The organism is Paenibacillus sp. FSL F4-0243 (assembly GCF_037963295.1).
GTDB lineage: Bacteria > Bacillota > Bacilli > Paenibacillales > Paenibacillaceae > Paenibacillus_AQ.
Genome location: NZ_CP150151.1, coordinates 6,166,714 through 6,224,384, shown reverse-complemented (window position 1 = coordinate 6,224,384; position 57,671 = coordinate 6,166,714). Strand labels below are relative to the sequence as shown.

Sequence of the window (57,671 nt, the reverse complement as noted above, 5' to 3'; positions counted from 1 at the left end):
TAGTGTCAATTCCATTCACCTATTTTTCTACACAAGAGATACACTGGGGTTATGAAATTGCTCCAGCCGGTTTAACTTGGTTTGTGGCTGTCAGACTGTCACAACCGAGCAGCATTCAGCGGTGGATAGTACGTACCGCCAGACGAAGAGAAGCTCCTGATGAAGAAGACCTTAGTCCTTCCCCACATTGATATTCCATACTTTCAATTAGGGAGGACAACGATGAAAAAGATTTTGTTGTTTCAAAAATGGGCCAAGCCCATTCTCGTCATGATGATTGGAGTTATTCCGATCATTGTGCTCAGCGGGTGTTCGACAGCATCCCAATCAAACTCGATTAATGCCGATTCAGCAGGGATATTTAACCACTTTTTTATTTATCCATTTTCGATCTTGATCAAATTCTTCGCGAATGCATTTCACGGAAACTACGGATTATCGATCGTGCTGATGACTTTCATCATCAGACTCGCGATCATTCCGCTCATGATGAATCAAACCAAGAAACAAATGGACATGAAAGAAAAGATGGCCGTCCTCCAGCCGGAGTTAACTGCACTTAAGGAGAAGTATAAGAACGACGGCAGTGCGGATGCAGAAAAACAACAGCAAGTCGAGATGATGCAGCTCTACCAGAAGCATCAATTTAATCCCTTAAATATGGGGTGTTTACCGATGCTTCTCCAATGGCCGATCACTCTCGCATTTTACTACGCCATTCGTCGTACCCCAGAGATTGCAGCGGATGATTTTCTGTGGTTTAGCTTGGGGAAAACCGATATGATTTTGCCGCTTATTGCCGCTGCGGTGTATTACGTTCAGTTCCGCGTGTCTCAATCCGTTTCAGCGCAATATCAGCAAAATCAAAATAACCAAATGGCTTTCATCGGATTGTTGTCACCGATCATGATGGGTGTATTTTCTTTTCAGATGCCCGCCGCGTTACCATTATATTGGGCAGTTGGCGGTATATTCATTATCGTGCAAACGATCATACTCAATAAAATGTACACGAAGCCAAATGTAGCGAGTAAAAACTTACCCACCGGTGTAGAAGATTTATAAAATTGAACCAGGTCATAAAACAATACTAAATACAAGGCATCTGAAGCGCGACCTCAGATGCTCTGTTTTTTATGTTGGCGGCTCGTTAACGGGGAACATAGTTCAACATAATGAGAAAAATGAAAGGGCCATCCCACAAAAGGATGACCCTAAAACTTACCGTTACAGACAGCGCGGAGAACCGTATCATAAATAACGATTAAGCTAATGGGAAATTATAGCTCAATAACACCAGAACGAAGCTGCCGACTTGAATCGGCAGCTTTGTTCTGCTAACGGGCAGTTTTGTACAAGAGAAAATGATAAGCTGGAATAAACACTTGCAGTACTGATGGGAGAAAAAGGTGAATATATGGATTCAAATGAACTAAACCCTTTAATGAACAACACAAAATGGGAAGAAATAAGACAAGCAATGTTCAACTATGCTCTTCCAACCAAATGGAGGACTAAAGACATTGATACTGGCTATATCAGCCTTTGGGATGGAGATTGGTATTACCATTTTTCAGATGGTGGCTACAAATTTATTGAGTGGTTAGAAATTCATGCTGAAGATGACTTGATAAAAACTGATTTAATTCAAATCCTAAAAAAAATACATGTTCCAGGTGAAGTAACTACCGACTCGATCATAATTTATGGTTATAAAAAAACTAATGAATTCATTGATTATATTTGAGTAATTGCGCCAACGGGTAGCGTTAGCTCAAATACGATTAGGTAGCCGTCAGTCAATGCGATCAGCTGCCTTTATTCAACTAACGGGCAGGTTAACGCTATAAACCTCTTAGGATTAGTATGCTTAGGTAAAAGAAGTATTCTCCTGAATTCTCTAATGTAAATAAATACAAATTCCACTTCAGTTAATCCATTTTCTATACATATTTTTAAGAGTATATTGAGGTAAATAAAGTGATTATTCACTTTGATAAATCCGAAATTGCTTTGTCGGTATTATTTTACGGCTTCGTAAGGATTGCAAAATCATCGAAATATGGGAGTTTAAAACAGAGGTTGTGCCGTAGTTAGTTTTATGAAAGGAAGGTACAGTGGTGAGTATTTATTACGCTTCAAGCAAAGAGGATATCACTAAGGATGCACTCCAAGAGTTATTTCTTTCAGTAGAATGGGAGTCTGGCAAGTATCCAAACGAGCTTTTACAAGCAATCGGAGGGTCTCATTCAATTGTTACCGCTTGGGAAGGAGGAAAGCTTGTCGGTTTAATAAATGCTTTGTCAGATGGTGTTTTAACGGTATATTTTCATTATATGCTTATTAATCCTAGTTATCAGAGTATCGGTATAGGTAAGGAAATGATGAATATAATGCTTGATAGATATAAAGGGTGTAAAACAAAAGTATTAATTTCTTATCCTCATGCAGTGGATTTCTATAATAAATTTGGCTTTAATACAGAGGATGGAACTACACCAATGTTTATCTCAGAGTTGATATGATTGATGGTATAATTTTCGTATACAAATAATTACATAAATTAATTCCTTATAAAAAAGGGGATGAGCAATATGGCAAATATCGAGCACTTGCAGACCCTGAATGTTCCAGCTTCAAAGGTATATGAAGCATTAACCACTGCAAAAGGACTTTCAGAAATATGGACAAATGAACTAATAGTCAATGATCAGATCGGTTGTATAAATGAGTTCCTATTCGGCGGAAAAGGCTTAACAAAGATGCGAGTTGATGAGCTTGTTCCCGATAAAAAGATTTTGTGGCAGTGTGTTGATTCAGATCCAGAATGGATAGGTACGACAATTTCTTTTGATATGAAGGAAAAAAACGGGAAGACTTCAATCATTTTTCGTCAGATGAATTGGGAGGAAGTGACCTCATTTTATCGCGTATGTAATTATAACTGGGCTATTTTTTTGTACAGTCTTAAACAGTATTGCGAAGAAGGCGAGGGTCTCCCATATCATAAACGGAAGTTTTAGAACCATTGAAAACACGGTTGGGTGACTAAAGTACAGGATATCCCGAGAAATGATTTCGGAAGTACTGGGTAAGTACGAAGAAGTTTTCACCCAAGTTTTTACAATCATTCGGTTCAACTATTGGGAAACTATAGTTCAATATTGAGAGGGTTAACGAAAGGTAGTTCATGGTTAGGTGGCTATCACTATTAATATCTATGATGAAATCTGCGCTTTAATAATATGCTTATATCGAAGGAGGTATTGGAATGAAGCAACTTTATATAAAGCAGAAGGTATTCAGTCTAAGTGGTAAATTTACGGTAAAGAATCAGCAGGAGCAGGATGTCTATTATGTAGAGGGCAGTTTTATGCAAATACCAAAGACGTTCTCCATTATGAATACAACAAGAGATGAAGTCGCACTTATTACGAAGAAGGTATTTAGTTTTTTACCGAAGTTTTTTGTTGAGGTCAATGGCCGAGAGGTGTTAACGATTAAGAAGGAGTTTTCTTTCTTTAAAGCACGCTATACGATTGATGCGGCTGACATTGAGGTACATGGTAACTGGTGGGACATGGATTTTCAGGTCTTGCAGCATGATGTAGTCATAGGTAAAGTGAATAAGGAGTGGTTCACTTGGGGTGATAGCTACAAGGTTCAAATACTAAATGAGGAGATGGAGGCAATCATAATTGCGTTCGTTGTTGCAATTGATTGTGTAAAAGCTGACCAAGCAACTGCTTCCTCATCAGCGACGATTTAATTTAGGGACATATAAAATAATATATTTAAGGAATTAATATTTCATAAAATCATACTAGAATAGTTACGAAAGTATAGAGCCTAGTTCAATAAATAGCGATAGTTTAAGATTTTAATATGCCTTGAACAACTGATGAATGAAAACGATTGAACTTTTCTATTTAAACCATTAAATTTTTATGTTTTTAGCCTAAAAGATGCATTGACCCGGAAAAGGTTGGAGCCTATAATCATAAACAGGGAAAATTCATTAGATATGGAGCTATCTGTAACCTGAGGATTTCTCAATAGTTCTATTTGTAAACGCATACAATGAGGTTTTTCCATATTTTCTAAGAAGGAGGAGATTGGATAAGTTAGATTGTTTCTTTTTTTCTCATTTTTGCAAACGTTTGCACAACGTAATTTGCACTTAAAATTAATGAGGAGGTTATTTAATTGGTACGAAAACAATCTAGGCGGTTTGTTTCTTGGTTGATCATTTTTTCGCTAATCTTTAGTTTATTCGGTTTATCGGGCGGGGCTTCAGCCAGCAACACTGATTATACAGTCTCCTATACGAACACCACAGCATCTTCTGTGACACTGCATTGGACTACGAATAATTGGACGAATACTACGGACACAGTCATGTCTAAAAGCGGGACCACGTTTACGGCCAACCTCAATGTGCAGGAGGGCGCAACACTCATTTATTGTTATCACATCACAGCCCCGACGGATAGCTGGGACAGCAACGGAGGGAAGAACTGGACGGTAGTTATTCCGGTTGCTGGGAAGTATGAAGCTGAGAGCGCAGCCTTGTCAGGTGGCGCAAAAATAAATACGAATCACAGCGGTTATACCGGTACTGGTTTTGTTGATGGGTACACTACCACAGGAGCAACTACCACCTTCAATGTTCAATCTTCCGCTGCAGGCGCCTATAATGCCACGCTTCGCTATGCCAATGCGACTGGCAGTGCCAAGCAAGTTTCCATTTATGTGAATGGAGCAAAGGTAAAGCAGTCCACTTTAGCGAATTTGGCAAACTGGGATACATGGAGTGACCAAACAGAAACGCTCTTATTACAGGCAGGAAATAATACGATCGCTTACAAATATGACTCGAATGATACTGGGAATATCAATATCGACTATCTAACTCTTTCAGCCACAGCAACGCCAACGCCTACCGCAACACCAACGCCAACAGTGACTCCTACGCCAACACCAACCGTAACACCAACGCCAACAGTGACGCCTACACAAACACCAACCGTAACGCAAACACCAACAGTGACTCCTACACCAATACCAACCGTAACACCAATACCAACGCCAACTTCGGCTGGCTTAACGGTTCATTTTAAGAAACCAGCAAACTGGAGCTCAACGATCCGAATCCATTACTGGAATCTGAGTCCGACAACGGTTCCAACAAGCGGAGCTTGGCCAGGAATTCTGATGAAATCGGACGGAAGCGACTGGTACAGCTATACTATTGCCAACGCCACCGGCACAAGCCTTATCTTTAATGATGGAAACGGCAAACAGACGGCCGATTTGTCCCGCAGTGTAAAAGAGGGCTGGTATTCCGCAGATAATGTGTGGTATGACGCTAATCCAGAAATTCCGAAGATCCCCGTGATTTCAGTCTCTCCTACGCCGAAGACATATGATTCTACCCAAACTGTGAAGCTCTCCAGTATCAATACTGGCGATAAAATCTACTATACGACAGACGGGTCGACACCAACGACATCTTCTACCTTATACACGGCTCCAATCCAAGTAGTTTCTACTACGACTATCAAGGCTTTTGGTGTTAACTCCTTAGGTCAAGCAGGCAGTGTAGGCACTTTTGCTTATGTCATTGACCTAAATCTCGACCTGCAAGCCCCAACGATAACCGCAAATTTACCTGTTGGGAATTCAAGCTCTGCGGTCACCGTCTCTTTTAATATAAAAGATAACAAAGCAGCAACGACCACCGCATATTACACAGATAATGGGACGGAACCAACTACCAGTTCAAATCTCTATATCTCGGGCAATGCTTTAACTGCTCTGGCTGGACCGTCCATTCTTATTAATAAGACGACGACACTGAAATTCCTGGTGGTTGATGGTGCCGGAAATGAAACGAAACAGAGCTTTGTCTATACGATTGGAAATAAAGGCGATTTCCGCGAAGACACCATTTATTTCGTAATTACTTCACGATTCTATGATGGTGATCCGAGTAACAATGTACATTCATGGGAGGATGCTAAAGCAGGGAATCCGGATTCAGACCCAGCTTGGAGAGGTGACTTTAAGGGACTGATTCAAAAGCTCGATTACATCAAAGCGCTCGGATTCAGTGCTATTTGGATTACGCCAGTGGTGCAGAATGCCAGCGGGTATGATTATCATGGCTACCATGCGATTAACTTTTCCAAAGTAGATCCAAGATATGAGTCAGCGGGAGCCTCTTATCAGGAATTGATTAATGCAGCTCATGCCAAAGGGATAAAGGTTATTCAGGATGTTGTTGTGAATCATACTGGTAATTTTGGGGAAGAGAATCTGTTGCCTATGTTCAAAAAAGATCCGACTGCAGCGGACACCGTAAATAACATGCTTAAAATTACGGATAAACTGCCAGCTAACTATGATACGATGACCCCTGATCAGCAATATCAGGCCAGACTCGCAATCATGAAAAATGCGGAAACCAACAATAACATGTATCATACCGAAAAAAGTCTTTCCTGGGAATCTTACACCGTACAGACAGGACAGATTGCAGGAGACGCTGTGGACTTGAATACGGAAAATCCTGTAGTGAATCAGTATCTAATTGACAGCTATAATCAGTATATTGATATGGGTGTTGATGCTTTCCGGGTCGATACTGTGAAGCATGTAAGTCGGTATATTTTTAACAAATACTTTGTTCCTGCTTGGAAAACAAGAGGGGGCTCAAACTTCTTTGTCTTTGGTGAAGTGGCTACTCGGTACAGAGATGTATGGAATAGTGGAATTCCGGCAATATCGACTCCATTCTATACATGGAAAAGCTCGAAAGCCTATCCGGGTGATGGACAAAATGACTACGCTTCCAACAAGCTGTCAGTGGAACAAGAGTGGGCAGATAACTCTACTACAGCAGGGCAGCCAACCTCGAACAATGCTTTTTTAATAGGCAATAATTATCACGCGCCTGACTATTCGATGAAATCGGGTATGGATGTTATTGATTTCCCGATGCATTGGGCATTCAAGACTGCACAGGAAGCATTCAGTATGAAGAGCGGTGATCAATATTATAACGATGCTACTTGGAATGTAACTTATGTTGACTCTCATGACTATGCACCTGACCAAGCCCCAGAGAATCAACGATTTGCAGGGACACAAGACACTTGGGCTGAGAATCTCTCGCTGATGTTCACCTTCAGGGGAATACCTGCAATCTATTATGGTTCTGAAATTGAGTTTAAAAAAGGATCAGTCATCGATGTAGGCCCAAATGCACCACTTAGCTCAACAGGGCGTGCTTACTTTGGAGATCAAATTGAAGGTAGCGTTACTGTTCAGGACTACGGTAAGTATACAAATGCTACTGGCACACTTGCCGATTCATTAAACTATCCTTTGGCAAAACATATTAGACAACTCAATTTAATCAGAAGAGCAGTTCCAGCCTTGCAAAAAGGCCAGTATTCCACAGAAAATGTATCCGGTGATTTGGCATTTAAAAGAAGATATACCGATAGCGCGAAAGGCATCGATAGCTTTGCGTTAGTTACGATCTCAGGAAATGCAACATTTACCGGAATTCCGAATGGAACTTACGTGGATGCAGTGACTGGCGATACCAAAAACGTTACTAACGGTACAATCACTCTGGTATGCTCTGGAAAAGGAAACGCTAGAGTGTATGTATTGAACGGTAGCGGTGGAATTGGAGTAACCGGAACCTACCTGAAGTAGTATAAAATCTTTTAGTAAAAAGAGAAGAAGCAACCTCAGTTCGGATTGTTCACCGATCTAAGGTTGCTTCTTCATATACAACTTAATCATTTAATCCTTTTCCATCCAGAATTTGCGGCATCCATTTTTCAACCCTAGATACTCGAGTTTTGGATTGCTTGGGTTCAGAAAAATGATGAAGGTATGCTCTTTGCCGACCGGGCGTCAAGGCTTCAAAAGCATTTTTCAAGGCAGGTATTTCATCAAGTTTAGTTTGAAATTCATCAGGAATGATGAAATCTGTATTCTTTTTAAATTCCACTTCCAAACCAGCTTTTTCAACCTCGATGGCTTCATAAATATATTCTTTTATGATGCTTTCTTTTTCAAGGATTTCTTGAACATTGGTGAACCGGATCTGGCGTGCAGCTTGTACATTCTCCGTTTGTTGAATCAGAATCCCATGGGTATCCTTTAATAAGACACCTTTATGAAACAGCAGTGCAATATATTCTTTAAATCCATGGATTAAGACTATGTTTTTGTTCTCAAACGTGTAACAAGGATGCATCCATTTAAAGTCTTCGGTCAGCTCACAGTCAAGAACGATATTTCTCAACGTCTCGTATTCTTCCTGCCACTGTTTTACTTTCCTTAGAAATCCGTCCACCTTAGGATTCGTTTTACTATTAGTCATTAAGGAACACCCTTCTTCCTCGTAATCATATTAAGATTTTTACTTGCTTAGCTTGTCCCTTTTGTGGCTGATCTAATTGCATAGTTTGCATACAGACACTAGTAAAGCTAACATAATATTAGATGTCTCTTATGGAAATGGCTAGTAAAACTTATGTTAGCGAGGTATTTATGAATACAATTACCGTAGATTTAGTTGCAAGATTAATTAATGAACAATTTCCCGCGTGGTCCGATTTAGAGATTAGACCAGTAAAATTCAGCGGGAATGATAATCGAACGTTTCATTTAGGTGAGCATATGAGCGTGAGGTTGCCAAGTGCAGCAGCTTATGCTCCACAAGTAGAGAAAGAGCAACGATGGTTGCCCATATTAAGTAAAGAACTCACGTTACCTATTCAAATACCATTAGCCAAAGGGAAGTCTAACGAAGAATATCCATTGCCGTGGTCTATCAATAAGTGGGTAGAGGGTGAGACATTAACGTACCAAAATATTAAGGATCTTAACCAGTTTGCAAGAGATTTGGGAGCATTTTTAATAGAATTACAATCTATTGATGCTAGTGGGGGACCTTTAGCAGGAGAACATAATTTCTATAGAGGTGGATCTTTAGCTGTATATGATGAAGAGTCTAGACATGCGATTGAGCATAATAAAGATATTTTTAATGAAGATCTATTGAGAGAAATCTGGGAATTAGCATTAGATTCTAAATGGAATTCCAAGCCGGTTTGGGTTCATGGAGATATTGCGCCAGGGAATTTACTAGTCAAAGATGGAAAGCTGTGTGCAGTCATTGATTTCGGAATCTTGGGTGTAGGCGATCCTGCTTGTGATGCGGCAATGGCATGGACCTTTTTTAATGGGGATAGTAGAAAGGTATTCAAGGATATATTACAGATGGATGAGGAGACTTGGAATAGAGCAAGAGGATGGGCTTTATGGAAAGCGTTAATCACATATAATGGAAATCGATATTCTAACCCAAAGGTAGCGAGAGAATCTTTAAATATTATCAATCTAATAGCAGATGACTTTGAATTGTAGAAATTGCCCTACATAAAACATGTAAACTAACCCATACTAGTTCATAAGTATGATAATTTATGAACATTTAGCGACTGACAACGATTATCATATTAGAATTATTATAAATAACTTGACAGGCCTTAATTTGGTTAATTATAATAATTACAAATAGTATTCAGATATGTGATGTTTGCAGATTTGAATATTGTATCCACAAAAAATAAAACTTAAAGGAGATTTAAATAATATGTCACTTATCGGAACAGAAGTCCTACCATTCAAAGCAAGCGCATTTCAAGATGGGAAATTCATCGATGTATCAGAAGAAAACTTTAAAGGTAAATGGAGTGTAGTTTGCTTCTACCCAGCTGACTTTACATTCGTATGCCCAACTGAACTTGAAGATCTGCAAAACCAATATGAAACCCTGAAACAACTGGGTGTTGAAGTTTATTCCGTTTCCACAGATACTCACTTTACACATAAAGCATGGCATGAAAGCTCTGCAGCTATTGGCAAGGTAAAATACATTATGATCGGCGATCCTTCTCATGTGATTTCCCGTAACTTTGATGTTCTGATCGAAGCTGACGGTCTTGCTGATCGTGGTACATTCATCATTGATCCAGACGGTATTATCCAAACCGTTGAAATTAATGCTGGTGGTATTGGTCGCGATGCTAGTGCACTTGTTAACAAAATCAAAGCCGCACAATATGTACGCAATCATCCAGGTGAAGTTTGCCCAGCGAAATGGTCCGAAGGTGCAGAAACTCTTAAACCAAGTCTCGATCTTGTAGGTAAGATTTAAGGAGCGAAAGCTAAATGAAATTAGATCAAGAAATAAAAGCTCAACTAGCTCAATACCTAGAACTCTTGGAAGGCGACGTAGTACTGAAAATCAGTGCAGGCTCTGACGAAGCATCTCAAGAGATGGAAGCGCTGGTTGATGAAATTGCCAAAATGTCAGCTAGGATAACGGTAGAAAAAACCGAACTGCCTAGAACCCCAAGCTTTAGCGTAAATCGTGTGGGTGAAGATACGGGCGTAACCTTTGCTGGAACTCCGCTAGGACATGAGTTTACTTCATTAGTGTTGGCTCTATTGCAAGTTAGCGGAAGAGCGCCTAAGGTTGAGCAAAGTGTTATTGATCAGATCAAAAGCATTAATGGCGAATATAAGTTTGAAACTTATGTCAGCCTAAGCTGTCACAATTGCCCTGATGTTGTACAAGCACTGAACCTAATGAGTATCTTCAATCCTGGGATTACCCATACGATGATTGACGGCGGAGTGTTCAAAGAAGAGGTAGAACGCAAAGAAATTATGTCTGTTCCAAGCGTTTACCTTAACGGTGAATTTTTCGAAAGTGGTCGTATGACGGTTGAAGAAATTCTAGCTAAAATGGGTAGTACTGTAGACGCATCAGAGTTTGACAATAAAGCTCCATATGATGTACTTGTTGTTGGCGGTGGCCCAGCAGGTGCAAGTGCAGCAATTTACGCAGCGCGTAAAGGAATTCGCACAGGGATTGTCGCTGAACGCTTAGGCGGACAGGTTAACGACACACTTGGCATTGAGAATTTTATCAGTGTAAATTACATTGAAGGTCCTCAGCTAGTGGCTAAACTCGAAGAGCAAGTGAAAGAGTATGGCATTGATGTGATGAAGTTACAACGTGCCACACGTTTAGATAAGAATGATTTAATTGAAGTTGAACTCGAGAACGGTGCTGTTCTAAAGAGTAAGACGGTCATTTTGTCGACAGGTGCTCGTTGGCGCAATATGGGTGTGCCTGGTGAAGCTGAATTCAAGAATAAAGGCGTAGCCTACTGCCCACACTGTGATGGTCCTTTGTTTGCAGGCAAAGATGTTGCCGTTGTCGGCGGCGGTAATTCAGGGATTGAGGCAGCAATTGATCTAGCGGGTATAGTGAAGCATGTAACGGTTCTGGAATTTGCTCCAGAGCTCAAAGCAGATGCTGTACTGCAAGATCGTCTCTACAGCCTACCTAACGTTACTGTGCTTAAGAACGTGCAAACGAAAGAAATTACCGGAACTGATAAGGTAGATGGTATTTCTTATATCGACCGTGCGACAGAAGAAACTCACCATATTGAATTACAGGGTGTGTTTGTACAGATCGGTTTGGTTCCGAACACAGATTGGTTAGGTGACATGGTTGAACGTACTCGCGTTGGCGAGATCGTTGTAGATAGCCATGGTGCCACAAATGTACCAGGAGTATTTGCTGCTGGCGATTGCACTAATAGTGCTTATAAACAAATCATCATTTCGATGGGATCCGGTGCAACTGCAGCTTTAGGTGCATTTGATTATCTGATCCGCAACTAATCGATACTGTTAATTAAAGCAAGTAACCCAAAGCCCTCACTTTTCACAAGGTGGGGGCTTTTTTGTATGCTATCCGTATGTTATGAGCGAAAAAAGGGGGATTTGTAAACTTTTTTGGAGGATTTTATGAGAATTTCTCGAATACATATTTCAAATATGAATTAAGCAAAATTGAGAATTTAGCACGGTTGGAAAAACCTTTTTCTGGATAATTTAAATATTACCGAAGGACAGCTTTTAAACAAAGAAGAACCGCTTTACATAGCTATACGAGAGAATCAAGCATTAAAGTCCGATGTTCCGGCCAACTTCTATGGATTCGAGTTTACGGGTACAGCGACACCTCTTCATGATCAAAACGGTCAGGTCATTGGCGGGATTGCAGTTCAGATTCGTAGACAAAGTGAATTAAAGGCTACTTATTCAATCCCAATAAGCTGGTAGAGATGTGGAGAATACTAAGAGGTCCTATCGATTATTAAAAAGCTTGCTGACCAAACGAATTTACTCGGGCTGAATGCAGCCATAGAAGCGGCTCATGCAGGTGAGAAGGGAAGAGGTTTTGAAGTCGTAGCTAAGGAAATTCGGAAATTTTCACGGGAAACCGTTTCTTCAACTCAAAACATAAATGAAACCATGTTACAGATTTAGGGGATTACGAACCAAATGGCTAATTCGATAGAGAAGATAGCGGCTATCGGACAAGAACAGGCTGGATCTGTTCAGCATACTTCTGTATTTATTGAGAAAATAAAAATAATGTCCCAAAAGCTTAACGAGTTTGCGAATAAATTGTAGCAAGAGAATCAGTTCTTTTTTTGTTGAAACAAAAGAATATTTTAAACGTATATTTAAATTCATGAATGGTATAGTAAGATAGTAGTTGAGTAACAAACTTAGGAGGAATAAATTATGTCAACGCCGCACAATGCAGCACAAAATGGTGAAATCGCCAAAACAGTATTAATGCCAGGAGATCCGTTAAGAGCGAAGTATATCGCAGAAACCTATTTGGAGAACCCAACCCAATTTAATACGGTACGGAATATGTTTGGATATACAGGCACTTACAAAGGTAAAGAAGTGTCAGTAATGGGTTCGGGAATGGGAATGCCAAGTATCGGTATTTATTCTTATGAACTATACAAAAATTATGGTGTGGAAAACATCATTCGCATCGGTAGTGCAGGTGCCTACACAGATAAATTGAATTTATTTGATGTGGTACTGGCGGATAGTGCGTGGAGTGAATCTACATACGCCTATGTGCAAAGTGGTGTAGAAGGAGACGTACAGCTGCCAAGTAAAGAATTGAACGAAGTCATTGAAGAAGCGGCTAAACGTATTAACAAGCCACTTTTGACTGCAAGAATTCATTCAAGCGATGTATTCTATCATGAAGATAACGTGCCAGGCCACAATGAATTTTACAATGAACATGGCTGTGTATGTGTAGAAATGGAGAGCTATGCATTGTTCCATAATGCGAAAGTATTAGGTAAACAAGCAGCATGTATTCTTACTATTTCAGATTCGTTAGTTACTCATGCAGTAACCACGGCAGAAGAAAGACAAAATTCTTTCAACAGCATGATGGAAGTTGCATTAGAAGCAGCGATTTCTCTTTAAGATTAAGAAGTGGAAGATAAACTAAAACATCTTTATACAGAAATTGTATAGAGGTGTTTTTTTTGTGTTTTCAAGACTAAAGAGGATATACCCTTAGGTTCGTTATTGACAAGAAGAAAAATCCAGATCATAATAACATATGAGCACTTGTTCATATGTTATTATGATCTGGAGCTTTTGAATACCACTGCGCGCGCATACTAATACTATCTTGCTAAAGGTAAATAGGAGGTAAATCATGGAGGACAAGAAGAATAATCACAATCATCAGATTGAGCATGTAGACGGGCAACACTCCGATCACGATCACAGCGATCACAATCACTCCCATGCAGGACATGATCATTCCCATGGGCCTCACGGTCATCATCATTTTGATCCTAGCGGAAACAAAAAAGGACTAATGATTGCATTAATAATTACAGTAGGAATTATGTTTTTGGAGTTTTTTGGCGGACTGGTCACTAACAGCTTAGCGCTGCTATCGGACAGTGGGCATATGCTAAACGATGCAAGCTCCTTAGCATTAAGCCTAGTAGCGGTCTGGTTTGCAACTAAACCTGCATCTCCCAATAAAACATATGGATTTCATCGGTTTGAAATTCTAGCGGCACTATTGAATGGGGTCACCTTATTTGTAGTTGCTGGGTTTATCATCGTGGAGGCTTATGGCCGATTCTTCGAGCCGCCTACGGTTGCAAGTGGTTCTATGATGCTGATCGCATGTATAGGTCTTTTAGCCAATGTTGCTAGTGCTTGGTCTCTTATGAGAAAAGGAGATGTAAAGAATAACATTAACCTTCGCAGCGCTTATCTTCATGTGCTTGGCGATGCTTTAGGCTCGGTAGGGGCTATTATTGCAGGTTTAGTTATGATGATTTTTGGCTGGTATATTGCTGACCCGATTATAAGCGTACTAGTTGCTCTATTAATTCTTAGAGGTGCTTGGGGAATCATCAAACATACCGTTCATGTTCTTATGGAAGGTACACCGATTACAGTGAATCCATCTGAGGTGAAGGCAGTTCTTGAGAATATCGAGGGCGTTATAAATGTTCATGATCTTCATATTTGGACAATTACCTCGGGTCTTGATTCACTAAGCTGCCATCTCTTAATCAAAGATCAGGAAGATGATCAACGTATTTTGCAGCAAGCCATTCAGTTAATAGCGGAACGCTTCAAAATCCAGCATACTACTATTCAAATTGAGACATCGGTGATATCCCATGAAGTGATGAAAGTCTAATTATATTTTATATTTTGAATAGATTAGGGGGGCTATAGTATAATAAAACTATATGGAAAGGAGTGATTGGTGCATGGAAGATCATACGCACGAGCACGAATCATGTAGCACGGGTGAACGAAAAAGTCATCACTCTGAGAAGACTAAAAAGAACCTGGTTAGCCGACTCAATAGAATTGAAGGACAAGTAAGAGGGCTAAAGGGATTAATTGAGAAGGACACCTATTGTGATGATGTGCTGCATCAAATCTCTTCGGTCCAATCTGCTTTGAACGGCGTAGGAAAGCTTTTGTTAGAACATCATATGAAGAGCTGTGTCGTAGAACGAATTCAAGATGGTGAAAATGAAGTGTTAGATGAGTTATTAATTACCATCAATAAATTAATCAAATAATTGATAATAGAAAGGATTCGTTGGAATCCTTTTTTTATTTAGATTCATGTATAGTATAGGGGGGTATACTAATGTTGTTAGAAAATATAATGAAGGAGGACGACCCATATGAACGTAGAGGTATTTACAACACCGACTTGTGAGGATTGCAGAAATTTTAAAAAGTTCTTGAATGAGCATCATATTCCATTTACTGAATTTAATATTGCAGATCATCCTGACCATGCAGATACGTTATTTAATCGAACGGGAAAAAGATTGGTTCCTACCATTTTCATTAACAATCAGGTGTTTTTCGGATTTGTGTTCAATCGTCAAGAAATTGAGAAACAGCTGCATGTCTAATGTTCAGTTCGGACAATTTCTCTGAGCATGATAAGTTAGCTCACGATTGGGTATATATAGAGTAGGGGACTATACTAAATTACATCTTGAGAGGAGCTTTTATGATGTCACATCAAAACTACAAAGCGTGTATTGAAGAATGTTTAAAATGTATGGTGGCTTGTAATCACTGTTACTCATCTTGCTTGGAGGAAGATCATGTTGGAATGATGAAGGAATGCATTCGCCTGGATCGTGAATGTGCGGAAATATGCGGATTCACTGCACATGCCCTGTCGATGAACAGTAAATATGCCAAGGCCTTATGTTTAGCTTGTGCAGAGGCTTGTGAAGCCTGCGGCAACGAATGTAAAAAGCATGACCATGATCATTGCCAGCAATGTGCAGAAGCATGTTTTGCCTGTGCGAAAATCTGCCGTGAAATGGCCGCTTAACTCAGTAGGACTCTCTTCAGAGAGGACGGATTCATGAAGGAGTTTTCTCAGAAACAGGATTTCTGTTACTGAGAAAACTCCTTTTTAAGTATTTAGAGTATAGCTTGTCGCTTGACATAATATAGGGTAGGGGGGTATACTAACATCAAGAAGAGGATGATGCAAACAATGGAAATCATCACAAAAGTGGAAGAGGTGTTTATATAATGACTACTGCTGCGGCGGGACAATCGCAAACTTCATTACAAATCACAGGGATGACTTGTGCTGCTTGTGCGAACCGCATTGAAAAAGGCTTGAATAAACTAGAAGGTGTAAGTGAAGCCAACGTAAACTTTGCAATGGAAAGGGCTACAGTGACTTATGATCCAAACATAGTGGACGTTAGTAAGATGGAAGCAAGTATTCAGAAGCTTGGGTACAGCACAGCTAAAGAAGCTGTAGATTTACAGCTTGTAGGTATGACATGCGCTGCTTGTGCATTGAAAATTGAGAAGACTCTGAATAAGCTACCTGGCGTAAGCACTGCCAGTGTGAACTTTGCGATGGAAACAGCACATGTCGAATATAATCCCGTTGAAGTTTCTGTACCTGACATGCAGAAGCGGGTGGAGAAGCTTGGATACAAGGCTGTTCCCAAACAAGAGCAAGGTGACCCAGCGGAACAGCGACAACAAGATTTATCCAAGCAAAAGCGTAAGCTGCTGATCTCCGCGATTCTATCGTTTCCACTGCTGTGGGCGATGGTGAGCCACTTTTCCTTCACTTCGTGGATATGGCTGCCTGATCTTTTTATGAATCCATGGTTCCAATTGATTTTGGCAACGCCGGTTCAATTTTATATCGGAAAACAATTTTACATCGGTGCTTATAAAGCGCTACGTAACGGCAGTGCGAACATGGATGTTCTAGTTTCACTCGGGACCTCGGCGGCGTTTTTTTACAGCCTGTACTTAACAATCGTTTGGGCTGTCAATGGTGGGAGCGCGCATCATGGACCAGAAATGTATTATGAAACAAGTGCAGTATTGATTACGCTGGTTCTAATGGGTAAATTGTTCGAATCCTTGGCAAAAGGACGGACATCAGAAGCTATTAAATCCTTGATGGGCTTGCAGGCCAAGACAGCTTTAGTTGTCCGCGACGGTGAAGAATTAAGCATTCCTGTAGAGGAAGTTATTACTGGTGATATAGTACTTGTTCGTCCAGGGAATAAAGTACCTGTGGATGGTGAAGTTCTGGAAGGGATCTCTTCGGTAGATGAATCCATGCTGACCGGAGAAAGCCTCCCTGTTGAAAAGAAAGCCGGAGATTCCGTCATTGGAGCGACGATTAATAAAAACGGCATGCTTCGAATTAAGGCAACAAAAGTAGGTAAGGAAACTGCTCTTGCGCAGATCATCAAAGTGGTAGAAGAAGCGCAAGGCTCGAAAGCTCCGATTCAACGGGTCGCTGATGTCATCTCCGGTATCTTCGTTCCAATCGTTGTTGGGATTGCCGTTATTGCATTCTTAGTGTGGTACTTTATCGTAACACCGGGTGATTTTGCAGGAGCTTTGGAAAAAGCAATCGCCATTCTGGTTATCGCTTGCCCTTGTGCTTTGGGTCTGGCTACGCCAACCTCCATTATGGCTGGTTCCGGACGTGCAGCTGAACTGGGAATCCTGTTCAAAGGCGGGGAGCATTTAGAGCAAACACATAAAATTGATACGATTATCTTGGATAAAACAGGTACAGTAACAAAGGGCAAACCTGAGCTTACCGATATTTTGGTCGAAGGCAACGAGACAGAATTTCTTAGACTGGTGGGTGCAGCTGAGAAGAATTCAGAGCATCCACTTGCAGAAGCTATTGTCGCAGGCATCTTGGAAAGAAATATTGAATTGCCAGGGACAGAATCTTTTGAAGCCATACCGGGTTTTGGAATCAAGGCTGTCGTGGAAGGCAAAGAGCTGTTAATTGGTACTCGGCGTCTCATGGACAAATACGGTGTAGAGGCAAGTCATGCTTATAACATCATGTCTACTTTAGAAGAATCCGGTAAAACAGCAATGCTTGTGGCTATAAATAAAGGGTACGTGGGTATGGTAGCTGTTGCGGACACCATTAAAGAAACCTCTCAGGCTGCTGTCAGTCGCTTGAAAGGAATGGGAATCCAGGTCATCATGATTACCGGAGATAACGAACGTACGGCAAAGGCGATCGCAGCTCAAGTTGGCATTGACCATGTACGCGCTGAAGTGCTTCCAGAAGGAAAAGCGGAGGAAGTGAAAAAATTACAAGCGCAAGGCAAGATAGTAGCCATGGTTGGCGATGGTATTAATGATGCTCCAGCTCTCGCAACTGCAGATATTGGGATGGCCATTGGTACCGGTACGGACGTGGCTATGGAAGCTGCGGATGTTACTTTAATGCGAGGCGATCTATCCAGTATTCCCGACGCTATCTACATGAGTCGTAAAACAATGACTAATATTAAACAAAATCTATTCTGGGCACTTGGCTACAACTCACTTGGCATTCCGATTGCAGCACTTGGTTTCTTGGCTCCGTGGGTAGCGGGTGCGGCAATGGCTCTCAGTTCGGTTTCCGTTGTTCTTAATGCACTTCGTCTGCAACGTGTGAAGATCCGTAACTAAATCACTAGAGGAATGAGGACGGAGATAAGGATATGGGAGAGATCACAAAAATCGCAGTTGCACCTCCAATTCAAGTGGGGGGAAGCCTGTTTACACCAGAGCAGCTTGCTACAATAGGAGCAATTCTAGGAACGAATGCAAAAATTGAAATGACATCTTTTAAACAGCTTTATTTGGAGGTGCCTCTGGAACAACGTGAAGTGATTGTGGAGCAACTTGAGCGTATAGGATTAGAAGTATATTCAGCGGGTTTTGTCACGAAAAGCCTGATTGCTTGTAATTTTTGTAAAGGGGCTGAGGAAGCAGGTCTGGCAGTTGCACAGAAATTAAATCAGTCCATCGCAGGGATTGAAACACCTATGCCACTGAAGATTGGTTATGCGGGCTGTGCACTCGGAACCAGCGAGCCTCTGTTGAAAGACATTAGCGTTGTGAAAATGCGTAATACCTATGAGATTTTTGTGGGTGGAGAACCAAAAGGGCTTAAGACTTCAATCGCTCAATCCCTTAGATCAGGGCTAAGTGAAGATCAACTTATTCCAGTGATTCTGTCATTGATTAACTACTATAAGGCCAACGCCAAAGGGAAAGAGAAATTCAGAAAGTTCATTGACCGGGTGACGATAGAATTGCTGCAACAAGTTGTTGCTGTGTAGGATAAGGTTTTAATTTTAAGAGGGGCTTCCTTTATAGGAGCTCCTCTTTTTAGTGTGATCTAAGAATAATGCTACGAAATGCAAAGTTTGTAAAATTAATAAACTATTTAAGTAAATAAAGTGTTAAAATTTATAAAAATAATACCTTTATTATCAAGATAAATAGATGCCATAGGGGATGGCATGGAAGATGCGATGATCATTATATAAACAGAATGAGAGGGAAGTTGACCAAATTATGATCAATCTTAGTTCAGAGCGACAACAGCAAGTTAGCTATATTGGGATTACTGAGGCTGATTTAAATGTATTGAAAAGTAAGGAGAAAGAATTCAAGCAAATCGTAAGCTCCCTTGTAGATGAATTGTATAAGCAGATGATAGAGGAACCTGAGCTACTCCACATCATTGAACAGCACAGTACGCTTGATCGATTGAAGGAAACGCAGCAGTGGTATTTTTTATCCATGGCATCGGGTGTGATTGATGAAGCATTTATTGAAAGACGACTGCTTATAGGTAAAATTCACTCGCGTATTGGTCTGACAACAAATTGGTATTTGGGCACTTACATATTATATTTGGATCTCGCTACAGCTTATTTTGAACGGATATTACCGACTGATTGGAAACCCGTCATTCATGCATTAACCAAGATGTTTAATCTGGATTCACAGTTGGTTCTGGAAGCCTACGAAGTCGATGAAAAAGCAAAAATAGAAAATTTATTAGAAAAGCAAAACCACTTGCTTACAGGTGTTAGTTCTGCGGTTCAAGAATTAGTATCCTTAATGGTTCAACTGAAAGATAGCAGTGAATCCATCGAGGAATTAGCTAGTAAGAATGCTGATTATCAAGAGAAAACACATCAAACTGTGTTATATCTTGACAAAGAGGTAGAGTCTATTCATCAAGTGGGTACAATGATTAGGGAGGTTGCTGATCATACGCATCTTTTGGGCTTAAACGCAGCCATTGAAGCGGCAAGAGCAGGGGAGTACGGTAGAGGCTTTGAAGTCGTCGCGAATGAAGTACGCAAGTTAGCTCGTCGCTCTAAAGATTCAATCGGAACGATTGATGAGAAGCTGAATAATATCAACTCCACACTGTCCAAGGTGAAAAAAGAATCGGAACACAATTCCATGTATTCTAGAGATCAGGTGAAGGGCTCTCAAGAACTGGCCTCCTTCGTGAATCTGATTGAAAAAGTGACCGTCGAGTTAGAAAACTTGAAATAATCAAGCATGTCCTCATATTGCGGATCGAATGTTATGTATTCATTTCTGGTACAAGGAGCGATGAGTGTGCCTGTAGATCATCATGAACAAGATGCAGAAAATTCATCTAGAAAGATTGTGGCAGGTTTATTTATGTCGCTGGATGGAGTGGTAAACTCGCTTGAAGCCTCACCTAAGAAGTGGGGGAGTAATGAAATGAATGAGACGATTGCTGCGGGTGTTGCACAGGCGGATACTGTATTGCTTGGAACACGTACTTACAAGATGTTAGCCCAGTTCTGGCAGCATCAGAGTGACGATCTACCCATGGCAAGATTCCTGAACCATTCTGACAAATATCTGGTCTCCAGTACGATTACGGAGGACATGCTCGAATGGCAACCTGCGAGCCTGATCAAGGGCAAGCTCTTCGAGGAAATAATGAAGCTAAAGCAACAGCCTGGAAAGAACATTCAGATCCCTGGTAGTCCGAAATTAGTCAGATCCCTATTACAAAATGGATTGTTAGATGAGCTTAGGCTTAATATCTGCCCCGTAGTCGTTGGCTCTGGCATGCGTCTTTTTGACGAGATCACGAATCAAGTCCCACTTCATCTTGTGGACTCAAAAGCTTACAGTAACGGTGTAGTAGGCTTAACGTATCGCATATAATCTTTGAAATGAAACACTCCTTCAGAATATTCTGAGGAGTGTTTTTTTGTTTAACAGTGCGGTTTAGACGTCGGTTTTGGAAACACCGTTTAAGCTGGGAACATAATCGGCAGCTTTATCGATGTTTACCATCTGAGCCGCTTCATTAAAGTTATTGTTATTCTGTGCATTGTTTTTCTTACTTGGTTGATGTTTGCCTGGTTCACCTTTGGGACTGGCGTTATTTTTTGGCATGACATTCACCTCCATATTCTCCCCATAGTATGAGAAGGTAGTTTGAATTTTATGCCAGACCTTGACAGGGGGGGCTTCGATTGCATTAGAACGTTGGCAGATGCCAATGGCTGCTTTCGGTGCTTCTACCGCTTAGACCCCTTCCTCTAGGGATGCTGGGGCATCCCTTTTTTTGCTGGTCACAAGCTTAAAATTTGCGGTTTTTACCACAATGATTTTCGGTGTAAAGCTATAAATAATAAGATACACTTTATTCCAGTGATGCATATTACGTGGAAGGAGCTTTGCAAAATGAATAGTAACTTTATGTTAAGCATTATGCTGGGTGTCGCTGCAATTATTGTGCTGAGAAGACTAATGTCGGAACATAGGCCTATGGGAAAAAGAGCGTTTAGGATTATGCTGCCGATTCTATTCTTAAGCCCTGGCCTACTGCTGCTGCTAAACGGTCAGGTACATCTTCAACAGAATGAAACACTGCTGGCTATACTTGTAGGATTAGCTTTCTCGGTTCCGCTGATTATTACAACGGCTTATGAGAAAAGGGATGGCCGAATTTACACCAAGAGGAACATAGGTTTTCTCTACTTTTTCGTAGGGATCTTGATCTTGCGTGTTATTCTCAGAAGTTATCTTCTCCAGATTGAACCGCAAAATATGGCTGTGCTGCTGTTTATCGTCGCGTCGTCCTACATCATTCCATGGAGACTAGCCAGTTATCTGAAGTTTAAAAAGATGATTAAATCAGACGTTTCGATGGAATAACGATACTTGTTTTAACAAAGGATCCGCGGGTAGAATGCGGGTCTTTTCTTATGGGCAACTGGACCACGCAACTGGACAATTTATGAACCAACATAATTGCGGTACTTGGCTCGTAAAAGCGCAAAAGGTTTGTGGTTAAACCAGGGGTGGTTTTCGGTGAAAGGTCTGATAGGCTGTTGTAAGATTGACTTAAGAAAGAAACAAACTCGGCTATAGGATGATTTTCAGAAAAGGATGTGAGTGATATGGAATTGCACGCTTTACACATAGAAGGTGGCATTCCGGAACAGCAATATCTACATCTTTTGCTTTCAATTGATGCTGGTATGCGCAAACGGATTTCTAGCTTCTATAGAAGGGAAGATGCGGAGCGTTCGCTTGCAGGTATTTTCCTTGCCAAAACAGTGATTGCCGACAGAATTGGACAGCCGGTTAGACGCATCCAGTTCCAGGAAAGCCCTTATGGTAAGCCAGAGGTTAGCGGACTGAACATTCATTTTAACATTAGTCACTCCGGTGATTGGGTCACATGTGCTCTCGACGAGCAGCCGATTGGAACGGATATTGAACAATGTCATTCCTTACCTCCCGCTATTGGAGATCTATGCTTCACGGAAGAAGAGAAAGTTTATCTGGCAGCAGATTCGCATGAATATCCTAATCGCTTCTACGAGCTATGGACCTTGAAGGAGAGCTATATCAAGGCTTTGGGGAAGGGGATGTCGATCCCTTTACAATCCTTTTCTATTCAAAAAAGTCAGGAAGAAAGCAGGTTCAAATGTTACATACAGAATCATTTACTGGAAGATTGGGCTTTTGAGACCTTTAATGACATAACTGGTTATCAATGTGCTGTTTGCTGCCATCCCAAGAGCATACCAGGGCAGTTGAAGTTGTGGAGTTTAAATGATTTTTACTATCCTAAATTGGAGTTGGCGTAATGATGAATCATATAAAAGTGTTCTGTATTCCATACGCGGGCGGTTCTGCAGTCACTTATGAACGCTGGAAGAAGCGGATACCGGATAAGAATGATATGGATTTTATTCCGCTGGAACTAGCCGGAAGAGGTCGCAAGTCGAATCTTCCTTTTTATGAAAATATGGAAGAAGCCGTTGAAGATTTGTATCAGAGTATCAGCTCTGAGTTGTATGAGCCCTATGCGATATTTGGGCATAGTATGGGCAGTCTGATCGCGTTTGAATTATGTCACAAGCTGCAAGAGAAGGGGCTGCCGGGGCCGGAGCATATTTTTTTCTCAGGTAGAAGATCTCCTTTTATCCCCTCGCCTAATCATAACTTTCATATGCTATCTGATGAGGAGTTTGTACAGGAAGTGCTCAACTACGGGGGGACCACTAGACAGGCGTTGGAGCATACAGAGCTTCGCGAGTTATTTCTCCCGATTCTACGAGCCGATTTTAAATTAGTCGAGACGTATCAACCTAGATTAGACCGACCCAAATTTTCAGCCAACATCAGTGCATTCGGAGGAAAAAGGGATGTCCAGGTTACACTTGAAGACCTTCAATCCTGGGGGGAGACGACTACGGGACAGTGCCGCACCAGTATTTTTCCGGGTAATCATTTCTTTATTAACGAATCGTTGGATGACGTCATTATGAAAATTTATATCGCCTTATATTTGGAGAGGATCTTCCGGGTTGCTATACCTGGGAAATAAAGGAGGTTTCAATTTCAATGTCGACAACACCCATTAATCAATTGTCCAAATCCTCTGATCCGGTATGGCTTGAACGGTATGAGGATGAGAATATGAAGCTAGATCTCTCATGGGGAAGTCCACTAAACAGCCAAGCAGTTAAGAATGAGGATTCTCTGGGCTATGTGGATTTCACATTTTCAAGTCGAACATTTACCGCTTTCCGTAAGTTGGCACATACACACGGTTTTTCGATATATTCAGGGATAATGACCCTGTATGCGATGGTGTTATATCGGTATACTGGCGAGAAGAATTTCCTTATTAATTACGAATGCTCCACCGGTCATCATGAGATACAGCCGATCCCATGCACGGTAGATTCGGGACAATCTTTTATAGAAGCCTGGGAACAAACTGAGAATCATGCGAGGGAGAATCCGCGGTATGCTGCTGAAGCTTTTATGGAGCGGACTGCGGAATGGATAAGAGAAACACGGTCGAACAGCTATGCTATAGGTCATTCTGCAATCTATGAGAGCAGGACATTATGTACATTCACTCCTTATGATCTGGCGCTGAATATCGTTGTAGGTGATAATGATCTATCGCTGCGCTTGATTTATAGCAAGACAGCCCTCCGCAGCGCTTCTATCCGCAGCCTGTCCCGTCATCTAAGCAGAATGGCGACTAATGCCATCCGGCAGCCATTTACCCCTATTGCTTCTATTGAAATGCTCTCCACCTTAGAAAAACGCCGCATTCTGATCGACTTCAATGCAACGGACACCCTTCTTCCAGTACAACAATCGATTCATGAGCTGTTTGAAGAGCAGGTCAAACTTGCAGCAGAACATCCGGCAATTGTTCACGAAGGCGGTCAAATTTCTTATCGTGATCTAGATGAACAAGCGAACCGATGGGCGAATTTTCTGGCAAGTGAGAAGCAGACGGGACGGGTGACCCGGATTGGCTTATTGATGGAGAGTAGTTCTGAGCACATAATTGCTTCCCTAGCGGTCCTTAAGAGCGGAGGTGCTTTTGTACCGATTCACGTTGGCTTACCTCAAGATCGAATCACTGATATCATCGAGAGTTCAGGGATTGAAACTCTACTGTCCTGTCAAAAACATGCATTAATGTGTGAGCAGCAGGCAGCGGTGACTGACCTGAAGAGCTGTGTATACTTCGATACTGGTAAACAAATGATTCGTACCGACAAAGGATTGGAGCTTGTAACGATATCATGGGAGAACATCAGCAGCAAGAAGCCGGAGCATGTGGGAAAGCTTGAGGATTTGGCTTATATTATTTTCACTTCGGGAACAACCGGTAAACCCAAAGGTGTAATGATTGAACACCGAGGGTTGGTTAATCTGGCAACGATGTATGCCTCTGAGTTCCCTCTGGATGTGCCCAAACGTGTAGTACAGTTCGCTAATGTATCGTTTGACGCATCTATTTGGGAATGGTTGCAGGCACTGACGTCGGGAGGAACACTTTATATCCCACCCCGGGACATCATCTATAATTTCATTCAATTTGAACGATATTTAAATGATTATGAAGTAAATACTGCAACACTTCCACCTGCTTATGCAGCATCCCTGCATCCTGAACGCATACATACGTTAAGACATCTTTTTGTAGTTGGCTCGGCTTCTACACCTGCTTTATTGGAACAGTGGGGGGAGCAAGTTCAATATATAAATGGCTATGGACCCACCGAATCATCTATCTGTGCAACCTATTGGAAGAAGCCGAAAGAGCTTGCGGCAAGCAAGCTCAAAGCGGTTCCTATCGGAAAACCGATCGCTAATTTCCAACTCTATATTATCGATCCTGATCAGAATCCACAGCCTATTGGCATTGCAGGGGAGCTGTGTATAGGAGGCATTGGATTAACTCGCGGTTACTTGAATTTGCCGGAAGTCACCAGAGAAAAATTGGTTCCACATCCTTTTCAATCTGGCGAGTGGATTTATAAGACAGGTGACCTTGCCAAATGGCTTCCTGACGGAAATGTAGAATATATCGGACGCATTGATCATCAGGTGAAGATTAGAGGTATCCGGATTGAGACCGAGGAGATTGAAACTGTGCTGCTGCAACATCCAGCTGTTAAGAATGCAGCCGTCCTCGATAAGAATAACGAAGTGGGTCAGAAATATCTTGCTGCATACTTAGTACTCGAAAGTAAAATTTCTACCTCTGAATTACAACAATATGTACTGAGTAAGCTTCCAGATTATATGCTCCCCCAGCAGTTCATCCAAGTGGATTCGTCATTCCCCTTAAATGCTAGTGGGAAGATTGATCGGAAGAGGCTTATTCTTATAACAACTGAAATAAATGATAATAATCTATATATAGCTCCATCAAAACCACTAGAATTTGAGTTAACACTATTATGGCAGCAGGTGCTTAGAACAGATCGGATAGGCGTACAGGATGATTTTCTCCTATTAGGTGGCCATTCGTTGAAGGCTGCGGAGATCATAAGCGCTATTCAAGAGCATTATGAGATTCGCATCACCTTGGCTGACCTGCTCCGCTTAAAGAATATTCGTGCTTTGGCATCTTTTATCGAGCAGAGCGACAAGACGATATCCACATCGATGGATAAGGTAGCTGAGCAAGCCTCTTATCCTGCTTCTTCAGCGCAGCAGAGGATTTATACACTCTCACAGGCTCACCCAGAGAGTACTCCTTACAACTTGCCAATGGCTATTGAGATCCATGGAGAGCTGGATTTAAGCAGACTCGAGATGGCTTTAAATGAGCTGATCCGCTGCCATGAGTCGCTCCGCACCTCTTTTAGCCTGGAGGAAGACGGTCTTCGGCAGAATGTGCATGAACAAGCAGTATTGAGTCTTAAGATCGCTGACACTCAACAATCTGCCGAGGAGACGATACAAGCTTTTATCGCTCCTTTTGATCTGCACCATGCTCCATTATTTCGGGCTTTATGGAAGGGGCTTGGACCCTCACGCGGGCTTCTATTAATGGATATTCATCATTCAGTCTGCGACGGGATATCCACCGGACTTCTACTGAGACAACTTAATGCTATATACAATGGAGAGTTGGTCGCGACTCCTGCAAGAATACAGTATAAGGATTGCTCAAACTGGTTAGAGAAACAGCGGTGTATGGAGGACGGCAGAAGAGCAGAACAGTATTGGCTGAAATTATTCGAAGGGGAGCTGCCGATTCTGCAATTGCCCATCGATTACTCAGAAAGACCTTATTCCCAAACCGCAGGAGACCATTTGACACTACCCTTAACCCGAAAATTAGCTGACAAGGTGAAGGAAGCGGCAGGCCGCAGCGGAACAACACCCTATATGGTAATGTTAGGGGCCTTTCAGCTCTTATTATCCAGATACAGCGGTCAAGAGGACATGATCGTCGGTACGGTAAACAACGGAAGAAGTCATTCGGAGATGTCATCCGTTGTAGGAATGTTTGTGAATACCTTACCCTTACGGCTACGCCAGTACGGTACACAAACGGGAAGAGAACTTCTGGAAGCAGTCAAGCAACAGGTACTGGCGGCTTCTGAACATAGCTTGTATCCCTTTGAGAAGCTGGTTGGGCAGCTAGAGTTCTCTCGCAGCCATGAACGGAATCCATTATTTGATATTTTGTTTTCGATGGAGAATCTGGAACTGCCAGACTTGCGTCTTGGAAGTGCCCAAGGCATTCCTTATTCATTCCAAGACCCTGTATCCCGGTTTAAGTTAGCTCTGATCGTAACGGAGCAAGGCAAAGAGCTCTCTTTGAAATGGGAGTACCTCACCTCCGCGTTCAGACAAGAGACGGTGGAGCGAATGAACGAGCATTACTTACAGCTATTGGAACAGCTGGTGACCAGACTGGATGACTCTATTTCAGAGTTCGAGATGATTACTATACCGGAGAGGGAGCAGCTTCTGAGCATCTTCAATACTGAATCCGTAGCGTTTCCTGAAGAAATAACAGCTTATGAATGGTTTATGTGCCAATCGGGGAAAACCCCGGAGCAGACCGCTGTGATCTGCGGCACGGAACGTTTGACATACCGAGAGCTAAATGAACAATCCAATCGCTTGGCAAGGGCACTAATAAGCAAAGGTCTGGGAAAAGACAGCATTGCCGCTGTGATGTCCCGTCCATCAGTGCATATGATTGCAGCAATCCTAGCCATTCTGAAGAGTGGAGCAGCTTATCTTCCTATTGATCCTGATTATCCAGCGGAGCGCATTTCTTATATGCTTCACAATAGTGGTGCAGAGATCCTGTTGACACAAAGCCAATTCCCAGCTACAGATGATTATGCTATAGAAATGCTGGATATAGATCATATGGAATGGTGTCTGGATTACGGAGCCGAGGATTTGGAATCCTTGAGCGGACCGGATGATCTGGCTTATATCATCTATACCTCCGGGTCTACAGGGATGCCTAAAGGGGTTATGATAGAGCATCGCTCACTGGTCCAATTATGTCATTGGCATCACCGGGCTTTTGCACTAAATGAGCAGGACCGGACGACTCAGTTTGCCGGATTTGGATTCGATGCAGCGGCATGGGAGATCTTCCCCTCCCTTTTATGCGGAGCCGAGCTTCACCTCGTTCAGGAGAATCTTCGCAAAGATGTCCATCGATTAAATGAATATATGAATTTAAATGGAATTACGGTTAGTTTCCTGCCTACGCCGATCTGCGAGCCTTTTATGTCGCTTCAGAATCAATCCCTACGCTTACTACTAACTGGAGGAGATACTCTGAAGTCGTTTATTCCGCAACGTTATAAACTAGTTAACAATTACGGTCCAACAGAGCATACGGTTGTAGCCACTAGCTTTCAGGTAGAGGAGAGCAGCGGGAAGATCCCTATCGGTAAGCCCATTGATAATACCTCCATTTACATCATAGATCCTTATTTCAGATTACAGCCGGTAGGCGTGGAAGGTGAAATTGCTATCGCGGGTACAGGAATCGCTAGAGGTTATTTGCATAATGAAATGTTAACTAACCAGAAGTTTGTGGACGATCCTTTTCATCCCGGTAGAAAAATGTATCTAACCGGAGATCGGGGCCGTTGGCTGACAGATGGCAATGTTGAATATAAAGGGCGGTTAGACGATCAAATCAAAGTTCGTGGCTATCGGATTGAGCTTGGTGAGATTGAGGCGAAGCTGCTGCTTAACCCTGAGATTAGAGAAGCTGTGGTGATCAGTAAGAAGGGAAATAACGGGGGCAACGAATTATATGGATATTGTATCCCAGTTCACCCTGGTGTCGTTGAAGAATCGATCAGGGAGCAGTTAAGAGAACAATTGCCTGAATATATGGTTCCTGCACAGCTTGTCTTATTGGAGAGCTTACCGCTTACTCCTAACGGGAAAATAGACAAAAAGCAGCTTGCACAAAAGGTGACGGAAAAAGCTACGAATATGATTAAGTTACCACCTACGAATACCATGGAACGGATTCTGGTCGAAGTATGGAAAGATGTACTCGATGAGACTGCGGGGATAGAAGATCACTTCTATAGCTTGGGTGGAGATTCGATCAAAGCCATTCAGGTGGCCTCTCGTTTACACAAATATGGCTTGCAACTGGAAGTGAAGCACATTCTTCAGCAAAATACGATTCGCCGAATCGCACCGTTCGTGAGGACCAAATCTGTGCGGGGAGGAGATAAGGTGAAACTGGAGTCGGCTGTGCTAACACCAATCCAGAACTGGCTGTTTCAGAATCCAGAAAGGGTACGCCATCATTTCAACCAATCCGTGCTTCTCTTCCATCAAGAAGGCTTTAGCCCTGAATGCGTTGAACGGAGTTTTGATCTTCTGTCCAGTGTACATGAGGGTCTGCGAACCAAATTCAGAAGAACCACAGAAGGGCAGTTTGAGTTTGAGGCTATAATCCAAGATTCTATCATCGAAGGTGGATTTTCAGTAAATGTGTATGACATACGAGAAGAAGAACATCCCGAACAGAGGATGAGCGAAGAGGCGGATACGCTTCAAGCGGGATTAAATATAGAACATGGGCCACTTGTAAAGCTAGGGATATTCAGAAGAACTGAGGGTGATTACCTTCTAATTGCTATTCATCACCTTATAGTAGATGGGGTGTCATGGAGAATCCTTCTTGAGGATTTCAGAAATATCTATACTCAGTTAATAACGGCAGAGCATGATACGAAAATTCAGCTTCCAGAATCGACTGATTCATTCTTCTATTGGGCGGAACAAATGAATCAGTACAATCAAAGCAAAGAGCTGCTTAAGGAGCTTGATTTCTGGAATAGAATCACCACCTGGGAAGAAGAACCGCTGTATCCTGGTCTAACCTCCACCCATTTGGTTAACCAATCCAGCAGTGTTACCTTGCTATTTACCCGTGAACAGACGGAGGCGTTGCTGAAGGATACCCATCTCAGTTATAACACGGAAATTAACGATTTACTGCTGTGTGCAGTGAGCTTAGCGGTTAAAGATTGGATTGGACGCCGGGCCATCAAAATTACAATAGAAAGTCATGGACGCGAAGAATTGTTTGTTGATACGGATGTGACTAGAACAGTAGGATGGTTTACCTCTGTGTATCCATTGCTGCTGGAGCTTATCGATCCCGATGACATTGGAGACTCCATCAGACGAACTAAAGAAACGCTGAGGGCCGTGCCACATAATGGTATCGGATACGGTGTATTGAAATACTTGAGCACAGAGCATAGACAAGGACTTGGTGAGATATCGCCGCCAGTGATTAGCTTTAACTTTATGGGGCAAATGGATAACGAAAATGAGTTATTCAGTGTATCGAATCTCTATAGAGGACAGGAAGTGCACCCGGAATTTAACCATAATCATGCGATAGCCTTGGAAGGTGTAATCAGCGGCGGCTGCCTTGAAATGGTCTGTCACTATAATAGGGAAACCTTAGAACCAGCTGTAATACAAGCATTCGCTGAGGCCTACAGACGTAGCTTACTGGCAATCATTGAGCATTGTCAGAACCGGAGAGAAGGGGAATTGACGCCGAGTGATTGCTCATCTGGTCAAATTGATTTTGAACTGCTTGGCGAGATCTTTGAATCCATCGGCAATTAAAAACGAATGTTTAGGGGTAGAGGCAAATGTATACAAAGGCGGATATTAAGGATATTTATTTTCTGACACCTATGCAGGAGGGAATGCTCTTCCATCATTTAATGCATCCAGCTTCCAGCGTCTACCTAGAGCAATTTCATTTTAGTCTGCAAGGCGAATTTAATCCACGTATCTTTGAAAAGACGATCGCACTAATCGTTGAGAAATACGAGGCTCTACGTACCGTGTTCATTCACAAGAATGTGAAAAAAGCGGTGCAGGTCGTGCTGAAGCAGCGGGTGCAGAGTATTCGTACAGAACAGGTTATCGGGTTGGATGAGACAGCACAATCTGAATTTATAGAACAATATAAAGCATCGGACAGAAGTCAGCCGTTCGATTTAACGCTGGATGCTCCTGTCAGGTTGACGGTTATTGAGCGGAGCGACCGCCGAGTCGATGTCATATGGACGTTTCACCATATCATACTTGATGGCTGGAGTGTGGGCTTGCTACTACGGGATTTCAGACGTATGTATCGGCAGCTTAAAAGAAACAGACCGATAAGAACTCGGCAGGTGTTGCCGTTCTCTAACTATATTCAGTGGTTAGAGAAGCAGGATAAAGATTCAGCGATGGATTATTGGAACCATTATTTGTCGGGATATGAGCAGCGTGCGGGAGTTCCTGCATGGAAGCTGGATAATGTCGAAGGTGAAGCCTACTCGCTCTCAGAAGTGAACTTTACCGTAAACCGGGCGTTGACCGAGAGATTAGAGGCCTTAGCCCGAAAGAGTGGTGTTACGCTCAGTACGATGCTGCATATGATCTGGGGCATTGTACTACAGAAATATAATAATGTAGATGATGTAGTGTTTGGCTCGGTGGTCTCTGGGCGTCCACCAGAGGTGAGCGGGATTGAGCAGATGGTCGGCATGTTCATCAATTCCATTCCGGTTCGTATTCGCAGAAATGATCAGACTACTTTTGCAGAATTGCTAGAAACGGTAAGAGATCATGTAGCACTTTCTTCAGGGAATGAATTTGTAGCTTTACCTGAAATTCAGAACGCTTCGTTACTCAAGCGGGAGCTTCTGGACCATGTGCTTGTCTTTGAGAATTACCCGTTAGAAGAAGGGATTCAATTAAAAAATGAACGTGATCTTGGCTTTGTATTAAGCCAAGTGCAGGTCTTCGAACAGACCAACTATCACTTCAATGTTGTAATCGTTCCTAGTGGAGAAATCTCCATACGTTTGGGTTACAACACCAAGGTATATGATCAGGATTTTATAGAGGGCATTCAAAGACATATCGAATTAATTGCCGAAAGTCTTCTGGATCGGACGGATATGAGAATCAGCGAATTGATGCTGCTATCAGGTACAGATGCTGCTACTTCAGGATCGGCAAAGGGAACAGAGTATTCTGCTTTGGAACAGCCAGGGACCCTTACACAGTGGCTTAAGCAACAGGCTATTCAGAATCCGGATAACGTTGCACTCGTATATGGCGAAAGCAAGTTGACCTACGCTGAGCTGGATGGAAAATCGAATACGCTCGCTCGTGAGCTCAGAGAATGGGCGATAGGCCCCGAAGATATTATAGGGATTATGGCAGAGCCTTCGCTAGAGATGATCGTAGCAATCTGGGGTGTGTTAAAAGCGGGAGCTGGATATGTACCGATAGATCCTGAATTCTCGGCAGAACGGCAAGCTTATATGCTAAAAGATAGTGAAGCAAGGCTGTTAATTACACAAGAGGGCAATCTTCGGGCAGAGGAACTTCCGGTAGAAACGTTGTATCTAGATAGCAATCAAATGGAGAATGGTGCGGAGATCCAATGGCCGGATAATGATCCAACGGATACGGTGTATGTGATCTATACCAGTGGAACAACGGGAGTTCCTAAAGGAGTCGCGATTGCTCACCATAATCTTGTGAATTACTTGATCTGGTTCCAGCGTACAGCAGAGCTTCGTTCCAGTGATAAGACGGCCTTAACCTCTTCCTTTGCCTTTGACCTCGGATATACCGCTCTTTTCTCAGCAATGGTAAGTGGGTGCGAACTTCATTTACTGGATAAAGAGTTATATGCATCTCCACAGCGGCTTCTTGAATATGGTAGAGTTCATAATCTTACCTTCTTAAAAATGACACCAACACTTTACAGCACCTTGCAAAACGAAACAGAGGCTGAGAATCTGTTCTTCCCATCCTTGAGAGTGCTAGTACTTGGCGGTGAACCGATTCATGTGAGGGACGTGGAACGGACTTTCCAGCTTAGCAGTAACATTCGAGTAATGAATCATTATGGCCCTACAGAAGCTACAATCGGCAGTATTGCTCATTGGATGGAACGAGATGGATTAGAGCGATTTAGTCAGATGCCTACGATTGGCAAACCTATCGATAATACTAGAATCTACATTGTGGATAAGAACAATCATCTGATGCCGACGGGTTTAGCCGGAGAAATCTGCATTGCTGGAAATGGAGTAGGCAAAGGGTATATAAACCGTGAGGATTTGAATAGCAGTAAGTTTCTAATCCTGTCTTTATCAGGATGTGAAGAACGATTATACCGTACAGGTGACAGAGGTAGAGTGCTGCCAGATGGCTCTATTGCTTACCTAGGACGGATAGATGATCAGATAAAAATAAGAGGCTACCGAGTAGAACCCGCAGAGGTGGCATATCAGATACAGCAGCATAAGGACATCACAGATGCGGTCGTGATTGGCCGTCAGGATTCCAGCGGACAAAATTTACTCTGCGCTTATTATGTAACAGATTCAGGTCTGAAACCAGCAGAGTTGAGAGCTTTCCTGACTCAATTATTACCTGATTTTATGATCCCGACCTATTTCATGGAGCTGGCTACCTTACCTGTAACTCCTAACGGTAAAGTTAACAAGAAGGAGCTTCCCGAACCGGAAGCAGGTGCTTTCTTATACAACATCTATAAAGCTCCACGCAATAAGCTAGAGAGCAAGCTGACTTATATCTGGCAAGAGGTCTTGAATATAGAACGTGTAGGTATTCAAGATGATTTCTTCTTACTGGGAGGTCATTCGCTTAAGGCCATGGTGCTTGTATCTCGAATTCAAAAGGAGCTTAGTATCGAGGTGCCACTTAAACAACTATTCGTCACTTCCACTATAGCAGGTCTTGCGGATTGGATGGGAGGGGCGATCCAGCGAGTACAGCTACCAATCCCGGCAGCTGAGTCACGGGTGATGTACTCGGCGTCACCAATGCAGCAAAGAATTTACGCCTTAAGTCAGCTGGATGATCAATCGACCACCTATAATATGCCGAATATATGGATCGTGGATGGGGAGCTGGATCGCGTACGGTTGCAGCAGGCCATGAAAGATATTATCGGACGGCATGAAATTCTGCGGACGTCTTATCTTATGACGGAGGAAGGGCTAATGCAGCAAGTGCATCAGGAGTTCTCTTTTGAAGTCCCGGATATTACAGGAGATAGAGATTCTGTTGCTTCATTAATTGATGAGTTTATTACTCCGTTTGCCTTAGACAGGGCTCCGATGCTCAGAGCACAGACAGTTCGGGTTGAGGATGGAAGACAGCTGCTACTGATGGACATTCATCATATTGCTTCTGATGGCATCTCCACAGCGATTTTATTTCAGGAACTGATGGATCTTTATGCTGGTTATTCTATAGAAGAAGCTACTATCCAGTACAAGGATTACACTGAGTGGAGATTGAGTTCAGAAGGAGTGGAGGAGCGCGGTAAACAGGAGAAATTCTGGAAGGAACAACTTCAGGACGATCTTCCCGTCTTGAATCTGCCAAGTGATTTTCCAAGGCCAGCTATACAAAGCTTCAAAGGTGACTTTATTGATTTTACCTTGAATGGAGCGGTTGTCGATGATATTCGGCGGTTGTCTAGAGAAACGGGTGCCACTTTATTTATGGTCTTGCTGGCAGCCTATAACATTCTTTTATCAAAATACACGGGGCAAGAGGATATTATTGTCGGTTCAGTCTCCATGGGAAGGCCACATGCGGATTTGGAACGGACGATGGGCATGTTCGTGAATACGGTAGCGCACAGAAATTATCCGGAAGGTGACAAGACCGTTTTTGATTTCCTGAAAGAAATCAAGGAACGTTCGTTGGATGTATTCGAGAATCAGCATTACCCTTTCGACGAGCTGCTGGATGTGCTTCAAGTACGAAGAGAAAAAAGCAGGAATCCGATCTTTGATACCATGTTTATTCTGGAGAATATGGATGTTCCGCAGATTGAACTGGGCCATGCCAAGCTGTCTTACTATCCTTTTGATTATAAGATAGCCAAGTTTGATATGACGGTGTTTGCCGAGGAGCGTATGGATGAAATTGTTTTCCGATGGGAGTATGGAACTGATTTGTTCCACCAGGAGACGATACGGCGTTTTACAGAGCACTATTTGAATATTATACGGGAGATGACTCGGAAGACAGATGCCCCAATAAAAGAACTGCAGCTGATGAGCGAGGAAGAGAGAGCAGTCATTGTTCAGGAATTTAACGATACCTGGACGGACTATCCAAGAGATCTAACGGTTCCACAGTTATTTGAGGAGCAGGTGGCAAAGTTTCCTACACATGTTGCCCTAGTCTCTGGTGAAGAGCAAATGACATATGAGGAGCTAAATCAGCAGTCTGGAAGGTTGGCTTATCTGCTTCGAACTCAAGGTGTTGGCCCAGGTCATAGAGTGGGGCTGATGGTGGAACGTTCATTTGAAATGATCATTGGGATCTTAGGAATATTGAAAGCAGGCGGAGCCTACGTACCTATAGATCCAGAGTATTCACAAGAACGTATCGGCACCATTATTGAGGATGCACGGATTCAGGTACTTTTAACCCAAAGCTTATTAGTAACAAAAGTTCATGAAACAACGAGAGAAGTTCTGCGTGAAGTGATCTGGCTCGATGGTCTGCATGCGCTTCAGGTTAACGAATCATTCATACCTTTTCCTTGTCAGATAGATTCCTCCTCTCCAGCCTATGTGATGTACACTTCAGGATCTACCGGCAAGCCGAAAGGAACGATAAGCAGTCATTCCGGCATTATTCGCATAGTAAGGAATACTAACTATATCAAAATTACTGAAGATGACGCACTGCTGCAATTGTCCAATTATGCTTTCGACGGATCTACCTTTGATATCTTCGGCGCTCTTTTAAATGGTGCTAAGCTGGTGCTAATTGACAAGGAGTCGATTTCGGATATCACGGAATGGACGAAGATGATCGAGAACGAACGCATTTCGCTACTGTTTATTACCACCGCATTATTCAACACCGTCGTGGATGTGAACGTTGAAGCTTTGTCTCAGGTAAGGAAAGTCCTCTTCGGAGGGGAACGCGTTTCTGTGAATCATGTTCGTAAAGCACTCGATACCTTTGGTGATGATAAGCTGATTCATGTTTATGGTCCAACGGAAAGCACGGTGTTCGCTACTTACCAGGAAGTAAAGGCTCTTTCAAATTCGGGGACCCTTCCGATCGGCAGACCGGTCTCCAATACCCAAGTGTTCATTGTGGATCGTTACCATCAATTGCAGCCTATAGGTGCGCTCGGGGAAATTATGATTTCCGGTGATGGCTTATCGCTCGGCTATCTGAATCAACCGGAGATGACCGCAGATAAATTTGTAGAGCATGCATATCTGGAAGGCTGCACGATGTATAAGACGGGGGATTTGGGCCGCTGGCTTCCGGACGGATCGATAGAGTTCCACGGCAGAATAGATCAACAGGTAAAAATTCGTGGATTTCGTATAGAGCCAGGGGAAATAGAGGCAGTGCTGCTACAGTTGGCTGGAGTGCAAGAGGGGGTAGTGCTCGCCAAGGACAACGGTATAGGAAACAAGCAATTATGCGCGTATCTGGTTACTGACGAATTGCTTAAGCCGACGGATATCCGCCATTACTTAAGTCAAAGATTGCCGGAATATATGATTCCAGCCCATTTCATCTTTATGGATGCACTGCCTTTAACCTCAAATGGCAAGGTGAATACTCGGGCTCTGCCTGAGCCAATGTACGGATTATTAGAAGCGGGCGATCAACTCTTTGAAGGACCAGCGAATACACAAGAAGAGCTGCTACTGCAACTCTGGAAGGAAGTACTGGGTGTTCAGAGTATCGGTGTGCATGATGATTTCTTCAGGCTTGGCGGACATTCGCTGAAGGCGATGGTCCTTTTAGCCAAAATACAGCAGCGATTTCAGCTTCATTTGCCACTTTCAAAATTATTTTCAGGTCCGACGGTTAGACAATTATCAGAGAATATGAACCTGGCGCAGCCTAACTTAGAACGGGTTGTTCCAGTGGCAGAGTTTCAGGTGTTGTACCCGGCATCTTCTGCACAGCAGCGGATCTACGCTTCATCCATGAGAGAACCGGATAGTATCGGCTACAATATCCCCTTTGCGGTATACCTGGATGGGGAGCTAGACCTTGCAAGACTGGGAGAAAGTCTTCAGGAGTTAACGAATCGTCATGAAGCTTTACGTACTGTATTTGAAGAGGTAGAGGGGACGGTGGCTCAACGGATTCTGCCAGAGCAGAAGATTCCACTTGAACATTACCAAGGGACAGAAGAGCAATCAGAGGAGATGATTGGAAGCTTTATTCGTCCCTTTGAGCTTACCAAAGGACCTTTGGTACGTTGCGGAATCGGAACACTGTCTACCGGAAGGTATCTGCTCATGCTCGATATGCATCACAGCATAAGCGATGGCAGCTCAATAGCGATTCTTTTTAAAGAGTGGATGCAGCTCTATCGTGGGGAATTACTACCACCAGTGTGGCGCCAGTATAAGGATTATGCAGTCTGGCAGCAGCAGTTCATCCGCTCTGAAAGTATGAAGGCTCAAGAGAACTACTGGATAGAGCAACTTCAGGGTGATATTCCGGTGTTGAACTTGCCAGTGGATTTTCCGAGACCAGCTGTTCGTTCCTTTGAAGGTGCCAGCTTGACGGCCACATTGAATGAGGAATTGTTCGGAAGGATCGGAGCACTCAGTCGAGAGACAGGTACGACATCCTATATGGTCTTAATGGCCGCTTTTCAAATCATGTTAGCCAAGATTACTGGAGAACAAGATCTACTTGTAGGGACCGTGGCAGCGGGAAGAACAGAGGGTGATATCCACGATACGGTAGGTATGTTCGCTCAAACCTTGGTCATTCGAGGAAATCCAGCTTTCGATAAAACAGGAAAGCAATTTCTACAAGAGATCAAAATGACTACACTGAATGCTTTTGAAAATCAGGACTATCCTTTCGATCATTTAGTTCATGCACTCGATGTAAAGCCTGATGCTAGCCGTAATCCACTATTTGACGCCATGTTCATCTATGAGAATACCGAGACAGGCCGACTTCAGTTTGGAGATACCGTATGCACACCTATTCAGAACAGTGCTGGTAGTGCCAAGACGGATCTTACACTAGTGGCTGTGGAAGAGGTAGCTGGCGGGATCTCACTGAAATGGGATTATAGTCGCCAACTATTCAAGCTAGAGACGGTAAAAAGACTTAGTCGTTACTTTACTGAGATGTTGAGCCAGTTGTGTAGCTGTCCTCATGCCAGTATCTCCATGCTTGAGATGGTGAATGGAGCTGAAAAAGAGGCGCTCTTGTTCGGCTACAACAACACTGCGGTTGAATACGAGGAAAATAATACTTTGCTCCTGTTGTTTGAAGAGCAGGCAGTATCGAACCCCGAGCAGATCGCATTAGTCCATGGCGACTCACAGATCACCTACGGAGCGCTAAACGAGCGTGCAGAGCAAATGGCAAGAGGGTTTGTCAGCTTGGGTATTCAACCTTCAGCTACGGTTGCTGTGATGCTGGATCGTTCGATCGAGATGGTTATCGGAATTCTAGCGATATGGAAAGCTGGAGGGGCTTATGTACCTCTTGATCCTGATTACCCGCAGGAAAGAATCTCTTTCATGCTGGAGGATTGCGGAGCCAAGTGGCTGCTAACTAATGAACAAGGAAGCAAGAAGATTAGTTTCTCAGGTACGGTGATTAATTTTGAAAATCCGGTGGAGCATCAGGACGAGGGAACATTGCCTTTGAAGAAATCACCAGATGACCTAGCTTATGTCATCTACACTTCGGGTACGACGGGAAGACCAAAAGGAGTGGCCGTTACTCAGCGGAGTATAGCCAATACGCTGCAATGGCGCCGTGAGGCTTATGCACTCGGGATCTCGGACACTGTGCTTCAGTTATTTTCTTTCTCATTCGATGGCTTCTTGACGAGTCTATTCACTCCACTTATCTCGGGAAGTCGAGTGGTTCTACTGTCTGATAGTGATGCTAAGGATCCGTTTGTTATCGCGGACAGTATTTCTGATTACCATGTAACTCATTTTATAGCAGTGCCTAGCCTGTATCTGGCTCTTCTCGAATGCTGTGAAGCGGAGCGTCTGCATTCGCTAAATCAAGTGACATTGGCGGGTGAACAGATTACGAAACACGTGATTGAAGAGAGCAAACGGCTGCTCCCACACACAGAGTTGATGAATGAATACGGACCTACGGAGAATAGCGTGGCAACAACCTTCTTTAGAAATTTGCAGCCGGATAGACCTGTATATATTGGTAAGCCGATTGCAAACACGGAGATCTACGTACTTGGCAAGGATCATCTTCTGATGCCAGCAGGTATGGAAGGGGAGCTATGTATTTCAGGTACAGGCTTGGCTGTCGGTTACTTGAATCGACCGGAGCTGAACGCAGAGAAGTTCATTTCCAATCCTTATTTTCCTGAAAAACGCATGTATAAGACAGGGGATTTGGTGAAGTGGCTGCCAGACGGAAACCTTTGCTACATCGGAAGAATAGATCGTCAAATCAAAATTCGCGGCTACCGGATTGAGACCGATGAAATCGAGAACGAGCTGCTCCGTCATGAAGAGGTAACCCAAGCGCTTGTTATCGGTAGAAAGGATGATGAAGGCAAGTTATACTTGTGTGCTTATATTATCGGCGAGGGAAAGGTAGAAGAACGAGAATTGCGGAAGCATCTATCCTGTCGTCTTCCAGATTACATGCTTCCAGCCGCTTTTATTCATCTGGAGCAGTTCCCACTGACGTCTAATGGGAAAACGGATATTGCAGCATTGCCTGCCCCTAAGTTCACCTCCAAGCGAGGAAATGAGGATACAACTTTCCAGAATGAGTGTGAACGCAGTCTGGCAGAGGTATGGAATAAGGTTCTAGGGAAGACGGGGGTGAATGCCTCGGATAATTTCTTCGAACTCGGGGGCGATTCGATCCGGGCGATCTCGCTGGTGTCCGAAATTCATAAGCAAATGGGCATTAAGGTGGCTATTGCTGAATTGTTCCATTATCCAACCATCCGGGAGCTTGCAAGCTTACTTGAAAAAGAGCAGCGGGAGACCTTGGCAAGAGTTGTAGTATCACTGGAAGCTAGCGGATTGTACCCTGCTTCCTCAGCGCAAAAACGGATGTTTGTACTGAACCAGATGCAGGAGAGCAGCACGGTCTATAACATGCCTGTAGCGCTTATGCTTGACGGCGTTCTGGATCGTACCCGGTTAGAACAGGCCTTGGAGCAGTTGATTGCAAGGCATGAGCCGTTAAGAACCTCCTTTCATCTGAATCAAGGCAAGATTGTACAGCAGGTTCATTCCGAAGTTCCATTTCGCATGGGGTATCGAAAAATCCCTGAGGTTAGTCTGGAAAAAGCACTGAAATCGTATAGTAGATTCTTTGATGTGACTCGTGCTCCTTTATTCCGAGCCGTTCTGCTTAACATTCATGAGCAGAGAAATGTATTGTTCCTTGACATGCACCATATTGTTTCAGACGGAACCTCAATATCTGTTCTGCTTCGCGACTTAACTGCGCTGTACAACGGAACAGGCCTTTCGAAGCTGGAAGTGCAGTATAAGGATTTCTCTGTATGGCAGGAGAACTTTCTACAGTCCGAGATGTACAGTGAGCAAAAGAGCTATTGGATGAAGATGTTTTCAGGTGTTCTTCCCTCTAAAGATCTCCCGACCGACTACCCTCGCTCTGTAACTAGAACGTATGAAGGCAGGGACGTCTGCTTTGAAGCAGAGCCTGAATTGAGTGAAGCCCTGAAGAAGCTTTCCATAACGGAAGGAACTACCCTGAACAATGTGCTGGCTGCTTGTTATCATATTTGGTTGTCCAAGTATGTGGATAGCGAGGATGTTATTGTCGGTTGTGGCGTATCTGGTAGAAGTCATGGCGATTTAAGCTCCATGGTGGGCATGTTGGTGAATACAGCTGCTATTCGCAGCCGTCCGCAAGGGAAGAAGACCTTCAGAACCTTCCTTAGAGAGTTGAACGAGGAGACGTTGTCTGCATTTAACCATCTGGATTTCCCTTTCGAGCATATGATCAGTGATCTGAAGCTTGCACGAGAAGCATCCCGAAATCCATTGTTTGATACCTTATTCGAGCTCCAGAGCTTGGCGGATCCAGGAGCAGATCCGGTGATGAATGGGCTTGCCGTTCAAAGGCTGGATACACGTTCAGGGTTAACCAAGTTTGACCTGGCACTGTTCGCCGGGGAAATAAGCGATCAATTGTACTTTAGCTTCAATTATAGAACTTCGCTTTTCCGCGAAGAGACCGTAGTCAATATGGCCAACCAATATATGCGGGTTCTTCGAACCATGGCAGAGGCTCCTGATTGTTATATTCAGGAAGTGGATATCCACTCTCCGGCTGAAGAGATATACTCCTAATTTATTGTAGAAGGAGGTCAGTAAGGAATGAATGATATTCAAAAGGAGGAGAAGAGATGGCAGTAAATAAACGGGTCATGAGCGGCTTTCCGGAGCAAGAGCATGATCGGAAGTTATGGGATCTTAGCGATGATTCAGAGAAGCAGCAGTCTAAGGGGGAGCTAATCTGGAGTGGATTTCCTGAGGAACTTGAACAGAGAAATCTATTTTCTGAAGAAGTCTATCAATTTCAGCAGTGCAGAATACCCTTACCCTCTGCTCTAGCTGAAAGAGTAATGGAGGTGGTATCTAACTCCTCCAGCGGAAAAGTTTCTCTACTGTTAAGAGCCGTGCAATATATGCTCTTCAAATATTGCGGTAATCAACTGATTACAACCGGGGTGCTAACGAAAAGTGCAACTGGTTCGAAGGTGGAGAGAAGGGTATATCCTGTACTGACTTCTATCGATCCTGGTTCTTCTTTGATGGAACAGCTTGTAGAATCGGGCATCATGGAATCTTTCACCGAGGATTCCATCAAGAGATCATCTTTGAAGCCTAAAAAAAGCTTGGAGCCCCTTAAGGTAGAACGGGGAGAGTCACCTTGGAAAACGCTAGTGCTTACAGAAGCACTCGAAAGTGCAGAAGAAGCGGAAATTATTGGTGCGGAAATGGCTTTTGCTCTGGTAGAGCGAAATGAAGCAATGATTCTGGAGGTAGTATACAACGGCCTGTTGTTCTCAGCGGAGAAGGTTTCTACCCTCTCGGGCCAATTGCTTCATTGGTTAATGGAAGCCCTGAGCCATCCCAATCAACCGTTAATGCAGCTTGATATTGTTCCTCCTGAGGAGAAGAACAGATTGCTTTATGAATTCAACCCTATCACTACTCTTTATCCGCAGACCCAAACCGTGGTTAAGCTGTTTGAATCGAAAGTACTGGAGACGCCGGATGAAGCGGCGGTCACATCCGGCAATCAGCAATTTACTTACCAGAAACTTAATGCAGCTGCCAATCGAATTGCTCACCAGTTGCAAGCACAAGGCATAGGTTCGGGCTCCATTGTAGGCATTATGGCTCAGCCCTCACTGGAGATGTTCAGTGGCATACTTGGCATTTTAAAGTCAGGAGCTGCTTATCTGCCGATTGATCCCGAATATCCGCTGGACCGTATTCAGTACATGCTGAATGACAGTAAAGCAGAGGCGATGCTATACCAGACAGAACTGGAACTGCCCAAACATTATGGAGGAAAATTACTTGATCTGAAGGTTTTGGGGGAAGGGGACGAGGAAGAGAGCTTAGGTAATCCAAACGTGCCATATACTCCTGAAGATCTGGCTTATGTTATTTATACATCAGGATCAACAGGAGCACCCAAAGGTGTCATGATTGAGCATCGAGCTTTACTCAACCTATGCTTCTGGCATCTGGATCAATTCGAGGTAACGGCTACCGATCGTGCAACAAAATATGCTGGGTTCGGATTTGATGCATCAGTATGGGAGATATTTCCTTACTTGCTGGCTGGTGCTTCCATCCACATTGTTCCTGCGGAAGCTAAGCTTGATATGGTGATGCTTAATCACTTTTTTGAAGAGAAGGGGATATCCATTAGCTTTCTGCCCACTTCCATCTGTGAAAGATTCATTAGGCTGCCAAATCATAGTCCATCACTTCGTATCCTGCTTACAGGTGGTGATCGGCTGAAGCAGACGCGAAATACACCTTATAAGCTGGTGAATAACTACGGCCCGACAGAGAATACCGTTGTCGCTACCAGCTATACCATTTACGATTCCCGCTTAGCCAATCATATAGGACGCCCAATTCATAACACGCGGATTTATATTGTTGATGAGTATGGAGCATTACAACCAGAGGGAGTGATTGGGGAAATGTGTATCGCAGGGGATAGTCTCGCACGAGGCTACCTGCATAATGAAGCATTAACTGCAGCTAAGTTTGTTAGCAATCCCTTCGAGCCGGGAGAGAGAATGTACCGTTCAGGTGATTACGCCAGATGGCTTTCCGACGGAAACATAGAATTCATCGGAAGAATGGATGACCAGGTCAAGATTCGAGGGGTTCGTATTGAACTCGAGGAAATCGAAAATCGATTGTCTCAATATCCAGAAGTAGAGGGCTGTGTAATCACAACCCGTGAGAATGAGGAATCTGGTAAATACCTTGTTGCTTATTATGAGGCCAGACAGGAGATTCCGGTTTCGCAGCTTCGATTGTTCCTCTCAGAGACCTTACCCGAGGCATGGATGCCTTCGACTTATATGTATTTGAAGCAGCTACCGATCACCCCGAATGGGAAAATCGACAGACGCGCTTTACCGGAGCCTAGTGTAGCACGACCTATGCTGGAGGTTCTATATTCCTCATCCAAGACGGAGACTGAACAGATGCTTTCTCGGATTTGGGGGGAGCTGCTAGAGGTCGAGCAGATTGGTCTCGATGATAACTTCTTTGATCTAGGCGGGAATTCTCTGCTTTTAGTATCAGTTCATGCCAGATTAGAGGAGGAGGCTCCGGGAAAAGTAAAAGTCGTTGATTTGTTTGATTATCCGTCCATATCCAAGCTTGCGTGCTTTATAGATGAGAGTTCACAGCCAGCGGTGATCGAACCCGTTCATACAGAAGTAATGCTTAGAGCGGATTGCTTGCGAAGCCTCGAGGAAGAGGAAGGGGATGGAAACATTCGATTCCGTCTAGAGGGATGGAGAGCGGAGCAACTGCGTGATTGGGAGGAAGGGTCTACCTTTGATCTACCTAGCTTGTTCTTAGCTGCATTCTTCTATCAGATATTTGAAATTAGTGTGCAAGAAGAAATTGTGGTCCAGGTCCTTTCAGAGGATCTGCAATGGATTGTGCCGGTTACAACAGATTTCGATGACATTTATCAATTTAATGAGCTTCTTGAACAGGTATCTACAACTATTTCAGGACTGAAAGGCTCAGATGGCTATCCGGTCTATCAAGCTATTGATTGGCTGGAAACGGATCGCTTGAAGAACAGCAAATCGATCGTGCCATTCTTCTCTTATAACGAATATGAGGAGAATATGAGTCTTCACCAGGCTGATTTATATGTGCAAATTGTTGAGGATTTAGAGGGCTATGAATGTATCTGTGATTATCGTACAGATCTGTGGAAAGAAGCTAAGGTTTTTGAATTTTTGGAGAAGTACGCGGACAGCGTTGTCAAAATGCTTGAGGTCCAAATATAGAAGAGGAGTGATTGTACATGGGCAAAATCGCATTTTTATTTGCAGGTCAAGGCTCTCAATATGCTGGAATGGGTAAAAATTGGGTGCCGTTATACCCCGAAGCTCAAGAAGTATATGAAGAGGCAAACGAAGCTGCTGGATTCGATCTAGCTAAGCTGACTTTCGAAGGCAGTATAGAGGAACTAACCCGTACGGAGAATACGCAGCCTGTTTTAGTGGCCATGAGTGTTGCCGCTTATCGCGTGTATATGAATAGAATCGGCGCCCAGGCGGATCTGATGGCTGGACATAGTCTTGGAGAAATTTCCGCATTAGCATGCGCCGGTGCGATATCCCTGACGGATGCCATCCGAATTGCCCGTAAAAGAGGGCTGCTAATGCAAGCCGCAGCAGCCGATGGAGCAGGAGCCATGGCTGCGATCAGCGGAGTGGATCAAGCAGAGATTGAAAAACAATGTGCGTTGGCATCGCGGGATGGATACTCAGTTGCTATATCCAATATTAACGCTCCTTCACAAATTGTGATTTCAGGTAATAAAGAAGCAGTCCAATCGGCGATTGAAGCTTTAAAGAGTATTGGAGGACGCGCAGTTCTTTTAAAAGTGGGGGGACCCTTTCACAGTTCATTGATGGCACCAGCAGCAGAAAGTTTCTCCGAGGAGCTGTTGAAATACAGCTTTAAGAAAGGGCCGTTTGGAACTCCAGTCCTCTCGAATATCTCTGGTCGTCCTTATGAAGGTGGAGAACAAATTGTTGCCAATTTAGTGAAACAGATAGTCGCTCCGGTTCAGTGGGTTGCCAGTATGAAATATTTGGCTGAACAAGGGGTCACCACAGCGATTGAGTTTGGGCCAGGCGCCGTACTCACTAATCTTATGAGCAGAACAGCGCCTGAAATACAAACCCTCTCTTTTGATAAGTCGCCATCCCTTGAAGTAATCAAGGAGACCGTTGAGCAGGTTCAAACCGTTCCAACATCAGATTCTCGGCCAGCATTATCACTGCTAGCTCGAAGCCTAGGGATTGCTGTCAGTACTAGAAACCGCAATTGGGATCAAGTAGCCTACAAAAAGGGAGTATCTGAACCCTACAAACAAATTCAACAACTGCAAGAGAAACTTGAGCAGGAAGGAAGAGAACCTAGTTTAAGTGAAATGAAAGAAGCTGTGCTTATGCTGGAAAGCGTGTTTAAGACCAAGGGCACACCGCCAGAAGAGGCAGTGGAAAGATTCGAGCAGCTGTTCGCAGAGACGGGTACCGGCCATTTATTTCAGGATTATAAAGTAATGGTATGAGCGTAGGCTGATCACGGGACTAGATGGAGGTGAAGGGCATGGCCAACAATGATTTTAAGTTTGAAAGCGGAAGGCGGAAGAGAGATACGGAAGCTTCCAGACCCGGAACAAATAGAACGGATCAGGGATCCAGACGGGATATTGCAGTGATCGGGCTCTCCTGCCAATTCGGGAGCTCTAAGAATCGCTATGAATACTGGGATGCTTTAAGCACCGGAAAAGACCAGATTGGACCTTATCCACAGGAACGAAGAGCCGATGCTGAAAACTATCTTAGACATTTTATGAATGCTGATGACGCAAAGAAATTAAACTTTTCTGAAAAAGCATATTTGGAGGAAATTGATAAGTTTGACTATCAGCTATTCGCTATTTCTCCTACAGAGGCAAGTTTGATGGACCCGAATCAGCGACTGTTTCTAGAGGCAGTGTGGGGGGCCATTGAAGATGCCGGATACGGAGGTAAGAAACTGGTAGGCAGTAAAACCGGGATTTATGTTGGATACTGCAATATTTCATTGGAAGAATACTTACGCTTTATAGAAATGGCGGATCCTTCTCTATTCAACATTTCCATCCCGGGAAATATTAAGTCCATTATCGCGAGCAGAATCAATTACTTATTCGATCTTAAGGGTCCGAGCATGTTGATTGACACCGCTTGTTCTTCGTCCTTAACAGCGGTTCACATTGCATGCCAAGCTATACGTAACGGAGACTGCGATTTGGCTGTAGCAGGTGGGGTGAAGCTGAACCTGATTCCGGGAGTGAAGAGTGAGAACGAAGATATTGGTATCAGCGCTTCAGATGGCAGAACCCGAACTTTTGACGACAGCTCGGATGGTACGGGAGGCGGCGAGGGTGTGGGAGCCATACTTCTGAAACCTCTGCATCAAGCCATGCTCGATGGCGACGATATCTATGCGGTCATTAAAGGCAGCGCTATTAATCAGGATGGCAGCTCGGTGGGGATTACGGCCCCTAATTCTGCCGCACAGGAAGCTGTGATTCTTAAGGCGTGGGAGGATGCCAGAGTTAATCCTAACACCATTACTTATATCGAAGCACATGGAACAGGCACGAAGCTGGGCGATCCGGTAGAAATGAATGGATTGGAGCGTGCCTTTCGCAAACATACGGATAAGAAGCAATTTTGTGCAATAGGCTCCGTGAAGACGAATATTGGACATTTAGACGGTGCGGCAGGCATGGCGGGCATGATTAAGGCTATTCTTTCACTTCATTATAAAAAGCTTCCTCCTAGCCTGCATTTCAAACGCCCGAACCGGAGCATACCCTTTATCGATTCCCCCCTTTACATTAATGACCGCCTAATGGAATGGGAGTATGAAAAGGGGCCACGGAGATGTGGAGTCAGCTCTTTCGGCTTAAGTGGCACGAACAGTCATGTCATTCTGGAGGAGGCACCTCCTGTAATTCATAAATCTTGCGCATCTGGGGAGCGATTGTTGACACTGTCGGCGAAGAGTAAGGAAGCTCTCAAAGCTTTAGTTGGACATTACGGTGAGCACTTGCTGGCCGAACCGGAAGTTGCACTGGAAAGTCTATGCTATACAGCAAATACAGGAAGAGGACATTACAATTACCGTTTAGCGCTGCTTTTGTCGGATAAGGAGGAACTTCGGGATCTTATACAAATTCTGCTGAATCAAGATCCAGAGAACGTTAATTCTCCCAGAATTTATTACGGAGAGAGCAAACTGATCTCCCAACTGAAAGAGAGCAGAGAGCAGGGCGAAATCACTAAGGAAGATAAACACCGCCTGACTTGTGAGGCTGAGGAATGGATCATCCGCTTAAAACAACATGCAGATACGGCTTCTCTTGCCGCATTGGCTAAGGTATACACGAGAGGCGCTGAAGTGGAATGGGAGCATCTGTATGAGGGGCAAGAAATTCACAAGACGAGAGCTCCTTTATACCCATTCACTAGAAAAAGATGCTGGATAGAAAGTAAAGGTCACCATGAGCGCAGACCTGCTTTTGAGAAAACCATTGGTCATCCTCTATTGGACAGATGCTTAGCTAAGTCGATAGATACTCAAATCTACTCCACGATATTTAGTATCGAAAGACATTGGGAGCTTCGCGAGCATGTGCTTGGAGGGCATTCTATCCTTCCTGGAACATCTTATATTGAAATGGCCCGTGAGGTAGGTAGTCAGTATTATGGAAGCCAGAATATCGAGCTGAGAAATGTCCTCTTTACACTACCTTTAGTCGTGGATCAGGACGAAGAGAAAGAGGTTCAGACCAGTATTCGGATGTTCGCTGACCATCTGGAATTCACGATTGTGAGCAAAGCGCGACCGGAATCGGAGTGGGTGAAGCATGCCGAGGGATTTATTTATCCATTAGCTAGCGGGAAACCTAAGAAGCTGGATATCAGCGAGATTCAGCAGCGTAGTCTCCACCAATTGATCATCGATGATGAGGCGCTGGCAGGAGCACTTGTGCACACTGGTCCTAGATGGAGAAATATTCGCAAGCTTTATATTGGTGATGATGAGGTACTTGCGAAGCTAGAAATATCTGAGGCTTATGTGGATGAGATGAAGAAATATTATTTATACCCATCCTTGCTGGATGGTGCGGTTAACGCTGCTAATGGTACTGCGGGAGAGGGGCTGTACTTACCACTTCACTACGAAAAAGCCAGATTCGCAAAAGCAATCCCTGGTCGATTCTATAGTTATCTTAGGAGAAAAAGCATGTCCAAGGCCAGCGACGAAGTAGCAGCCTTTGATATTTCTCTGGTGGATCTAGATGGCGAAGTCTTCGGCGAGATTGAAAACTACACGATTAAGAAGTTGCATGAGTTCGAGACGAAGCTGCAAGAGATCTCAGGAAAGCAGAGTAAATATCATGAGATTTGCTGGATACCCAAACCGAGAGATGCTCAGCTGACCGAAACTCAGACTCAACCAAAGCGAATGATCATGTTGGCGAATGACAGCTCTATTTGTCAGAAGATGTCTAGGTATTTAGAATCCTCCGGGGTAGAGGTTACGCAAGTCCTTCTCGGAACAGTGTTTCAGCAGATTGATGGGAGAACATTTATACTGCCTAACACGCTGGAAGGATTTGCACAATTGCTTCAGGCTACCAAACATCTATCAGCGGACAAAATCATTCACGCTTGGGGTTTATCGGAAGACGAGAGCCCGGCAACTGTGGAGCAAGTGAATGAACAAATACAACTGGGCGTAATTAGCCTCTTTCACTTATCTAAAGCTTTAGCGGGTACAAAGAGGGGAAGAGAGATGGAGCTTATTGTTATGGCTACTGAAGCTTTTGAAGTGAACGGTGAGGAACAAAAAATCCATCCTCATCATGCCTCACTCTTCGGGCTAGCTAAAGTAATCAGCCATGAAAATAGCAAAATTCCAGTTCGCTGCGTAGAGCTCGATGGAGATGAGTCTGTATCCGCAGCCAGTGCAGAGATACTTATGCCTAAGCAGGAATTCACTTCGTCTTATCGAAATGGCGTTCGTTATGTAGAGCAGTTCACTGAACTTCAACTTCACCGGGAACTTGAGAATGGATTGAAGATCCGACCGGGTGGAGTATATGTAATCACGGGTGGAACAGGAGGTATTGGGCTTGAAATAGGTAAATATCTTGCTTCCTTCGGAGATATAACCATTATTCTCTTAAGCCGAACCACTTATCCAGCGAAAGGGCATCAACCGGAACTGGCGAAACAGAAATTGCAGGCTGGATATCATCGGCTGCTAGACGCAGTGAGAGAGATGGAGAGCTGCGGAGCTACAGTGGAATGGATGTCAGTAGATATTACGGAAGAGCACCAGCTTGAGCCTGCGCTTGAACATATCCGCGCGAAGTATGGAACGCTGAGCGGCATGATCCATTGTGCAGGTGTAGCTGGGGAGGGTTACATCATCCGCAAAGAAGTGGAAGAAATGGTGAGAGTGCTTAAGCCCAAGGTACAAGGGACGTGGCTGCTCGACAAGCTTACGGAGAAAGATCCATTGGATTTCTTTATTCTCTGCTCATCCTTGACCTCGGTCTTTGGCGCACCTGGACAGAGTGATTATACCGCCGCGAATGCTTATCAGGATGCGTACTCATTTTTCAGAAATAAGCAAGGTAGAAAGACCCTCACCATTAATTGGGCAGGCTGGAATGAAACCGGAATGGCTCTGGACTACGGTGTCAGCGAGAAGGCGGGCATGTTCAAACCCTTAACTTCTGCAGAAGGGATTCTGGCCTTAACAACTATCGGCAGCTTAGAGCATCGACAGGTGCTTGTAGGTGAAGTGAATGATTCGATTTTTGCTGAATCGATTCCATTTCTTCCGGTCAGCTTATCGCCTGCGCTGAATGCTAAATATAAACGAAGTCATACGAGCAGTAATAATTTAGAGCAAGTTGATAACCTGGATGCTGCGATTACGATCAAAGGGAAGGATCGAGAGGCATTAACTCCAACTGAGCTTCGCATCGCAGGCATTTGGGCGAAGGTTCTTGGCATGAGTGAAATCGACATCTATGACAAGTTCTTTGAGATTGGTGGGGATTCTCTTCTGGCTTCACATCTGCTGAAGGAAGTAGAGAAGGTATATCCCGGTGTTATCGACATTACGGATGTATTCATTTATTCAACCATTCTAGAAATGGCAGGCTTTATTGAAAGCAAGACCGTTCCTGCAGTTATCGAAGGCGTGAATGTAAGCAGTAGCTTTGAGGATAACATTGATTTCATATTGGAGCGGCTCGCGTCTGGTAAGCTTGCTGCGGATCAAGCGGAGGCCTATATACAGGACTAATATTGTGAGGAGATGGGAAGATGCAGCAAGTTAAAAAGTATATTTTGGAACAAGTAGCTGGACAAAATCTGTCACAAAAAGATGCTAAAAACCTCCTATTAGAAATACACAATTCGGATAACAAGCAAAATAGTGATGTTGCAGTCATTGGAATTGCTTGTAATTTCGCAGATACAGACTCTCCAGAGGCTTACTGGAATCACTTAGAGAACGGGGAGTCCTGCATGGTGGAATACCCGGAAGAACGCAGAAAATATTTTTCTCCTCTAAGTGATAACGCCCATTATGCGGAGTTCCTTGGCCAGAAGCTGATGTCAGAGGAAGAGAAAAAAGAATCACAGAGTGTTAAAGCTGGCTATATCAAGGATATTGAAATGTTCGATGCGGGATTCTTCAATATTCCTCCACGCGAAGCACGTTTTATGGACCCTGCACAGCGACTGTTCTTGCAAACTGCATGGAGTGCTGTTGAAGACGGAGGGTATGGCGGAGATCGCATTGTCGGCACCAATACTGGTGTCTATGTAGGAAGAGACTGCACCTCTGGAACGTTCTACCGCTTCTTGACGGAACCGGACCCTATGCATTTGACGGGGACATGGGAAGGCATACTGGCTAGCCGGATTAACTATTTGTTCAATCTGCGTGGACCGAGCATGGTGGTCGACACCGCCTGCTCTTCTGGTCTGGTGGCTATTCACACCGCCAGTCAAGCCTTGCGGAATCAGGAGTGCGATATGGCAATTGCCGGCGGAATTTCCGTGGGAACCTCTGCTCAAGGCAATACTGAAGACGGAAGTGATGACGTACTTAGTTCGGTGGCCTCCACGGATAACATCGTCAGAACCTTCGATAAGAAATCTACAGGTACAGTATTTGGTGAAGGTGTTGCAGCACTGCTGCTGAAGCCGCTACAAAAGGCACTTGCGGATGGAGATCATATATATGCCGTAATCAAAGGAAGTGCAGCTAATAATGATGGTGCTTCCAACGGAATTACTTCTCCTAATCCAATCGCACAGGAGGAAGTAATCACCAAAGCTTGGGAACAGGCTGGAATTAACCCTGAAACCATTGGCTACATTGAAGCACATGGCACGGGAACCTTGCTTGGAGATCCGATTGAGATCAAAGGTCTGAGCAATGCGTTCCGTAAGAAGACGACCAAAAGTCAATTCTGCGGGATTGGTTCAGCCAAGACGAACATGGGACATCTGGTTGGTGCATCTGGTGTTGCGGGGATTCTGAAGGTGATCTTAAGTCTTAAGAACAAAAAAATACCAGCCAGCCTCCATTTCGAGGAGCCGAATCCACACATTCCATTCACGGATTCCCCACTGTATGTTGTAGATCGACTCACAACTTGGGAAAAGGGGGAACATCCTCGCAGAGGTGGTGTGAGCGGGTTCGGATTTAGCGGTACGAACTGCCATATCGTGCTGGAGGAGGCACCGGAAAGAATGGAATCGAGCAAGGAAGCAGCAGATGAGCAGCAAATGCTGACGTTATCCGGTAAAAGCAAAGAAGCGTTGGTGCGTATTGTCGATCGCTACAATAAATACTTAGCAGGTTCACCATCGGCCAGTCTAGCCCAAATCTGCTACACCTCTAATACTGGCCGCGGGCATTTCGATTACAGACTGTCTGTTGTTGCCCGAAACGTAGAGGAGCTTCGCAGTAAAATAGCCTCGGTACACCGCGAAGGCTTAGAATCGATCCAAGATCAGCCGGATATCTATTTTGGCAAACATAAGGTGGTCTCTGATAAGAAGAAGCTGAAGGATGAAGGTGAAATTTCCGAAAGCGAGAGACGGATTCTTACGGAGAAAGGGAAGCAAGCTACCCTATTTCTCACGAAAATCCATACGGAGCCTGAGACGGCTGATCCCTACCGCCAGCTAGGAAAGCTCTACGTAGAAGGAGCTATGATCGACTGGTCTACCTTGTATCAAGGTCAGGCGATACAGAAGGTGAGTCTACCAGTATACCCTTTTGAACGCACTCCGTATTGGGGAGAGATTAAGGTCAGTAAGTTGAAGGCAGCAGCGGAACCTGTGAAAGAGGGGAATTATCCTTTGATTGACCGCTGTATTCTCAAGTCCTACAAGCAGGAGATTTATTCGGTCTCTCTAAACACAGAAAAGCACTGGGTGCTGAAGGACCACATGCTATTTGGTACCTGCATCGTACCAGGCACCGCTTACGTGGAAATTGCCAGAGAAATTGGAAAAAGATATTATCCGAACGGCGGTCTGGAATTGAAGGATATCATCTTCCTTTCCCCAGTTTCGGTAAGAGAAGAAGAGAACAAAGAAGTACAGTTTATCGTGCAGAGGGAACGGGATCATCTCCACCTGATCGTAGCGAGTGAAGCGAAGCAGGAGGAAGAAGCTGCTGGAACGTGGACCGCCCATATGGAGGTAGATATTTATCCGATGTCTGATGTCCAAGATGTATTTTATCCTCTGGAGCAATTACAAAATCAGAGCGGACGCCGTGAGTTGATTGTCGATAATGATGCATTAACGAACAAGAGTGGCAGAGTTACCTTCGGTCCAAGATGGCTGAATGTAGTGCAAGTCTACTTAGGAGAAAAGGATGTTGTTGCCGAGCTTAACATTCCTGAAGCCTTCATTTCGGATTTGGAGCAGTATGGATTACATCCCGGCATGCTCGACAATGCCGTTAATGCTGCTACACAAAGCTTCGGTGAGGGTATGTATCTTCCTCTCTCCTATAAGAACTTCAAGTTTTATAGATCAATGCCTGAACGCTTCTATACACATATCCGCAAAATTGAGAAAGAGTCCAAGAACAAAGAAACGATCAAATTTAATATTTCTTTGACAGATATGGACGGCAAAGTATTCGCAGAAATCGAAGAGTACACGATTAAGCGAATTCAAGTGAAACAATTTAAAGAATCGAACCAGCTTCATCATTACTACAAAACATCATGGGTAGCTGCTCCGATCATGGAAGAAGCTCCAGCTTTCGCTTCCGGAGAAAAGGTTCTCATTCTTAAACAAGATTCAGAATTTACGCGGTCACTAATGGCAGAAATGCATAATAAGGGCATGAGCATCGTTGAAGCGCAGTGGGGAGAGGCTTATGAGCAGATCGATGATAACCATATCATCATTGATGGTACGGAGTCTGGATATCGCCGGATGTTCGAAGATCTGGCTGGTAGTGGAACTCTTAAAATCATTCATACCTTGTCATTAGCTGGAGAACAACAAATCAATGAACTCTTTGAACTGAAGCAAGCCGTGAAGCAAGGGGTAGACAGCCTTTACCATTTGAGCCGAGCGTATGTTCAGAGCAAAGTAAAACAGGAATTTGAACTTATCATTCTTACAGATAATGCTCATGAAGTGAATGGGGAAGAACGTGTTATTCATCCGCATAATGCTGCATTGCTAGGCTTATCGAAGGTAGTGGCTCAGGAGTTCCCGGAACTTTCCTGCCGCAGTATCGAAATAGACCCGAACACTTCGGTTGAACGTGTTATTGCTGAGATTGGAACCACAGCTCCAAGCTTTCGGGTAGCTTATCGTGAGAACGAGCGATATACCGAGCAATTGGGCCATGTGGATTGGGATCAAGTCAAGTCGGAGCCGGTGGAGATTACGGCTAATGGTGTCTATGTGATCACTGGAGGTACTGGTGGAATCGGGTTGGCACTGGCACGCCATTTGGCCTCCAAACAGCCGGTTCGTTTAGGCTTAATTAACCGGTCACAGCTGCCAGATAAAGCAGACTGGGCAACTATTATCGAACAAGGCGAACAACAGACCCTTGTCAACAAATTATTGAAGATCCAAGAAATTGAGAAGCTGGGATCCGAAGTGTTGTGCTTCAGTGCTGATCTTAGTAACGAAGATGAGGTAACGGAAGCTTTAAGTACCTTGCGTCATAAGTTCGGAAGAATCAACGGAGTATTCCATGGGGCAGGTGTAGCTGGTGACGGATTCCTAATTCGCAAAGAGAAGGGAAACTTTGATGAAGTTATTCATCCGAAGCTGTATGGAACGTGGCTGCTGGATCATTTGACAAGGGAAGATCAATTAGATTTCTTCATCAGCTTCTCTTCCATCGCTACCTTGTTCGGTTCAAGAGGTCAAGGCGATTACACAGCAGCCAACAGCTATCTGGATACATTCTCCTCCCAGCGCCGCAGAGTGGCAGGCAAAACAGCCACAGTAAACTGGCCAGCTTGGAGTGAGGTCGGAATGGCAGTAGACTACAACATTTCTGAGGATGTAGTGCTCTTCCGATCCGTGAATAATGAGCGGGCTTTTGAAGTGATCAGCCAGCTCCTAGAAACGGATCTATCCAATGTGATCCCTGGTGAAATCAATCTTACGCTACTCTCAGCGATCGAGCCGCAATTACCGATGAGTCTGTCTCGCTCTTTACGAAAAATGCTCAGCAAACATCAGCAGCATGCGGGGGCGGCAGGGGGTTCCGCAACACCACAACCTCTTGGAGAAATCACCTTTAGTGGGAAGGGTGAAGATGAATACACCGAGACTGAACGCACCATTGCCTATATCTATGCTCGCGGTCTAAACATGCCTGTGATCGACATCTATGAGAGCTTCAACGCGATGGGTGGTGACTCAATTATGGCCACCGAGCTGTTAAAGTACATCGATCGTGAATACCCAGATCTCGTTGATATTTCTGATATGTTTACCTATTCGAATGTAGCTGAGATGGCGGAATATATCGATACCAAACGAGGGGTAATCCAACCATCTTCCGCGCCTGAGAATAAGGATGCTACAGAAGAAGAATATCTGGATCAATTACTTGGACAGTTTGAGACCGGAGATGCGGATATGGCTAGTGTCCTTGAGTTTATCGCCGCAGATTTGGAGTAAGGAGGGGGAGCATGAGTGAGACGGAGGTTATCAATCGCAAAATCCTGGAGCTTCTTCAAAAAGGTGAACTCGATAGAGGTACAGCCTTAACTATGCTGAAAAAGATGGCTCCAGTTAACCGTGACATTGCGATTATCGGTCTGTCTTGTAAACTGCCGGGTGCTGACCATCCACAGCAATTCTGGAGCAACATGGAGATGGGTATCTCCTCGGTTATTCCTTTCCCGGAAGGCAGAAAGCAGGACATGGATGTCTTCCTTCCGGAGCATCTGCGTGGCAGTGATCCTTATTTCAGCGGTGGATATTTAGAGAATCTGGATCAATTTGATGCTGAATTCTTCCGGATTCCTTCGAAGAAGGCAGAGAGTATAGATCCCTATCAAAGACTCTTTCTAGAAACAGCCTATGAAGCGCTCGAAGAGGGGGGATATGGGGGAACAAAACTCCATGGCAGTAAGACTGGTGTATATGTTGGCAATGATCATACCCATCGCATGTTGTTTTCTTACTTGGATGTTCAAAGAACGAGGGATGCAGATACGCTCTTAGGCTCATGGACAGGAATTCTGGCCAGTCGGATCTCGAATTACTTGAATCTTAACGGACCTAGTCTAGTTGTGGATACCGGTTGTTCTTCCGGCATGGCAGCCGTACATACGGCCTGCCAAGCCATTCGGAATAAAGAATGCACTATGGCCATTACGGGTGGTATTAATCTCTTTCTGTATCCTATCGTTCAGAACAGCATGCTTGAGACTAGCAAAGATACTACGCGAGTCTTTGACCGCAGTCCTGGAGGGGTAACCTGGGGAGAAGGAGTAGTAGTTCTCTTATTGAAGCCCCTGCAGAAGGCCGTACAGGATAGGGATCACATTCATGCCATCATAAAGGGCAGTGCTCTCAGTAATAATGGAAGCACAAGTAAACTGGCGGAAATGAGCGCAGAGGGAATCCGAAATGCGATTACTGATGCTTGGGAAGATGCCAAGATAGATCCTGAAACGATTACCTATTTAGAGGCACACGGACTCGCGACAAAGCTTGGCGATTCGATAGAGCTTAGCGGAATCACTTCTGCTTTCAGAACACGGACAGATAAGAAACAGTTCTGTGCGATAGGCTCTACGAAAGGAAACATTGGTCATCTGGTTGCCGGTTCAGGTGTTGCCTCCTTGCTCAAGGTGATCGGTGCACTTAAGCACAAGACGCTACCTCCAAGTGGCGGCTTTCAAGAGCCAAATCCCTTTATCCCATTTGTTCAGTCTGCCGTTTATGTGAATGATCGAAAGGTAGCTTGGGAGGTTGAAGGCACTCCGAGAAGAGCGGGAATCAATTCTTATGGCTATAGCGGAACCAACTGTCATCTAATTGTGGAGGAAGCTTTCAGTGACAATGGCAGCAAAGAGGTTGCGGTCTCCAAAACAACTTCGCCAGAGAAGGAACACCGTCTGAAAACGCATATCTTCACACTTTCAGCCACTAACGAGACTTCGCTGATCCGATTGGTGAACGCGTATATCTCCTGGATTGAGGATCACCCTTCAAGCGCTATAGGAGACTTATGCCATACAGCCAATACAGGGAGAGGTCAGCATGAGTACCGTTTGGCTATTCCAGTTACGAGCCTAGAGGAACTGCTTATCCGTCTTCAGGAGATCATCAGCAGTGGCATAAGGTATTTACGGGATAAGGGAATATACGCAGCAGGATCATCTGACACTGCGATCACCGAAAGCCAGAGGAGAAAACAATCGGAGGCAGCAAACCTGCTTCTCCAAGCAGCATTGCAGGATAGAAAGGCACCCGTAGAACAGACGGAAATTGCGCGGGAGATCTGTCAATTATTCGTTAACGGAGCCGTACTGGACTGGAAGCTATGGTATAAGGATTCAAGCTG

Annotated in this window: 32 protein-coding genes (2 of these 32 only partly in view); 30 read left to right on the top strand and 2 right to left on the bottom strand. The window is 43.9% G+C overall.

Annotated elements, in window-relative coordinates:
• From NSS87_RS27525 to NSS87_RS27495, 7 genes are all read left to right on the top strand, one after another.
• On the top strand, window positions 1-191 hold the 3' portion of the coding sequence (locus NSS87_RS27525; RefSeq protein WP_143764101.1) for a hypothetical protein. Its footprint begins 40 nt before the window's first position; the window shows 191 of its 231 coding nt (coding positions 41-231); its start codon lies beyond the left edge, outside the window; the stop codon is at window positions 189-191.
• A 31-nt stretch (window positions 192-222) separates the two neighbouring features.
• Window positions 223-1,065, top strand: coding sequence for a membrane protein insertase YidC (gene yidC, locus NSS87_RS27520; RefSeq protein WP_339243582.1), 843 nt, complete (start codon window positions 223-225; stop codon window positions 1,063-1,065).
• A 352-nt stretch (window positions 1,066-1,417) separates the two neighbouring features.
• Entirely contained in the window at window positions 1,418-1,747 is a 330-nt protein-coding gene (locus NSS87_RS27515) for a DUF6678 family protein (protein ID WP_339243581.1), read from the top strand.
• A gap of 373 nt (window positions 1,748-2,120) precedes the next feature.
• On the top strand, window positions 2,121-2,525 hold the full coding sequence (locus NSS87_RS27510) for a GNAT family N-acetyltransferase (protein ID WP_339243579.1): 405 nt from the start codon (window positions 2,121-2,123) through the stop codon (window positions 2,523-2,525).
• A gap of 69 nt (window positions 2,526-2,594) precedes the next feature.
• Window positions 2,595-3,023 (top strand): SRPBCC domain-containing protein, encoded by a 429-nt coding sequence (locus NSS87_RS27505; RefSeq protein WP_339243578.1) that lies wholly within the window; start codon window positions 2,595-2,597, stop codon window positions 3,021-3,023.
• Between the two features lie 248 nt (window positions 3,024-3,271).
• On the top strand, window positions 3,272-3,769 hold the full coding sequence (locus NSS87_RS27500; protein WP_339243577.1) for an LURP-one-related family protein: 498 nt from the start codon (window positions 3,272-3,274) through the stop codon (window positions 3,767-3,769).
• 437 nt (window positions 3,770-4,206) lie between these two features.
• Entirely contained in the window at window positions 4,207-7,728 is a 3,522-nt protein-coding gene (locus NSS87_RS27495; protein WP_339243575.1) for an alpha-amylase family glycosyl hydrolase, read from the top strand.
• An 82-nt stretch (window positions 7,729-7,810) separates the two neighbouring features.
• Here the strand turns inward: NSS87_RS27495 and NSS87_RS27490 are convergent, their stop codons facing one another.
• Entirely contained in the window at window positions 7,811-8,404 is a 594-nt protein-coding gene (locus NSS87_RS27490) for a YdeI family protein (protein WP_042192026.1), read from the bottom strand.
• Window positions 8,405-8,574: 170 nt separating this feature from the next.
• On the opposite strand from NSS87_RS27490, the gene NSS87_RS27485 reads away from it, so the two are divergent.
• The 13 genes from NSS87_RS27485 to NSS87_RS27425 all read left to right on the top strand — a co-directional run bounded on the left by NSS87_RS27485 (window position 8,575) and on the right by NSS87_RS27425 (window position 21,024).
• Complete coding sequence (locus NSS87_RS27485; RefSeq protein ID WP_339243573.1) at window positions 8,575-9,453, top strand: aminoglycoside phosphotransferase family protein; 879 nt, start codon at window positions 8,575-8,577, stop codon at window positions 9,451-9,453.
• Window positions 9,454-9,682: 229 nt separating this feature from the next.
• Window positions 9,683-10,246, top strand: coding sequence for an alkyl hydroperoxide reductase subunit C (gene ahpC / locus NSS87_RS27480; RefSeq protein WP_042192019.1), 564 nt, complete (start codon window positions 9,683-9,685; stop codon window positions 10,244-10,246).
• A gap of 14 nt (window positions 10,247-10,260) precedes the next feature.
• A complete protein-coding gene (gene ahpF / locus NSS87_RS27475) occupies window positions 10,261-11,790 on the top strand; it encodes an alkyl hydroperoxide reductase subunit F (RefSeq protein WP_042192017.1) in 1,530 nt (509 codons plus the stop codon).
• 666 nt (window positions 11,791-12,456) lie between these two features.
• Window positions 12,457-12,588, top strand: coding sequence for a hypothetical protein (locus tag NSS87_RS27470; protein ID WP_339243571.1), 132 nt, complete (start codon window positions 12,457-12,459; stop codon window positions 12,586-12,588).
• 114 nt (window positions 12,589-12,702) lie between these two features.
• Window positions 12,703-13,419, top strand: a complete 717-nt coding sequence (deoD, locus tag NSS87_RS27465) for a purine-nucleoside phosphorylase (protein ID WP_149644832.1) — start codon at window positions 12,703-12,705, stop codon at window positions 13,417-13,419.
• 238 nt (window positions 13,420-13,657) lie between these two features.
• Complete coding sequence (locus NSS87_RS27460) at window positions 13,658-14,668, top strand: cation diffusion facilitator family transporter (protein ID WP_339243570.1); 1,011 nt, start codon at window positions 13,658-13,660, stop codon at window positions 14,666-14,668.
• A gap of 73 nt (window positions 14,669-14,741) precedes the next feature.
• Window positions 14,742-15,062, top strand: a complete 321-nt coding sequence (locus NSS87_RS27455; protein WP_042131123.1) for a metal-sensitive transcriptional regulator — start codon at window positions 14,742-14,744, stop codon at window positions 15,060-15,062.
• A 108-nt stretch (window positions 15,063-15,170) separates the two neighbouring features.
• The gene (locus NSS87_RS27450) at window positions 15,171-15,407 is read left to right on the top strand and encodes a glutaredoxin family protein (protein ID WP_042192013.1); all 237 of its coding nucleotides are present in this window, start codon (window positions 15,171-15,173) and stop codon (window positions 15,405-15,407) included.
• A gap of 104 nt (window positions 15,408-15,511) precedes the next feature.
• Window positions 15,512-15,841, top strand: coding sequence for a four-helix bundle copper-binding protein (locus NSS87_RS27445; protein ID WP_042192011.1), 330 nt, complete (start codon window positions 15,512-15,514; stop codon window positions 15,839-15,841).
• 206 nt (window positions 15,842-16,047) lie between these two features.
• Entirely contained in the window at window positions 16,048-18,480 is a 2,433-nt protein-coding gene (locus NSS87_RS27440; RefSeq protein WP_339243567.1) for a heavy metal translocating P-type ATPase, read from the top strand.
• 32 nt (window positions 18,481-18,512) lie between these two features.
• Entirely contained in the window at window positions 18,513-19,136 is a 624-nt protein-coding gene (locus NSS87_RS27435) for a nitrite reductase (protein ID WP_042192007.1), read from the top strand.
• Window positions 19,137-19,374: 238 nt separating this feature from the next.
• Entirely contained in the window at window positions 19,375-20,373 is a 999-nt protein-coding gene (locus NSS87_RS27430) for a globin-coupled sensor protein (RefSeq protein ID WP_042192005.1), read from the top strand.
• A 33-nt stretch (window positions 20,374-20,406) separates the two neighbouring features.
• Window positions 20,407-21,024, top strand: coding sequence for a dihydrofolate reductase family protein (locus NSS87_RS27425; protein ID WP_339243566.1), 618 nt, complete (start codon window positions 20,407-20,409; stop codon window positions 21,022-21,024).
• A gap of 63 nt (window positions 21,025-21,087) precedes the next feature.
• Here the strand turns inward: NSS87_RS27425 and NSS87_RS27420 are convergent, their stop codons facing one another.
• The gene (locus tag NSS87_RS27420) at window positions 21,088-21,258 is read right to left on the bottom strand and encodes a hypothetical protein (RefSeq protein WP_156113190.1); all 171 of its coding nucleotides are present in this window, start codon (window positions 21,256-21,258) and stop codon (window positions 21,088-21,090) included.
• Between the two features lie 291 nt (window positions 21,259-21,549).
• On the opposite strand from NSS87_RS27420, the gene NSS87_RS27415 reads away from it, so the two are divergent.
• From NSS87_RS27415 to NSS87_RS27370, 10 genes are all read left to right on the top strand, one after another.
• Complete coding sequence (locus NSS87_RS27415; RefSeq protein ID WP_042192000.1) at window positions 21,550-22,023, top strand: CcdC protein domain-containing protein; 474 nt, start codon at window positions 21,550-21,552, stop codon at window positions 22,021-22,023.
• Window positions 22,024-22,268: 245 nt separating this feature from the next.
• Window positions 22,269-22,964 (top strand): 4'-phosphopantetheinyl transferase superfamily protein, encoded by a 696-nt coding sequence (locus NSS87_RS27410; protein WP_339243564.1) that lies wholly within the window; start codon window positions 22,269-22,271, stop codon window positions 22,962-22,964.
• Complete coding sequence (locus NSS87_RS27405) at window positions 22,964-23,707, top strand: thioesterase domain-containing protein (RefSeq protein WP_052404434.1); 744 nt, start codon at window positions 22,964-22,966, stop codon at window positions 23,705-23,707. Before NSS87_RS27410 ends, NSS87_RS27405 begins: the two co-directional genes overlap by 1 nt.
• A 17-nt stretch (window positions 23,708-23,724) precedes the next feature.
• Window positions 23,725-30,795: an amino acid adenylation domain-containing protein gene (locus NSS87_RS27400; RefSeq protein WP_339243561.1), complete on the top strand. Its 7,071-nt coding sequence runs from the start codon at window positions 23,725-23,727 to the stop codon at window positions 30,793-30,795.
• A gap of 26 nt (window positions 30,796-30,821) precedes the next feature.
• Window positions 30,822-41,561, top strand: a complete 10,740-nt coding sequence (locus NSS87_RS27395) for an amino acid adenylation domain-containing protein (RefSeq protein WP_339243559.1) — start codon at window positions 30,822-30,824, stop codon at window positions 41,559-41,561.
• Between the two features lie 56 nt (window positions 41,562-41,617).
• On the top strand, window positions 41,618-44,779 hold the full coding sequence (locus NSS87_RS27390; protein ID WP_339243557.1) for an amino acid adenylation domain-containing protein: 3,162 nt from the start codon (window positions 41,618-41,620) through the stop codon (window positions 44,777-44,779).
• A gap of 17 nt (window positions 44,780-44,796) precedes the next feature.
• Window positions 44,797-46,074, top strand: a complete 1,278-nt coding sequence (fabD, locus tag NSS87_RS27385; protein WP_339243556.1) for an ACP S-malonyltransferase — start codon at window positions 44,797-44,799, stop codon at window positions 46,072-46,074.
• A gap of 38 nt (window positions 46,075-46,112) precedes the next feature.
• Entirely contained in the window at window positions 46,113-50,885 is a 4,773-nt protein-coding gene (locus NSS87_RS27380; protein ID WP_339243554.1) for an SDR family NAD(P)-dependent oxidoreductase, read from the top strand.
• 20 nt (window positions 50,886-50,905) lie between these two features.
• Window positions 50,906-55,774 (top strand): SDR family NAD(P)-dependent oxidoreductase, encoded by a 4,869-nt coding sequence (locus NSS87_RS27375; RefSeq protein WP_339243552.1) that lies wholly within the window; start codon window positions 50,906-50,908, stop codon window positions 55,772-55,774.
• 11 nt (window positions 55,775-55,785) lie between these two features.
• Window positions 55,786-57,671, top strand: partial view of a beta-ketoacyl synthase N-terminal-like domain-containing protein gene (locus tag NSS87_RS27370; protein ID WP_339243551.1) — the 5' portion only. Its footprint extends 58 nt past the window's final position; the window shows 1,886 of its 1,944 coding nt (coding positions 1-1,886); the start codon lies at window positions 55,786-55,788; the stop codon falls past the right edge of the window.

Bases quoted from the DNA above. Each gene is read 5' to 3' on its own strand.
- NSS87_RS27490 (WP_042192026.1), bottom strand. From the start codon at position 8,404: ATGACTAATAGTAAAACGAATCCTAAGGTGGACGGATTTCTAAGGAAA.
- NSS87_RS27380 (WP_339243554.1), top strand. From the start codon at position 46,113: ATGGCCAACAATGATTTTAAGTTTGAAAGCGGAAGGCGGAAGAGAGAT.
- NSS87_RS27505 (WP_339243578.1), top strand. From the start codon at position 2,595: ATGGCAAATATCGAGCACTTGCAGACCCTGAATGTTCCAGCTTCAAAG.
- NSS87_RS27390 (WP_339243557.1), top strand. From the start codon at position 41,618: ATGGCAGTAAATAAACGGGTCATGAGCGGCTTTCCGGAGCAAGAGCAT.
- NSS87_RS27515 (WP_339243581.1), top strand. From the start codon at position 1,418: ATGGATTCAAATGAACTAAACCCTTTAATGAACAACACAAAATGGGAA.
- NSS87_RS27400 (WP_339243561.1), top strand. From the start codon at position 23,725: ATGTCGACAACACCCATTAATCAATTGTCCAAATCCTCTGATCCGGTA.
- NSS87_RS27425 (WP_339243566.1), top strand. From the start codon at position 20,407: ATGTATTCATTTCTGGTACAAGGAGCGATGAGTGTGCCTGTAGATCAT.
- deoD (WP_149644832.1), top strand. From the start codon at position 12,703: ATGTCAACGCCGCACAATGCAGCACAAAATGGTGAAATCGCCAAAACA.
- NSS87_RS27410 (WP_339243564.1), top strand. From the start codon at position 22,269: ATGGAATTGCACGCTTTACACATAGAAGGTGGCATTCCGGAACAGCAA.
- NSS87_RS27435 (WP_042192007.1), top strand. From the start codon at position 18,513: ATGGGAGAGATCACAAAAATCGCAGTTGCACCTCCAATTCAAGTGGGG.
- NSS87_RS27500 (WP_339243577.1), top strand. From the start codon at position 3,272: ATGAAGCAACTTTATATAAAGCAGAAGGTATTCAGTCTAAGTGGTAAA.
- NSS87_RS27460 (WP_339243570.1), top strand. From the start codon at position 13,658: ATGGAGGACAAGAAGAATAATCACAATCATCAGATTGAGCATGTAGAC.
- fabD (WP_339243556.1), top strand. From the start codon at position 44,797: ATGGGCAAAATCGCATTTTTATTTGCAGGTCAAGGCTCTCAATATGCT.
- ahpC (WP_042192019.1), top strand. From the start codon at position 9,683: ATGTCACTTATCGGAACAGAAGTCCTACCATTCAAAGCAAGCGCATTT.
- NSS87_RS27450 (WP_042192013.1), top strand. From the start codon at position 15,171: ATGAACGTAGAGGTATTTACAACACCGACTTGTGAGGATTGCAGAAAT.
- NSS87_RS27415 (WP_042192000.1), top strand. From the start codon at position 21,550: ATGAATAGTAACTTTATGTTAAGCATTATGCTGGGTGTCGCTGCAATT.
- NSS87_RS27395 (WP_339243559.1), top strand. From the start codon at position 30,822: ATGTATACAAAGGCGGATATTAAGGATATTTATTTTCTGACACCTATG.
- NSS87_RS27470 (WP_339243571.1), top strand. From the start codon at position 12,457: ATGGCTAATTCGATAGAGAAGATAGCGGCTATCGGACAAGAACAGGCT.
- NSS87_RS27375 (WP_339243552.1), top strand. From the start codon at position 50,906: ATGCAGCAAGTTAAAAAGTATATTTTGGAACAAGTAGCTGGACAAAAT.
- ahpF (WP_042192017.1), top strand. From the start codon at position 10,261: ATGAAATTAGATCAAGAAATAAAAGCTCAACTAGCTCAATACCTAGAA.
- NSS87_RS27485 (WP_339243573.1), top strand. From the start codon at position 8,575: ATGAATACAATTACCGTAGATTTAGTTGCAAGATTAATTAATGAACAA.
- NSS87_RS27430 (WP_042192005.1), top strand. From the start codon at position 19,375: ATGATCAATCTTAGTTCAGAGCGACAACAGCAAGTTAGCTATATTGGG.
- NSS87_RS27405 (WP_052404434.1), top strand. From the start codon at position 22,964: ATGATGAATCATATAAAAGTGTTCTGTATTCCATACGCGGGCGGTTCT.
- NSS87_RS27440 (WP_339243567.1), top strand. From the start codon at position 16,048: ATGACTACTGCTGCGGCGGGACAATCGCAAACTTCATTACAAATCACA.
- NSS87_RS27445 (WP_042192011.1), top strand. From the start codon at position 15,512: ATGTCACATCAAAACTACAAAGCGTGTATTGAAGAATGTTTAAAATGT.
- yidC (WP_339243582.1), top strand. From the start codon at position 223: ATGAAAAAGATTTTGTTGTTTCAAAAATGGGCCAAGCCCATTCTCGTC.
- NSS87_RS27420 (WP_156113190.1), bottom strand. From the start codon at position 21,258: ATGCCAAAAAATAACGCCAGTCCCAAAGGTGAACCAGGCAAACATCAA.
- NSS87_RS27455 (WP_042131123.1), top strand. From the start codon at position 14,742: ATGGAAGATCATACGCACGAGCACGAATCATGTAGCACGGGTGAACGA.